Annotated in this window: 45 protein-coding genes and 10 pseudogenes (1 of these 55 running past the window's edge); 27 read left to right on the forward strand and 28 right to left on the reverse strand. The window is 71.8% G+C overall.

From position 1 onward, the window contains the following. Positions 1–7,020 (forward strand): annotated as a pseudogene (locus LQ326_RS38600) (hypothetical protein); the annotation flags it as partial. 39 nt (positions 7,021–7,059) lie between these two features. Further along, positions 7,060–8,223, forward strand: coding sequence for an RICIN domain-containing protein (locus LQ326_RS38605; protein WP_234543746.1), 1,164 nt, complete (start codon positions 7,060–7,062; stop codon positions 8,221–8,223). 119 nt (positions 8,224–8,342) lie between these two features. On the opposite strand, the pseudogene LQ326_RS48925 reads toward LQ326_RS38605, so the two are convergent. Further along, positions 8,343–8,522: pseudogene (locus LQ326_RS48925) on the reverse strand (IS3 family transposase); the annotation flags it as partial. Between the two features lie 170 nt (positions 8,523–8,692). On the opposite strand from LQ326_RS48925, the pseudogene LQ326_RS38615 reads away from it, so the two are divergent. Both LQ326_RS38615 and LQ326_RS38620 read left to right on the forward strand, forming a co-directional pair. Beyond that, positions 8,693–8,899 (forward strand): annotated as a pseudogene (locus tag LQ326_RS38615) (AMP-binding enzyme); the annotation flags it as partial. Between the two features lie 72 nt (positions 8,900–8,971). After that, positions 8,972–10,168 (forward strand): alpha/beta hydrolase, encoded by a 1,197-nt coding sequence (locus LQ326_RS38620; protein ID WP_234543747.1) that lies wholly within the window; start codon positions 8,972–8,974, stop codon positions 10,166–10,168. A 412-nt stretch (positions 10,169–10,580) separates the two neighbouring features. Here LQ326_RS38620 and LQ326_RS38625 read toward each other — a convergent pair whose 3' ends face one another. The 5 genes and pseudogenes from LQ326_RS38625 to LQ326_RS38640 form a co-directional block, all read right to left on the reverse strand. Then, complete coding sequence (locus LQ326_RS38625; RefSeq protein ID WP_234543748.1) at positions 10,581–11,045, reverse strand: hypothetical protein; 465 nt, start codon at positions 11,043–11,045, stop codon at positions 10,581–10,583. 219 nt (positions 11,046–11,264) lie between these two features. Continuing rightward, positions 11,265–12,326, reverse strand: a complete 1,062-nt coding sequence (locus LQ326_RS38630; protein ID WP_234543749.1) for an alpha/beta hydrolase — start codon at positions 12,324–12,326, stop codon at positions 11,265–11,267. 358 nt (positions 12,327–12,684) lie between these two features. Further along, positions 12,685–13,959 carry a copper resistance D family protein gene (locus tag LQ326_RS38635; protein ID WP_491074092.1) on the reverse strand — a complete coding sequence of 425 codons (1,275 nt, stop codon included), beginning with the start codon at positions 13,957–13,959 and terminating at the stop codon, positions 12,685–12,687. A gap of 181 nt (positions 13,960–14,140) precedes the next feature. Continuing rightward, a pseudogene (locus LQ326_RS49250) lies at positions 14,141–14,638 on the reverse strand (copper resistance CopC family protein); the annotation flags it as partial. Beyond that, positions 14,562–14,741: a hypothetical protein gene (locus tag LQ326_RS38640; protein WP_234543750.1), complete on the reverse strand. Its 180-nt coding sequence runs from the start codon at positions 14,739–14,741 to the stop codon at positions 14,562–14,564. The pseudogene LQ326_RS49250 and the gene LQ326_RS38640, both read right to left, overlap by 77 nt. A 1,493-nt stretch (positions 14,742–16,234) precedes the next feature. Here LQ326_RS38640 and LQ326_RS38645 point away from each other — a divergent pair. From LQ326_RS38645 to LQ326_RS38665, 5 genes and pseudogenes are all read left to right on the forward strand, one after another. Next, positions 16,235–17,761 (forward strand): ATP-binding SpoIIE family protein phosphatase, encoded by a 1,527-nt coding sequence (locus LQ326_RS38645; RefSeq protein ID WP_234543751.1) that lies wholly within the window; start codon positions 16,235–16,237, stop codon positions 17,759–17,761. Between the two features lie 154 nt (positions 17,762–17,915). After that, a pseudogene (locus LQ326_RS38650) lies at positions 17,916–18,461 on the forward strand (transposase family protein); the annotation flags it as partial. A gap of 2 nt (positions 18,462–18,463) precedes the next feature. Beyond that, positions 18,464–18,622: pseudogene (locus LQ326_RS38655) on the forward strand (transposase); the annotation flags it as partial. 36 nt (positions 18,623–18,658) lie between these two features. Further along, a complete protein-coding gene (locus tag LQ326_RS38660; RefSeq protein ID WP_372497065.1) occupies positions 18,659–19,129 on the forward strand; it encodes a PP2C family protein-serine/threonine phosphatase in 471 nt (156 codons plus the stop codon). A 339-nt stretch (positions 19,130–19,468) separates the two neighbouring features. Beyond that, on the forward strand, positions 19,469–20,692 hold the full coding sequence (locus LQ326_RS38665; protein WP_234543752.1) for a PP2C family protein-serine/threonine phosphatase: 1,224 nt from the start codon (positions 19,469–19,471) through the stop codon (positions 20,690–20,692). 740 nt (positions 20,693–21,432) lie between these two features. Here LQ326_RS38665 and LQ326_RS48505 read toward each other — a convergent pair. Then, positions 21,433–22,206, reverse strand: a complete 774-nt coding sequence (locus LQ326_RS48505) for a transposase (protein ID WP_234543754.1) — start codon at positions 22,204–22,206, stop codon at positions 21,433–21,435. On the opposite strand from LQ326_RS48505, the pseudogene LQ326_RS38680 reads away from it, so the two are divergent. Further along, a pseudogene (locus LQ326_RS38680) lies at positions 22,206–22,625 on the forward strand (flavoprotein); the annotation flags it as partial. The gene LQ326_RS48505 and the pseudogene LQ326_RS38680 overlap by 1 nt on opposite strands. Here LQ326_RS38680 and LQ326_RS38685 read toward each other — a convergent pair. Continuing rightward, positions 22,615–22,710: a hypothetical protein gene (locus LQ326_RS38685; protein WP_234543802.1), complete on the reverse strand. Its 96-nt coding sequence runs from the start codon at positions 22,708–22,710 to the stop codon at positions 22,615–22,617. The pseudogene LQ326_RS38680 and the gene LQ326_RS38685 sit on opposite strands and share 11 nt — an antisense overlap. Before the next feature lie 17 nt (positions 22,711–22,727). On the opposite strand from LQ326_RS38685, the pseudogene LQ326_RS38690 reads away from it, so the two are divergent. Continuing rightward, positions 22,728–23,018 (forward strand): annotated as a pseudogene (locus tag LQ326_RS38690) (IS1380 family transposase); the annotation flags it as partial. A gap of 53 nt (positions 23,019–23,071) precedes the next feature. Next, a complete protein-coding gene (locus LQ326_RS38695) occupies positions 23,072–23,476 on the forward strand; it encodes a site-specific integrase (protein WP_372497064.1) in 405 nt (134 codons plus the stop codon). A 189-nt stretch (positions 23,477–23,665) separates the two neighbouring features. Here the strand turns inward: LQ326_RS38695 and LQ326_RS38700 are convergent, their stop codons facing one another. Further along, complete coding sequence (locus LQ326_RS38700) at positions 23,666–24,847, reverse strand: magnesium and cobalt transport protein CorA (protein ID WP_234543755.1); 1,182 nt, start codon at positions 24,845–24,847, stop codon at positions 23,666–23,668. 191 nt (positions 24,848–25,038) lie between these two features. Between LQ326_RS38700 and LQ326_RS38705 the strand changes: the two genes are divergently transcribed. Then, positions 25,039–26,172, forward strand: a complete 1,134-nt coding sequence (locus tag LQ326_RS38705) for a winged helix DNA-binding domain-containing protein (RefSeq protein ID WP_234543756.1) — start codon at positions 25,039–25,041, stop codon at positions 26,170–26,172. Positions 26,173–26,460: 288 nt separating this feature from the next. On the opposite strand, the gene LQ326_RS38710 is transcribed toward LQ326_RS38705, so the two are convergent. From LQ326_RS38710 to LQ326_RS38720, 3 genes are all read right to left on the reverse strand, one after another. Then, entirely contained in the window at positions 26,461–27,252 is a 792-nt protein-coding gene (locus tag LQ326_RS38710; protein WP_234543757.1) for a S1 family peptidase, read from the reverse strand. Positions 27,253–27,456: 204 nt separating this feature from the next. Beyond that, entirely contained in the window at positions 27,457–30,258 is a 2,802-nt protein-coding gene (locus LQ326_RS38715; protein WP_234543758.1) for an AAA family ATPase, read from the reverse strand. A 155-nt stretch (positions 30,259–30,413) separates the two neighbouring features. After that, positions 30,414–31,250, reverse strand: a complete 837-nt coding sequence (locus LQ326_RS38720) for a helix-turn-helix transcriptional regulator (RefSeq protein WP_234543759.1) — start codon at positions 31,248–31,250, stop codon at positions 30,414–30,416. 128 nt (positions 31,251–31,378) lie between these two features. On the opposite strand from LQ326_RS38720, the gene LQ326_RS38725 reads away from it, so the two are divergent. Both LQ326_RS38725 and LQ326_RS38730 read left to right on the forward strand, forming a co-directional pair. After that, on the forward strand, positions 31,379–33,061 hold the full coding sequence (locus LQ326_RS38725) for an AMP-binding protein (RefSeq protein ID WP_234543760.1): 1,683 nt from the start codon (positions 31,379–31,381) through the stop codon (positions 33,059–33,061). Further along, entirely contained in the window at positions 33,058–34,665 is a 1,608-nt protein-coding gene (locus LQ326_RS38730) for an AMP-binding protein (RefSeq protein WP_234543761.1), read from the forward strand. Before LQ326_RS38725 ends, LQ326_RS38730 begins: the two co-directional genes overlap by 4 nt. A gap of 105 nt (positions 34,666–34,770) precedes the next feature. Here LQ326_RS38730 and LQ326_RS38735 read toward each other — a convergent pair whose 3' ends face one another. Next, complete coding sequence (locus LQ326_RS38735; RefSeq protein ID WP_234543762.1) at positions 34,771–35,442, reverse strand: hypothetical protein; 672 nt, start codon at positions 35,440–35,442, stop codon at positions 34,771–34,773. 207 nt (positions 35,443–35,649) lie between these two features. Between LQ326_RS38735 and gcl the strand changes: the two genes are divergently transcribed. After that, positions 35,650–37,434, forward strand: coding sequence for a glyoxylate carboligase (gene gcl, locus LQ326_RS38740; protein ID WP_234543763.1), 1,785 nt, complete (start codon positions 35,650–35,652; stop codon positions 37,432–37,434). 199 nt (positions 37,435–37,633) lie between these two features. Here the strand turns inward: gcl and LQ326_RS38745 are convergent, their stop codons facing one another. The 3 genes from LQ326_RS38745 to LQ326_RS38755 form a co-directional block, all read right to left on the reverse strand. Continuing rightward, a complete protein-coding gene (locus tag LQ326_RS38745; protein ID WP_234543764.1) occupies positions 37,634–37,876 on the reverse strand; it encodes a hypothetical protein in 243 nt (80 codons plus the stop codon). A 346-nt stretch (positions 37,877–38,222) separates the two neighbouring features. After that, positions 38,223–39,113 carry a 2-hydroxy-3-oxopropionate reductase gene (locus tag LQ326_RS38750; RefSeq protein WP_234543765.1) on the reverse strand — a complete coding sequence of 297 codons (891 nt, stop codon included), beginning with the start codon at positions 39,111–39,113 and terminating at the stop codon, positions 38,223–38,225. A gap of 136 nt (positions 39,114–39,249) precedes the next feature. Further along, complete coding sequence (locus LQ326_RS38755) at positions 39,250–40,107, reverse strand: TIM barrel protein (protein ID WP_234543766.1); 858 nt, start codon at positions 40,105–40,107, stop codon at positions 39,250–39,252. Between the two features lie 148 nt (positions 40,108–40,255). Here LQ326_RS38755 and polX point away from each other — a divergent pair, with 148 nt between their 5' ends. The 7 genes from polX to LQ326_RS38790 all read left to right on the forward strand — a co-directional run bounded on the left by polX (position 40,256) and on the right by LQ326_RS38790 (position 46,434). Continuing rightward, on the forward strand, positions 40,256–41,995 hold the full coding sequence (gene polX / locus LQ326_RS38760) for a DNA polymerase/3'-5' exonuclease PolX (protein ID WP_234543767.1): 1,740 nt from the start codon (positions 40,256–40,258) through the stop codon (positions 41,993–41,995). Between the two features lie 143 nt (positions 41,996–42,138). After that, complete coding sequence (locus LQ326_RS38765) at positions 42,139–42,393, forward strand: hypothetical protein (protein ID WP_234543768.1); 255 nt, start codon at positions 42,139–42,141, stop codon at positions 42,391–42,393. Continuing rightward, positions 42,390–42,758 carry a helix-turn-helix domain-containing protein gene (locus LQ326_RS38770; protein ID WP_234543769.1) on the forward strand — a complete coding sequence of 123 codons (369 nt, stop codon included), beginning with the start codon at positions 42,390–42,392 and terminating at the stop codon, positions 42,756–42,758. The genes LQ326_RS38765 and LQ326_RS38770 overlap by 4 nt, the downstream gene beginning before the upstream one ends. Before the next feature lie 311 nt (positions 42,759–43,069). Next, positions 43,070–43,582, forward strand: a complete 513-nt coding sequence (uraD, locus tag LQ326_RS38775; RefSeq protein ID WP_234543770.1) for a 2-oxo-4-hydroxy-4-carboxy-5-ureidoimidazoline decarboxylase — start codon at positions 43,070–43,072, stop codon at positions 43,580–43,582. A gap of 4 nt (positions 43,583–43,586) precedes the next feature. Beyond that, positions 43,587–43,982, forward strand: a complete 396-nt coding sequence (gene uraH / locus LQ326_RS38780) for a hydroxyisourate hydrolase (RefSeq protein ID WP_234543771.1) — start codon at positions 43,587–43,589, stop codon at positions 43,980–43,982. A 4-nt stretch (positions 43,983–43,986) separates the two neighbouring features. Then, positions 43,987–44,934 carry a factor-independent urate hydroxylase gene (gene pucL / locus LQ326_RS38785; RefSeq protein WP_234543772.1) on the forward strand — a complete coding sequence of 316 codons (948 nt, stop codon included), beginning with the start codon at positions 43,987–43,989 and terminating at the stop codon, positions 44,932–44,934. A gap of 123 nt (positions 44,935–45,057) precedes the next feature. Then, positions 45,058–46,434 carry an 8-oxoguanine deaminase gene (locus tag LQ326_RS38790; RefSeq protein ID WP_234543773.1) on the forward strand — a complete coding sequence of 459 codons (1,377 nt, stop codon included), beginning with the start codon at positions 45,058–45,060 and terminating at the stop codon, positions 46,432–46,434. Between the two features lie 249 nt (positions 46,435–46,683). Here LQ326_RS38790 and LQ326_RS38795 read toward each other — a convergent pair whose 3' ends face one another. Continuing rightward, entirely contained in the window at positions 46,684–47,475 is a 792-nt protein-coding gene (locus tag LQ326_RS38795) for a helix-turn-helix domain-containing protein (RefSeq protein WP_234543803.1), read from the reverse strand. A 101-nt stretch (positions 47,476–47,576) separates the two neighbouring features. Here LQ326_RS38795 and LQ326_RS38800 point away from each other — a divergent pair, with 101 nt between their 5' ends. Then, a complete protein-coding gene (locus LQ326_RS38800; RefSeq protein WP_234543774.1) occupies positions 47,577–48,431 on the forward strand; it encodes an NAD(P)H-binding protein in 855 nt (284 codons plus the stop codon). A gap of 60 nt (positions 48,432–48,491) precedes the next feature. Here LQ326_RS38800 and LQ326_RS38805 read toward each other — a convergent pair. Continuing rightward, positions 48,492–48,849 (reverse strand): annotated as a pseudogene (locus LQ326_RS38805) (MFS transporter); the annotation flags it as partial. 85 nt (positions 48,850–48,934) lie between these two features. On the opposite strand from LQ326_RS38805, the gene LQ326_RS38810 reads away from it, so the two are divergent. Then, positions 48,935–49,336, forward strand: a complete 402-nt coding sequence (locus tag LQ326_RS38810; protein ID WP_234543775.1) for a winged helix-turn-helix transcriptional regulator — start codon at positions 48,935–48,937, stop codon at positions 49,334–49,336. Positions 49,337–49,476: 140 nt separating this feature from the next. On the opposite strand, the gene LQ326_RS38815 is transcribed toward LQ326_RS38810, so the two are convergent. From LQ326_RS38815 to LQ326_RS38840, 6 genes and pseudogenes are all read right to left on the reverse strand, one after another. Beyond that, complete coding sequence (locus LQ326_RS38815; RefSeq protein WP_234543776.1) at positions 49,477–49,899, reverse strand: acyl-CoA thioesterase; 423 nt, start codon at positions 49,897–49,899, stop codon at positions 49,477–49,479. Positions 49,900–49,984: 85 nt separating this feature from the next. Continuing rightward, a complete protein-coding gene (locus LQ326_RS38820; RefSeq protein ID WP_234543777.1) occupies positions 49,985–50,602 on the reverse strand; it encodes a hypothetical protein in 618 nt (205 codons plus the stop codon). An 89-nt stretch (positions 50,603–50,691) separates the two neighbouring features. Continuing rightward, complete coding sequence (locus tag LQ326_RS38825; RefSeq protein WP_234543778.1) at positions 50,692–51,291, reverse strand: histidine phosphatase family protein; 600 nt, start codon at positions 51,289–51,291, stop codon at positions 50,692–50,694. Further along, positions 51,284–51,469 (reverse strand): annotated as a pseudogene (locus tag LQ326_RS38830) (hypothetical protein); the annotation flags it as partial. The gene LQ326_RS38825 and the pseudogene LQ326_RS38830, both read right to left, overlap by 8 nt. Before the next feature lie 3 nt (positions 51,470–51,472). Beyond that, positions 51,473–51,571: a DUF397 domain-containing protein gene (locus LQ326_RS38835; protein WP_234543779.1), complete on the reverse strand. Its 99-nt coding sequence runs from the start codon at positions 51,569–51,571 to the stop codon at positions 51,473–51,475. Positions 51,572–51,622: 51 nt separating this feature from the next. After that, positions 51,623–52,453 carry a M55 family metallopeptidase gene (locus LQ326_RS38840; RefSeq protein ID WP_234543780.1) on the reverse strand — a complete coding sequence of 277 codons (831 nt, stop codon included), beginning with the start codon at positions 52,451–52,453 and terminating at the stop codon, positions 51,623–51,625. A gap of 150 nt (positions 52,454–52,603) precedes the next feature. Between LQ326_RS38840 and LQ326_RS38845 the strand changes: the two genes are divergently transcribed. Beyond that, the gene (locus tag LQ326_RS38845; RefSeq protein WP_234543781.1) at positions 52,604–52,822 is read left to right on the forward strand and encodes a hypothetical protein; all 219 of its coding nucleotides are present in this window, start codon (positions 52,604–52,606) and stop codon (positions 52,820–52,822) included. A gap of 54 nt (positions 52,823–52,876) precedes the next feature. Here the strand turns inward: LQ326_RS38845 and LQ326_RS38850 are convergent, their stop codons facing one another. After that, positions 52,877–54,085: a pyridoxal phosphate-dependent aminotransferase gene (locus LQ326_RS38850; protein ID WP_234543782.1), complete on the reverse strand. Its 1,209-nt coding sequence runs from the start codon at positions 54,083–54,085 to the stop codon at positions 52,877–52,879. A gap of 81 nt (positions 54,086–54,166) precedes the next feature. Here LQ326_RS38850 and LQ326_RS38855 point away from each other — a divergent pair, with 81 nt between their 5' ends. Continuing rightward, on the forward strand, positions 54,167–54,793 hold the full coding sequence (locus LQ326_RS38855; RefSeq protein ID WP_234543783.1) for a winged helix-turn-helix transcriptional regulator: 627 nt from the start codon (positions 54,167–54,169) through the stop codon (positions 54,791–54,793). Between the two features lie 53 nt (positions 54,794–54,846). Here the strand turns inward: LQ326_RS38855 and LQ326_RS38860 are convergent, their stop codons facing one another. The 3 genes from LQ326_RS38860 to LQ326_RS38870 all read right to left on the reverse strand — a co-directional run. Further along, positions 54,847–55,677 carry a hypothetical protein gene (locus LQ326_RS38860; protein WP_234543784.1) on the reverse strand — a complete coding sequence of 277 codons (831 nt, stop codon included), beginning with the start codon at positions 55,675–55,677 and terminating at the stop codon, positions 54,847–54,849. Continuing rightward, positions 55,677–56,939, reverse strand: coding sequence for a VWA domain-containing protein (locus LQ326_RS38865; RefSeq protein WP_234543785.1), 1,263 nt, complete (start codon positions 56,937–56,939; stop codon positions 55,677–55,679). The genes LQ326_RS38860 and LQ326_RS38865 overlap by 1 nt, the downstream gene beginning before the upstream one ends. Positions 56,940–57,014: 75 nt before the next feature. After that, positions 57,015–57,671, reverse strand: partial view of an IucA/IucC family protein gene (locus LQ326_RS38870; protein ID WP_234543786.1) — the 3' portion only. It continues 849 nt past the right edge of the window; the window shows 657 of its 1,506 coding nt (coding positions 850–1,506); its start codon lies beyond the right edge, outside the window; it ends in the stop codon at positions 57,015–57,017.

Genomic DNA, 57,671 nt, shown 5'->3' on the forward strand with positions numbered 1-57,671 from the left:
CGCATCATCGAGAGCGTCACCTCCGCCGGCCCCCGACTCCACGACCACACAGGGCAGGACACGAGCACCCCCGTCCTCGACCCCGACACCACTCCCGTCCCCGCCCAGTCCACCCCCACCTGGCCCACCTCCAACGCACCGGCTCCGGCGCCCTCCTCGACGTACGTCCTCGCGTACGGGGCCCAGCAGGACGGCAACGTGGGGCTGGTGTTCCTCGAACCGCTGCCGGCCGCGGTCGTCGACGGGCTGCACCGGCAGGTTATGACGGCGCTCGGGCTGCCGGACACCCACCCGGTGCGGGAGCAGCTGCGGACGGTGGCGAGCGCCGAGGAGCTGGTGGTCAATCTGCCGTATCTGCGGGGCAGTCTGGGCTACCGGATCACGCTGCGGGTGGACGGCCGGGACCGGACGGTCGACCTGCGGATGCGGCTCTCGCACCCGGTGGCCGCGGCCCGGTACGGGCAGGCCGAGGGCGCCGAGCGGGACGTACGGGTGGAACGGCGGGGCATCGGCAGCCAGGAGTCGGTGGCGTCGGAGGTGTCCGGCAACGTCCGCACCCTGCTGCTGCCGTGGACCGCGCTCTCTCCGGTGAGCAGGGCGATCCCGGTGCGCGGTGTCGACGTGGCGCTGACGCTCGCGCTGACCCTCAACCAGCTCTCGTCGAGCGCGTCGGTGACGACGGCGGTGCAGTCCACGACGGCACAGCGCAGCAACGAGCCGTCGGAGCCGTACGACTTCACCGCCGAGTGGGACGTACGGATCGACACCCCGCCGCTGGCCCCGCCCGTCACCTGGGGGGCGTGGCAGGCGCACGGGCCGGTCACCTTCTGGTTCCCGCAGCATCTGGCGCGGGACGAGGAGGGCGAGTTGCCCGCGGCTGCGGACCTGGACGACCTTCCGGTGTGGGGTGTCGACACGGTGGCGGACCCGGGGCGGCTGCTCGCGGAGGCGTTGCAGCACTTCAGGGTGCGGCTGGCGGAGCTGGATGCGGACTCCCTGGCGGAGTTGGAGACGTTCCTCTCGGAGCCGATGCTGCGAGGCACCCTGCCGATGCAGCGGGATGGGGGCGTCTACTCGCCGGTGCTGCTCGACACCTCGGGGCGCGCGGTCGGCATGCTCCAGTTGCGGACCGACGTGGAGGTGGGGGCGCCGCTGCGGCGGAGCGTCCCCGGGAAGATCAATCTGGAGAGCCACCTCATGCAGGTGGTGAAGATCGAAGCACAGTCCAGGTTCAGCAGCGGCGTCTCCCTGTCCGGGAGCGCGGGGCCGGCGCTCACCGGCGACCACAGCGAGGGGCATCCCGACGCTTCACGGCGGGTCGGCGGCGGAGTGCTGGGACGGGCCTCGGCCCAGGCGGGGACGAGCAGCGCGCTGACGCAGAGCGGCAGTGCGGCACTGATGCACGCGGTGCGCACCAACCGCAGTCATCTGCTGGCCCCGGCCACGGTGCGGCACAGGCTGGTGCTGCATCTGCCGGGCGGCGGACAGGTGCCCTTCGTGCCCGAGGAACGCAGGCGCGGGATGCACCTGCGGCTGCTGACCGCCGAGGACGCCCAAGGACACGTCCCGACACCGGCGGAACTGCGGCGGCTGCCCACGGAGCTGGAGCATCTGCGGTCGATCGGCACCACGGCGACGCCGCTGAGCGTGGACGGCGCCGCACCCCTCTTCGTGCACGCCGAGAACTGGCTGCGCCGCGAGGGCTTCCTACCCGGCGACACCACCGTGCGCAGTCGGGTACTGCCCGACGAGGCGCTGGTGCAGGCCCAGTTGAACAATCTGCGCCGGTTCGAGCAGACCCGGTCGCAGATCGGGCAGCGAGCCGCGACGGACGCCATGCTGGACGGCGGCCACCCGCTCTTCCTGGAGATCCCGACGGTGGGCGGTACCCGCCGGGTGCGCCTGGTGCTCAGCGCGGTGCGCGGCCCCGGCGCCAGCACGCACACCCGGGTGCTGCCCGATGTGCAGGGCATGGGTCTCGCGTCGCTGTCGACGTCCGCGGGCGACCAGAACGGGTCGCAGTACGGCGCGTCGTACGGCGTCGGCGGCTCGTTCGGGGTGCCGGTGCGGGGCGGCGCGTGGACCCTCGGCGGCACCGGCGCCCATGTGCGCTCCCACCAGGTGCAGCTCGACAACAACGTCCAACTGTCCCTCGGGCACGACCAGTTCTTCATCGGCAGCGGGAACGGACAGCGCAGCGAGGTGTTCGAGGTGCCGGCCGAGCTGGCGCTCGATCTGTACGAGGGGCCCGGGGACGAGCCGAGCGTGCGGTTCGCGCACGAGACGCCGGCGCAGCCCTACCTCCCGCACGGCGCCCCGCCGGCCGCCCCGCAGCCCCCGCCACCGGACCGGGTGCCGGGGACGATCAAGCTGTCGGTGCCGACACACCGTACGCTGCCCGCCACCGCGCCCGCCCCGGCGGCGCCCCCGGCCCACACCGTGCGGGCCGCCGCCGCCCAACACGCCCTGCTGGAACTGACCGACGCGACCGGCGCCCCGCTGCCGGATTCGGTGCCGCTGCCGGACGACTCGATGATGGAGGTGTTCCGGGGGTCGGCCGCGCTGGAAGAGGCGTTCCACGCGGTACTCACCAACACATACGAGGGACATCCGGCCCGCGGCCTGCTGGACGGGATCGCGGACGCGGTCGCGGATTACACTCCGGCTCCGGTGGTACGCGCCGGACGGGCCGTCATCGGTTCGCTGGCCGGCGCCGCCGCGACCGACCCGACCACGGTGGCCGCGGAGCTGCTGACCGCCGCCCGCAGCCCCGCGGCCCTGCTGGCCCGCGCCCACCAGGTGTTCAAGGGCGCCTATGTGGTCGAGGGGCTCACCCTGCCGGGACTCGCCGCCGACGAGGTGCTCTCCGTGGAGATCCGGGGAGCCCTGCGCCGGCCGGGTGCGGCGGGTGACGTGTCGCAGTACTTCGAGTCCGGCCTCAGCGCCGGCGACGGCGCCGGGCAGCAGCGCGGGGTGTCCCACGGCGCGCAGTGGGCAGGCGGCTTCACTGCGGTCCGCAACAGTTCGTCGGCACAGACTCCGGGCGCCGACCAGGCCGCGGGCAACGACGGCGACACCGGCGGCATCGACGACGGCAGCACGCTGCACACCCGCGCGGACGCCCCGGAACAGCAAGGGGGCGGCGCCACGACGGGTTCCGCGGCCCGGCAGCCGAGCCTCAACCCCTCGGCCCGGTACACCCGTACCACCCGGCGCGACCAGGGCCGGGCCCTCGCCTCCTCCACGGCGGTCAACCGCACCGCCACCGAGAGCGGCGCCCAACACCGCATCGCGGCCGACGCGCTCCTGCTGGTGACGTTCCGCCGAGGCCGCCGCAACGCCGTCGGCAACGCGATCGGGCAGGGCGAGGGCCGTGCCGTGACGGTCGCCGTCGAACTGCCGGACGGCGTACGGTTCCTGGCCACCCCGGCACAGATCCGTCGCTACGCGGCCTGGTTCGGACCGGTGACCGGCCTCACCGTGCCCGCGCCGCTGCCGGGGTCCGTGGCGCCGCCGCGCCGGTTCGCCGCCTCCGGCGAAGTGGGCCTCGGCAGTGTCCAGGCGATGGACCAGTTCACCGACGGCACCCGATCCGTGCGGCGCCGCGACGCACTGCGCCAGGAGCTCCTCATCCTCATCGAGCGCGAGGCACCCGGCACCACCCGCCCCGGGCACGCCTCGTACCTCCCGGGCGTGGCCACCCGGATCGCGGACCTCACCTCAACGGCGGGCCTGCGCACCCTGGTCGGCCGCGGCCCCGGCCGCGTGCAGCGCTTCAGCTTCCGGCACGTCGGCTACGGCGGCCCCCGCCTCGTCGAGGTCACCCTGACCACCCGGCCGGACGCCGACGAGCACACGCTACGACTGCTGCGCGGACACCCGGCGGCGACCGGCTCCGGCATCGAGCAGTACCACGGCCACACACCGTCCTCCATGACCGACCGGACCGCCCGCAGCGTCCGGCACTCGGGCTTCGTCCAGCTCCAGACCCGTCTCCCGAGGCCCACCGGCGGCCCCCGCACCGACCGGGCGGGCGCGCTGCTCAGTGCCGACACGGTGCGCGGCAACTCGGCTCGGGTGACCCGGGCCGCCGAGGACCGCCACTGGCTGCGCACCGACAACGCCGCCGACTTCGAGAACGTCCCGTACCGGATCGTCGCCACCGTACGCTCCAGCCCGACGGCCGACTGGCTGGTGGACCTGCCGGGCAGTGTGTTCCAGCACGGCGTGCTGAGCCTGACCGACGCGGACGCCTCGCTCGTCGCCCGGATCAGGCGCCTGTTCCTCGGCGGACAGACGAGGACGGTCACCGTGCACGCCGCCGCCGCGCTGCGCTTCACCGGCAGCGAGACCGCCGAACCAGCCACCCCCGAACCGCGGGTGACGGTGGGCCGGGCGGAGCTGCGGCCGACGGTGACCGGACGCCGGTTCACACCGGGCGGCCCGGCACCGGTCTTCGGCTTCGACGCGGGCACCGAACTCGCCGCCGCGCTCACCGAGGTGGCCCCGGCCCTGACCCGCTCCTGGCGCTCGCTGGCCGCCTCCGACTCCGCGGACGCCACCGCCGTACGGATCGGCGAACTCGTCCAGGCGGGCGCGATCTCGCTGGACCACCCGCGCGGTCCCGCGGGCCTCACCACCAGGATGCCGGGCGCCTACCCGTTCCAGGGTCCTCCGGGCACCCCGCCCAGGCTCACCCTGGAGCTGTACCGGCCGCGCCGGGTGACCGACACCGGCGACGTGACGGTGGACCGGGTGCGGATCAGCACGGTCAGCGCGGGCTCCGCCTCACACGCGGGCCTCACCGGGAGTCTCTCGGCACAGGGCGGCTTCAGCGCCGACGCCGCCAACCGGCACCTGGCCGGCTTCACACTGCCGGCACTGGCCCGCCAGCCGCAGGACCCGGGATCGGGCGCCGGTGTCGCCGGCGCCCGCCGCGAGTGGCTCAAGCACGGCAACACCAGTGCCCCGGAGGGCTCGCGCGGCACCCGCAGCCACGAGATCCTCGCCGACGCGCTGCTCACCGTGCACGGCTCGAACGGCGTCCGGTACGTGTCCGGCACCGTGCGGATGCGCCCCCTGGAACGCGACCTCCTCGGCCTCGGCGTCACTGACGGCCGCACCGATCCCGGGGTGTACGACGGTGCCTCCCTGACCCGTGAGGCCGCCGACGCACGGACACGGAGCGAACGGGCCTCCCTGAGCGGCGAGGCCGCCGACGCGCAGGCACCGGGCGACCGGGCCCCCGAGGTGCTCCGCGACTGGCGCACCGTGCCGCTGCGGGACCTGCCGACCCTGCTGGCGCGCGGCATCGAGGGGTACCCGCGCGGAGCCGACGAGGACATGGTCCAGCTCTGGCTCGCTGTCGACGGCAGCCCGGCACAGACGGCCCGAGCCCTGTACGCGGCCTCGGGCACCGCTCTCCTTCTGGGCCGCCCCGTCGAACTCGCCCTGCGCGACGGCGAGGGCGTGCGGTTCCGGCGGTTCGGGGCGGACGGGGACCCGGAGGCGACGCCGGGCGATGCGGACCAGGACGGCGCGGCCCACGACGACTGGACGGCCGTACGCCGATGGACGCGCACACTGGAGGAGGCCGGGCGGGCGGAGGACGCGGCACACGCGCGCGAGGTCCAGCTCCAGGAGCAGCTGTCGGCCGCGCGGGACGTGTTGGACGGCACCCTGCCGCCGGTGACCCTGGCGGAACGGGAGATGGCCGACGCGCACGCGGCAGCCCGCAGGGCGGACGACACGCGTGCCGCCGCCGACCGGGCGGTCGAGGCCGCCGAATTCACCGATGAGGAACGGCGCCTCGTTCTCACGGAGTTGACCACCGCCCTCCGGAACCAGACAGAGGTGGCGAGGACCGCGGACCTGGCCGCCGAGGAGTCCCGCCAAGCGGTCCGGACCGCTGAGGCCGACCTGCGGAACGCGGAGGAGGCCGTACAGCAGGCCACCGATTCGGGCACGCCGGGCCGGATTTCACGCCCCGGTACGAGCGGTGGCCCCTCGGCCGAGTCCCTCGCCCGGCGTGAGTCGGCCCGGAACCGGGCGCGTACGGTACTGCACCGGGCGCGGGTGGCGGCCGAGGCGGCCGAACGCGCCGCCGAGGCCGCCCAGCATGTCGCCGACGACCTCACGCGACGGCTCGCCCTGGCACGCGGCGCGGCCCGCGACGCCGCCGAAGCCCTGGCCCGCGCCCGGAACACGGCCTCGGCGGCGGCCGCGGCGGACCGCGACGCCGAGGCGGCGCTCACCGCGGCCACCGCACACCACGACCAGACGGTCGCCGCGCGGAACGCGGCCCAGGAGACGGTGGACGACCTCGGGCAGGGGATCGCCGACACCCTCGCCGAGCAGGCCAGGCAGGCGGCCGGACAGCGCAGGGCGCAGCAGGGTCTCAGCGACGAGGTCGCCCTCCTGGAGACCCGGCGGGCGGCGGCGGGCGACGGCACGGTACCCCTGCCGACAGGTTCCCTGGCCGCCGCTCCCGCCGCGTGGCCCCACCGCACTCCCCGCCCGGCACCGGCCCGCGACACCGAACCGGCGGAGGAGTCCGACTCCGACTCCGACTTCGACCCCGTCCCCGCGTGGGCCCGGCAACCCGACCCCCACGCCGCGCTGCTCACCTGGGCCCAGGTCGACGTTGCGGCTCACGGCGTCCCCGACGACGCGGAACTCCCGGCCCCGGACTCAACGGTGTCGACCGAGGAGCTGGCACGGATCGGAGCCCTCAGCGAGGAGTCGCGCGCCGTGGCGATCCTCCTGAGCGGCACGCTGACCGTCGAGCAGGCCGGACTGGACGACTCGGCCCGCTTCGCCCTGCTGCTGAGCCGCCCCACCGCCCCCTCCTACGTGGCCACTCTCGCCGCACTGGTCGTACGGGACATCGAGCGGCCGGTCCAGGTGCTCGGCCCGGACGACCGGGTTCGACGGTTCGGGCCGGCCGACGGCGACCCGCTGACCCTCTACTTCGACGGCAACCGGTTCTCGGCCGACCCGCCGGCCCCGGACGACGACTGACAGTTCGTCACCCGATCACTTCTTTGTGGAAGGAACAGAATGTCCGGCAAGAACAGCCCGCAGCACCAGGCAGCGACGGGCGAGACGGAGTCCGCCCAGGCTCCGGACACCACTGCGGGCGGCGCCTCCGAGGCCGCGGCGACACCCCCGCCCACCAGCGGGGAGACGGCCGCCGCCGCGACGGCGCAAGCGGCTCCCGCGCCCCCGTCACCGCCGGCAGCCGCGGCCGGGGCCGGGGCCGGGGCCACGAGCGCCGGTGCGGGAACGACTCCGGAGGCGGAACCGGACGGCCACGCCGACGCGCACGCGGACCACCACGCCGAGACCGGCGCCGACGCGGGTGCCGATGTCCTGGCCGCAGCCGGAGGTGGTGAGGACACCGCGGCGGCGTCCTCCGCCCCCGCCTTCGGGCGCCCCTCACGGGGCCTGCTGGCCGGAGCCGCGATCGCGGGCGCGCTGCTGGTCGGGGTGCCGTTCCTGGTGTCCGGAATGCTGGGCAGGTCGAGTTCGGACGCGAAGCCGTCGGAGCAGGTGGCCGACGCCGGCACCCTACTGAACGGGGCGACGACGGACAGCGGTGCGGGCGCTTACGGTTCGGCCGCACCGGACCCGACGTCCCCCTCGCCGACGACGTCGCCCGGCAAGGGCGGCGGCAGGAACAACACGGTGAAGACCGGTGGGGGAGCCGCGGCGGTCGGCGCCGGTGCCGGAGTCGTCGCGGGCAGTTCCGCGGAGGCCCCCAAGAAGGCGTCCTCCAAAGGGAGTTCGCAGAAGAAGACCACCACCAAGGTCACGGCCACCAAGACGGTGATCAGCGCGCCCGGCACCACGATCTACAGCCACGCGTCCGGCAAGTGCATCGAGATGGTCGGGCACAAGGGCGCCGACGGCTCGCCGCTGGAGATCTGGAGCTGCAACAGCAACAACTGGCAGAAGTGGGACTTCCGTTCGGACGGCACGGTCCGCTCGATGGGCCTGTGCATGGACGTCGCCTGGGGCTCGTCGGCGAACGGCGCGGTGATCCAACTTGCGGTGTGCAGCGGCAACCCGGCCCAGCAGTTCCGCCTCAACTCCAGCAACGACCTGGTCAATCCGCAGGCCAACAAGTGCGTGGACGTCAAGGACCAGAAGACGGGCAACGGGACCCGGCTCCAGCTCTGGGACTGCAACGGCCAGGACAACCAGAAGTGGAGCACCCGCTGACCTCGGCGGTGCCGCCGCACCGTTCGCGGCAGCCTCGCGGTGAACTGCCGCTCGACCAGGTCGGCGGGCCGGTCGGTCTCGGGTGCGGGGCGGGTGGTGCGTGGGCTCTTGGCCCGGATCACCCCGCGCGGACCGGCCGCGGGCATGAGGCGCTCGACCGTGCAGCGGGCCACCTCGAACCCCTCGCGCTGGAGGGCGGCGTGGACCTTGCGGGCCCCGTAGACGCTGTAGTCGGCCTCGTGGATCCGGCGTATCTCCCTGGTGAAGTCATCTACCTGGTGGCGCTGACCTGCGGCGATGCTGCTACGAACATCTCTGGCCTGGGCCGATCCGTCTTTCCGGGCCTTTCACGCTCGTGCCCGGTTACGCAGTCGATTCTCCCCACGCGCTCCCCAGCGCCGCTCGTACTCCCCAGATTCTCCCCAGGGAATGGCCCGGAGCGGGGTCGGCGGGGCGTGCTACTGAACTTGAAGAGGAGGGCGACGAGGTGCCCAAGGCGTTCGTGGTGCCGGCGTCCGGACCGATCTCCGCCGAGGAGGTGATGGCCCACGGCGAGGGCCAGGTCGCTCCGTACAAGAGGATCCGCCGGGTCGAGTTCGTCGAGGCGGTGCCGAAGGCGGCTTCCGGCAAGATCCTGCGGCGCGAGCTGCGGGACCGGGAAGCGGCGTGTTCCTGAGCGGTGGCCGTGGCCCCGGACTCGTAGCTCCATCAACTCCTTTGCTACGAAGCGCCGTTGTACGGTCAAGGGGTGAGCGGCGAGGTTTTCCGGTTCGGGCGGTACGCGTTGGACGCGGAACTCCGTCGGCTCAGTTGTGACGGGCAGCAGCTTGCTGTCGATTCCGGTGCCCTGGAGCTGTTGTGCCATCTTGTCGAGTGCCGCGACCGTGTCGTGCCCGAGGCTGAACTGCTCGACCGGATGGGGCACGGGAGCGAGGTCAGCAGGATCGTGTTCGCCGACTGGCTGCGCACCGCCCGCCTCGCGATCGGCGACGACGACCGGCGGCAGCGGCTCATCCGCACCGTGCCCCCGCACGGCTACCGGTTCGTCGCGCCGTCCGCGGCGATCCCCGGAAATCCGTCCGCCGCCCCGACCGGTGGACCGGTGACGGAGGCGGACCACGAGGTCATCCGTTTCTGCCGGTCCGCCGACGGCACCCGCATCGCCTACGCGCTGACCGGCGAGGGCCCGCCCCTGGTGAAGACGGCCAACTGGCTGACCCACCTCGACCTCGACCGGACCAACCCGATGTGGGCGCACTGGTTCGACGGGCTCACCCGTGGCCGGCAGCTCGTCCGCTACGACGAGAGGGGCTGCGGCCTGTCCGAGTGGACACTGCGCAGCTTCACCCTCGACGACCTCGGCGCCGTGGCCGACGCTGCCGGCCTCGACCGGTTCCCGCTGCTCGGCGTCTCCCAGGGTGCCGCGGTGGCCGTCGCCTATGCCGCGCGCCACCCGGAGCGGGTCAGCAGGCTCGTCCTCACCTCTGCCTACGCCCGAGGGCAGTTGGTCCGGGCCGACAGCGACAGCGAGCGGGACGCCGCCGAGGTCGACCTGAACATCGCCCGCGCCGGATGGCGCTCCCAGGACAGCAGCTTCCTGCGCTACTTCGCCTCGCAGTTTCTGGCCGACGCCACCCCCGCGGAGTGGGACGCGTTCGCCGCCTACCAGCGGCAGACGACCTCGCCCGCCAACGGCCTGCGCTTCCTGGAGGAGTTCAGCCGCATCGACGTCTCCGGCATCGCCCACCGGGTGACCTGCCCCACCCTGATCGTCCACGCCCGCGACGACGCGCGGGTCCCCGTCGCGCAGGCACTGGAACTGGCGACGCTCATCCCCGACAGCCGGCTGATCCTCCTCGAAAGCCGCAACCACCTGTTCACCGCCGACGATTCGGCCTGGCCGACGTTCCTCACCCATCTCGACACCTTCCTCGGCGAGGGGTGAGCCGGTCGGGATCCCGTCGGGTGGCGGGAACGCGCACACGGGGAAGGCCCGTAGACGGCACGGAACGTGATCGTTCCGTGCCGTCTACGGGCCTTCGTCACCTGGGAGGCGGCGGGCCGGTCTGACCTGTGAAGGAATTTCTGCCCATCTGAAGGCCGCCGTTGAGGTTGAGGGCGGTGAGGCTGAAGTCCTTCGCGTCGGCCCAGGCAGTCGACTCGGTGATCCGAGCTCTTGCGGCGGACACGGCCCCGCTGGGAAGTACGACCCCAGGCATCATTCCCGGGGCTGACGGCGTGCCGAGCCGATCCGGTGAAGTCCGGTGCTGTCCGTCAGATCCCTGAAGCGGCGCGCGGAACTCCGCGACCAGCCACGACGGATCCGCGGAAGACGCACCGGACTTGCCGCGAAGCGCCTAGCCGATGACGATGTCGCAGTCAGCCCTGCCGTGGTCGGCGATGGCGGCGAAGTCGCCCTGGATGTCAGGGTCGTAGGCCGTGGAGCTGATGGTCCGGGTCGTCTTGCCCGGCACGGCCTTCTTCGCGGTCACCTGAGTGACCTTGGCGGCGTCCCACGTCAGGTCGCACGTCCAGTGGAACGTGCGGACGAGGAGGTTCGAGTTGTGGGCGGTGCCGGTGATCGACCAGTTGCCGTCCGCGTTCACCACGAACGTCATGCTTCCGCTGACGTTCCGGCTGCTGTCGCTGGTCGCGAACGTGATCGACTGGCCGTCGGCCGAGACCACCTTGGTGGTGTCGTTGGCCTGCGCGGGAACGGTCCCCAGCAGCAGGGAGCCCAGCGCGGCCCCCGAGACGATCAGCAGCGCCAGCCCCCGTCGACTCCGGGCCCGGCCGGACGTCCTGGTGTTGTCGACTCGCATGTTCTGTCCTTTTCTCTCGCGTTCTCGCGCGATCTCTCGCGTGGTGGCTCTTCCTGGACGCCGGGCCGGAGCACGATGTCGGTCGAGTGCCCCTCGGTCCGGCGTGTTCTGAGCATCGCGCCTGTCGCCCTACCGGGGCTTGGGGGAGCTCTGAGGCTTCCCTGAGGGGAAGCTGAGGGCGTCGTCCTCAGCGCACACGTGCCGGTCCCGGCGTACGGGTCACTCGGCCAGGAAGGCGTCGATGTGGGCGAGGAACTCGTCCCACGCTGGCTCGAACGCGGTGAGCAGGTGACTGCGGCTCTTGAGCAGGACCAGCCGGCTGTCGGGAATGAGCGCGGCCAGCTCACCAGCCTGGGCCGCCGGTACCCGCTCGTCGTCACGGGAGTGGATGATCAGGGTGGGGCAGGCCACCCGGTGGGCGATCGCGGAGACGTCGATCCGGGCGAACTCCTCAAGGAAGCGAACCCCGTTGGCGGGGGAGGTCGTCTGCCGCTGGAAGTCGGTGAACTCGGCCCAGTCCTCCGGTGTGCCTTCGGGCAGGAACTGGGAGGCGAAGACCCGCAGGAACCTGGTGTCCTGATGGAGCCATCCCACGCGGGCCAGGTCCAGGTCGAGGGCCGCCTCCTCGCGCTCAGCCTCGGTCTGCGCCCGGACCTGTCGGCCCCTGGCGTAGGCTCCGGCGAGGATGAGCCGGCTGATCCGTTCCGGGTGGCGCACGGCGTAGGCCACGGCCACCGCGCCGCCCTGTGACACCCCGAGCAGCGGGAAACGGTCGAGTCCCGTGGCCTCGACCACGGTGTGGAGATCGTCCACCCAGTGGTCGAACGTGAAGCCCGGCACGGTCCAGTCCGAGAGGCCACAGCCGCGTTCGTCGTAACGGACCAGCTGGCGATTGCGTGCCAGCCCGCCCAGCCAGTGGGACCACACCGGGGTCGTCCACTCCAGGTCGAGGTGCGACATCCAGTTGGCGGCCTTGAGCAGGGGCGGGCCCGAGCCGACAGTGGCGTAGGCGATGCGGGTGCCGTCTGCGGCCCGGCAGAACCGGATCGTCTGGCTGTCGGGGCCGCTCGGCCCGTCGGCCGGCGCAGAATGGGAGTCGGCCTGCTGTGCGGTGCCGGCGGACGCGTCGTCCCCGACGACCGTCGCCGTGGCCACGAACCGGTAGCCCCGCCGGTGGACGGTGCGGATCAGGTCCTGCCGGCTGCCGGTGTCACCGACGGCCAGGCGCGCGGTCCGCAGCGCCGTGGTGAGCGCCGCCTCGCTGACGAAGCGATCCCCCATACCTCGTCGAGGAGTTCGTTCTTCGGCACGACCCGATCCTGGTGCACGACCAGATGGCACAGCAGGTCCAGGGCCCGGGGCTCGACATGGACCGCCTCACCGGCCCGGCGGAGCAGCTGCCCGGCCACGTCGAGCTCGAAATTCCCGAAGCGATACTTGTCCCCCTGCACCTTTGCAGCGTACAACTCCCAGGCGTCGGCGTACATGTGAACGAATCGTGGACATGTGGAGGGGGCGGACGGACCCGGGACCGGCCCTGCCTGCCGGCTGCACTGCGCGCAGCGCTCCGCCGCGCCTGAATGTGTCGTCGGGGTGAAGGCTGCTTCACGAAAACCCCGAGCACCGTCAGGCAGGGGGCTCACTGCCGGATCGTCACGGTCTTTTCCACGGTGACCTGGTCGATGTCGGACACGCGGACGGTCGCCTTCATGGTCCAGGTCCCGGCGACCGGGAGGTTGAGGGTGTCGCTGCCCCAGTAGCCGTGTTCGTCGACGAGGCCCGCGTCCAGCGGGCCGATCCGCCGGTCGGTGTCCGTGAAGGCCAGGCGGAGTTCGGGGATGGTGACGGGGCTGTCGTCGGCACCGTAGACCAGGGCCTCGACGACGTTGCGGCCGGTCCGGCCCGGCGAGAGGCTGACCTGGACCTTGCCGCGCCCGACGAGGGTGTTCGCGCCGGTGTCGTACGGGATCAGGGTCAGGGAGATGTCGGGCTGGCCGGGCACCCTGCTGGCGGTGGCGGCGGTCTCGGCGTCGGCCCGGCCGGTCTGGGTGCCGGTCAGCAGGGTCGTGAGCGCGAGGACCCCCACACCGATGGCCGCCTCGGCCAGCACGGACCGGTGCAATCCGCGCCGGGGAGCCTGGGCGGTGAGGTCCTCCGGGTCGCCGCGCTCGGCCGGGGGAGGAGATCCGCCGTGACCGGCAGCGATCAGGACCCGTTCCTCCTCCGGCGCGGGCAGCAGCCGGGCCGTCCAGCGCCGGGAGTACGACGCGGCGAACAGCATCAGCAGCACGGCCCAGATCTTGAACGCGAGGATCCTGCCGTAGGGGGTGGTGAACGCCTCCCAGGAGCCGAGTCCTCGCCAGGACTGGTAGACACCGGTGGCGCTCAGCACGGCCACCGAGGCGAGCGCGATGCGGGAGAACCGGGCGACGGCGGCGGGCGGCAGCGGATCCTCGGCGGGGGCGCGGTGGAGGGTGACCAGCAGCGCGGTCAGGCCGCCCAGCCAGACCGCCATGGCCAGCAGGTGCAGTGCGGTGGAGGCCATGGCGACGGGCACCTGTATGCCGACGGCTGCGTGCTCGGCCGTCACCCAGGTCGCGGCCAGGCCCAGCGCGAGCCCACCGGCCGCCACGGCGACGCGCGATGTGGGCTCCGGCGGCCGGCGCCGCACCAGCGCGGCCACCGCCAGGAGCAGGACCAGCCGGGTCAGCAGGGCGATCCCCGGCCGGGTGCCCGCCGCTTGGCGCAGCGAGTCCACGTCGAGTATCCCGGCCGGTCCGTCACCGCTGTCGTAGGGGCCGCGCAGCATCACCAGGACGACGGTGGATCCCAGCAGGGCCCACCAGCCGATCGCGAACGGCCGGCGCACCAGCCGCATGGCCGTGGCGGACCGCCAGCAGGCCAGGACGAACACGGTGACGCCGATCAGCAGCGCCAGACCGGCGTAGGCGGCGTAGCGGCCGATGCCGTACAGCGCGTTGAATGGGGTCGACGGCCGGTGTGGCGGCGATGGTGGCGCGGGTCGCCGAGGGCTTTCCGACGGAAAAGGTGAACGCGCCCGACACGGCGTGGCTGTCCGCCGACACCACCCGCCAGGACACGGTGTAGGTGCCCTGCCCCAGGCCGTCCGTCAGGTTCACCTGGTCGGTGTTGCCCTTGCCGCCCGCATGGTGCGGACGCCCGGCGGTCACCGGACGGCCGTCCGGGTCGACCACCCGCAGCGAGTCCTCGACCAGGGTGACCGACTCGTCGAACGTCGCCGTGACCTGTTTCGGCGCCGTCTTCAGCACACCGCCGTCGCGCGGGTCGCTGCCGGTCAGCGTCGCGTGCGCCGACGCGGGTGCCGCACTGCCGAGAAGGACACCGGTGAGCAGGGCGACGAGTGCGATCAGCGAGCGGACCACGTGCCTGCCGTCGTTCACTTGTTCTCGCCTCACGCGGTTTCTCCGGTCTCCGGCTCCTGGTTCATCAGGATGTACGGACGCGCCCCGAACCCTGCTCACCCGAGGGAACCGTTCATCCGTTGCGGGATGTCGCGGTGGGCGTGCCCGTGGAGGTGGGTCCGGGCGGCTGGCCGATCGCGGTGGGCACACCGTCCGGCAGGACGTCCTCGGACTGCTGTGTGGTGCCCCCGTCGGGTGTGGCGTCGGGGAAGGCCGATCGGGTGGGTACGTGGGAGAGGGCGCCGATGGCCACGATGACGGCGGTGACAGTGGCGAGGATGCGGCCCGCCCGTCGCCGCTTCCCCTGGCCGTCCAGATCCCGCCGGCGAGCCGTCGGCCGTCGGTCCTTTGGGTCCCACAGATCACCGACGGCGTGGTCCTTGCGACTTGTCCCGGGGTTCGTACGCCGCCGCCCGGAACGCCCACCGCGAGCCCGTCGCCCCTGTCGGGCGGTGGCGGTCCCCTGCCGCTCGCTCCTGTGCGGAGGGTTCCCGAGGCGCGGAGGCCCGGATGGCCTGCTCGGTGTCGTCGAGAAATCTGCGCCATACGGCATCCGGGACGGTCACGCCGCTGTCCTCGTCGCCTGGTCTTCCCTCATCTGCCGGGTGCTCAGCGACCACTGGCTCTCATCTCCGTGCTTGGCTCCTCGACCGGTGGCCCATCCTGCCGGCGGGGGATTCTGCGGGAGAGCGGAGGGGTGGCGAGGAGCGCGTCTCGGGTCGGTCCCGTGGGGCCGGTCGACGGTCGGTGCACCGCCCGAGCCCGTATCCGTGCCGGTCACTCCTGTGCGGGCGCCGGGCGACCCGACCGCCGAGTCGGCCCCCGAGACGCAATCTTTGCATGATGCAAAATATGATGCCGGCACTTCGGAGAAGTTTTCCGTCCTGGGGCGCGCGGGTGTGCGGTCACCTCGGGTGAAACCCGGGGGCCGCCTCCAGTCGGACGAAGGGGGTCGCTCTTCCGATCTCCCGGTACCCGGTACCCGGTGTCGGTGCCGTCCGGCGTGAATCCCATGAAGGCGCACAGTCGGCGTGCCGTCAGGGGCGGCGGCGCGCATAGCGGGCCATGATCCCGGCGCCTTCACCCGGCGGGAGGAGGTGCGTCGTGGCGGCGTGCCGGCGGCTGCCCACCTCGGTCTCCGTGCGCAAGGCCCAGGTCAACCGCGATCGCTCCGGCCGCGGAGGTGGTCCGAGGAAGTCGGAGGGCTCACGGCGGGCGACGGGCATCGAGAAACCTCCGGTCCGTCGATCCTCGGGCCCGGCGGACCCGCCTGCGCCGGCCAGGCTTCCCGGCACACCAACCCGTCTTGAGGTTCTTTTTGTAATATATTGACTTTTCTGTGGTGTTCACAGTGTGCAGCCGCGCAGAAACCAGCCACGCGTCGGTCTGCGTCGACAGGGCGCCGTTGACAGCACCCGGTTTCCAGCGTCGGCGATGGGGTTGGACCTGATCGTCTCCGGCAGAACCCGTCCAGCAGCCCCTGCGGTCGCATCGGGCCTGCGCGCTCCCTCGACGGCCCCGCAACCTCGGGACCGGCCTGGAAGGGAGCATTCCGAGACCCACCAGCTACTCGCAGCAACAGACGCAACAGGGTAGTAGCCTGGCGATAACGGCCCGCGGGCGGTGCCGGCGGCGAGGCCCTTACGGGCACCGTGAATGCAGGTGGTCGGCCCGCCTGCCGCGCTGCACGGGGTGAGGTCGTCGAAGCGCCCGGTTGGCGGGTGCGTTGCGGATGGTGGTAGCCGGATGGGTGCACTCGTCCACAGTTCACCGCAACCGGACGGAAGCCGTCGGCTGCTCCTGATGCTGCCAGGCCTCGCGCTGGTGCTGGTCACCGTCGTCGTGCTGTTCGCGTCGCCGCACGGCCACTACGGGCTGCTGCTGGCCGTGGTGCCGCTGCTGGCCGCGGCTGTGCACACGGTCCACGCCACTGCCTTGCTGGGTGCGCTCACGGTCGCGGTGTACGCGGCGCTGTACGGTGCCCGCGCCGACGTCTGGGACGTGTGGGCGATCAAGCTCGGCCTGGTTGCCGGGGTCTGCCTGGTGGGGGTGCTGCTGGCCCAGGCCCGGTCGCGTGAGAGGCGCCTGAACGTGACTGAGGACGTGGCGTTGGCTCTGCAGCGGGAACTGCTGCCACGTGCTGTGCCCGCGCTGCCTGCCGTGGAGGTGTGCCACCACTATGTGCCGGCGGACTCCTCAGCGGGCGTCGGCGGGGATTGGTTCGATGTGATTCCGCTGTCCGGTAGCCGGGTGGCCCTGGTCATCGGCGATGTCGTCGGTCACGGCGTCCACGCCGCCGCCCTGATGGGGCGCTTGCGCACCGCCGTTCACACTCTCGCCGATCTCGACCTGGCTCCCGCTGAGCTGCTGGCCCGGATGAACGACCTCCTGGTACGCCTGGGTGAGGAGGATCCGGAGCGTGAGCCCGGTGCCACGCTGCTGTTGCTCGTCTACGACCCCGTCACTGGGGGATGCACCACAGCTGGAGCGGGGCACGCGCCTGCCGCGTTCCTGACAGCCGACGGCAGAGTCGAGTTCCCCCGGCTGCCCGAGACCCCGCCCCTGGGGATCCCGGCCACTGTGTTTGAGGACACGGAGTTTCACCTCGAACCCGGCACGGTCATCGCCTTGTACACCGACGGGCTGCTGGACCTGCGCGCCCAGGAGACCGACGACGCTCTCGCCGGCCTCGCCAGCGCCCTGGCCGCCCCCGCGGCTGGCGTACCGCTGGACCAGCTGTGCAACCGCGTGTGCGCCGCCACCCTCGGCTCCGGCCGCAACGACGACGACGTCGCCGTTCTCCTCGCCCGAACGCGACGCCTGAGCGAGGACCGTGTCGCGAACTGGGAGCTGCGGGCCGATCTTCAGGCCGCGGCCCACGCCCGCGCACTGGTGTCCGAGCAGTTGCGCCTCTGGGGACTTGAGTATCTGGTCTTCTCCACCGAGCTGATCGTCAGCGAACTTGTCACCAACGCCGTCCGGTACGCCGTTCCCCCCATCACCTTGCGGCTGATCCGCTCCCAGGTCCTGATCTGCGAAGTGAGCGACGGTACCAACACCTCTCCGCACCTGCGCCGGGCCCACAGTACAGACGAAGGAGGCCGCGGCCTCTTCCTCGTCAGCCAGGTCTCCGACCGCTGGGGGACCCGTCACCACCGCGACGGCAAGACCATCTGGGTCGAACAGTACCTTCCCTCTGGTCCCCCAGCCGCAGCACACTGCGGCCACGTAGCATCGCGACCAGCACCCCAGGCCCGTGGTGCCCTGACCTGACGCGGAAGCCGTGCAGCGCCCCGTTCGTGAAAGCGCTCAAGGGGCTGCCGGACCTGATCGGCCGCAAGAAAGGCCGGCGCCGGGGAGTGTCATGAATCAGGCTCTGGCCCGTAGTCGGTGGTGACGTCGAGTAGCCGCCCTTGATCATGATCTTGTGGTGGATATCAACTCCCTTATGGGACCGGTGTTTTCAGGGCTGTCGGTGCTGGTCGTCGAGGCTGTGGCGGACGGCGGCGACGCGGTGGTGGTCTCGGCCCGGACCCGGGACGTGGCGGTGCCGTGTCCGGTGTGCGGGACGCCGACGGCGAAGGTGCACGGTTATCACCGCCGAACGGTGAGGGACGTGCCGGTCGACGGCCGCCAGGTCGTCGTCCACTTGCGCGTACGGCGGCTGGCCTGTCCCGCCCTGGGCTGCTGGCGGCAGGCCTTCCGCGAGCAGATTCCCGGACTGCTGGAGCGCCATCAGCGCCGCACGGTGCGTCTTGTCGGGCAGATATCCCAGGTGGCGCGGGAGTTATGCGGCCGGGCGGCCGCACGCCTGGCCGGCCTGCTGGCCGTGCCCGTTTCCCGGAGTACCGCGCTGCGGCGCCTGCCGCTACCGGAGCAGGCGGTCCCGCGGGTGATCGGCGTGGACGATTTCGCTCTGCGCCGCCGCCACCGCTGCGCCACGATCATCACGGATGCCGAGACCGGCCGGCGCGCGACGGCACCGACTTCCCCACCGCCGCCCACCTCGCCTCCTACGCCGGACTCGCCCCGGCGACCAGGCCGTCCGGGACTTCGATCCACGGCGAACACGCGCCCAGAGGCGGAAACCGGCAGCTCAAACGTGCCATGTTCCACTCCGCCTTCGCCTGTCTCCCTCTTGCAGACATTGCCGATTACCTCGAACACAACTTGATTGAGGATGTCTCGGCAGCCGCTGCGATGCCGGGCGGCGCGGATCAGAAGCTTCTCCCCTTCCGTTACCCCGAGGGCTTCGTGACCGCGGCCGTGGTCGATCTGCCCGAAGACGGCGATCGGATCAGCATGGTGAACTGCGGGCATCCTCCCCCTCTGCTGCCGCACGACGGGCAGGTGGAGCCGCTCCAGCCGGCCGAGCCGTCGTTGTCGCTGGGCCTGGGCGACCTCGGAGATGGCTTTAGGCGCGTCGACACCGCTGCGTTCGGTGCCGGGGACACGCTCCTGCTGTATACGGATGGGCTGGTCGAGGCCCGTGATGCTGTTGGCGCCTTCTACCCCCTTGCCGAACGGATCCGGGCCAGGGGTGGTCCGGGCAGGCTCCCGACGAACTGCTGGAGTCCATCCGCAGCGACCCCCGCTCTGTCAGCCTTGGGTGAGACGCCCCGCTTCGCCGGGTTGGCCTGAGAGGGCCCGCCACCCCCGAACGCTTCGGCCGCCGCCCCCGACCGCCCCGGATACCCCAGCAGGCGTGGATCAACGACCCGGCCAAACGCGGGGAACCCGCACCACAAACCCCATGGCGTCACGACCGTCTCACTGGGCTTGAAATCTTCCGTTCGGCGGCGTCACGCGAGGGTAATGGTGGCTCGGCTGGCCGGGGCGTGGTTGACCAGACAGGATGTGGGGGGTGGAGAGAGGGCCCCGCGAGCCGCCTTGTCCTTCGTGTTTGTCCGATACCACCGGGCGCTGACGAGTGCGGTGAGCCGGATACGGGCGGGAAGAGAAGGCGAAAGAAGGCGGGCCATGGCAGACGGTGCGGTGGACCGGTCGGAAGGCTTCGGTGAGCGGCTGCTGGGGCTGCTGCTGGATCGGGCGCGGCTGCTGCCGCCGCAGCTGATTGGGCCGCTGATCGCGGAAGAGGTGGCCAGGATCGGCGGGCGTGATGTGTCCATCCTGCTCCAGGACTATGCGCAGGAGCTGCTGGTGCCGCTGCCGGGCAGGAAGCTGCACGTCAGCCAGCCTGAGCCGGTGGCTGATTCCCCCGCTGGCCGGTCCTTCCTGCGTGCGGAGGTCGTCGAGGTGAAGCAGGCCCATGGTGTGCGGATGTATTTGCCGCTGCTGGACGGCAGCGACCAGGTGGGAGTGATGGCCCTGACCATGGACGCCGTCGGCGACGACGACCGGTGCCTGCTGGGCAGGCTCGCCGGCCTGGTCGCCGACATGCTGGTCACCAAGAACGCCTACACCGACCAGTTCTTCCTGGCCCGGCGCCGGGAGCCGATGGGCGTGTCCGCGGAGATTCAGTGGGGCCTGCTGCCGCCGCTGACGATGTCCATTCCGCAGGTCGCGGTGGCCGGCATCCTGGAGCCCGCCTACCGCGTCGCCGGCGACAGCTTCGACTACGCCCTCAACGACAACATCCTGCACGTGGCCGTCATCGACGCGATGGGCCACGGCCTGGACGCCGCTGCGATGGCGACCATCGCCATCGGCGCCTACCGGCACGCCCGGCGCGTGTTCGTCAGCCTGGCCGAGAAGTACGTGTTTATGGACGAAGCCATCTGCCGACAGTTCGGGCCGGACCACTTCGTCACCGCCCAGCTGATGCATGTCAACGTCGCCACCGGTGAGCTGGAACTGGTCAATGCGGGTCACCCCGCGCCGCTGCTGATCCGCGATCGGCAGGTCGTGCGGCAACTGGAGAGTGCGACGACGCTGCCCGTCGGCTGCGGCGGTGAGGTGCCCCGGGTCAGACAGCACATGCTCCAGCGGGGCGACCGGGTGCTGTGCTACACCGACGGCATCATCGAGGAGCACGTCGACGGCGGGGAGCCGTTTGGCGAAGAACGACTCGTCCGCTGCATCAACCGCCTCGGGCAGGAGCCGTCACAGGGGGTGCGGGCGGATCTGCGCCACCTCTCCCACACGCTGAAGAGGGAACGCGGCGGGCTCACCAGCGACGACGCCACCCTCTTCATGATCGAGTGGCACGGCGGCGCCGCCGACCACCTCGCCGAACTCGACTGAGGATCCGGTCGCCCCACCGCCGGAAACCGGTGACTGCCGGATGCCACTCGAAAGGGGTGGCTCCCGTCACGTTGTCGATCCTGAACCTGCGGAGGTGTCCATCGTCTCCACGGACGGAGCAACGCAGTCGTGATCAACATGTTGGGGTGGCTCCCGCTCGCGCTGCCGAAAACAGGTGCCTATGGGTAGGGATCCACTGAGCAGGTGTGGAGTCATCCCGAGCAGGGGGTGGTCGTTTTCAAGGCTCTGTCCGCAGTTTCGTGAATGATCTCGTGGCGTGAAGCGGCGGATCATGTGCCGCGCAGTACACCACCGGGTCAGATCATGCGGGTGTCAGTGGGTCTACGCGTCCCAGCACGTCGGCGAGAGAAGTCCCGGTTCGTGCTGCTGTGATTCGACGCGCTCGCAACTGGGCCCGGGTACGGGGGCGGAACTTGGGGTCCTTGCCACAGCCGCAGGGTTCGCGGCCCTCATAACGCAGTCCGGCGGCCAGTACGGCTGCCACGACGGTCCACGCCTTGGTATCGCGGCGCCGTGGTGCCGCGAAGTCATGGCCGGCACAAGCCATGGGCTCGGGGCATCGGGGGCATCGGTGGCCGCCGGGCCCGGGGTGCCGCTTGAACGCGACGCGGCAGGGCGCGCACACGTAATGCAGCTTGCAGGGCTTCTCGGCGTAGTAACACACGAGGTGAACGTACCCGGCAATGTGGTGGCTGGCGAGGAGGTTTCCGTAGCGCGGCTCATGGCTGGGTGAGGATGCGGGTTCGCAGGAGTTCGAACGAGGCTCGGCCATACATAGCTCGCTTGAGCGTTTTCACCCGATTCACATGCCCTTCGACGACCCCGGAGCTCCAGGGCAGGGACAGTCCGGCGGTCACCGCGTCGAGGTCCTGGCGGAGGAAGCCGGCGAAGCCCTGCATCGGCTTCGGTGCGTCCTGCTCGGCCTGGCGGATCCACTCCAGCAGCAGGTATCCGCGCTGGTAACGGGCGAGATCGGCGAAGGCCCGGGGGAGATCGCAGGCCCGGGCGATGTCCGGGCAGGCGAGCCGGACTTGAAGCAGCCGCTCGTCCTGGGGCGGTCGGCGGCTCTCGGTGAGCGTCTCCCGGGGCCGCATGATCCAGGAGGTGATCTTGCGGGGGCTGGGGATGTCGGCCCGGACCGGTTCTGCGGTGCCTGCCCGGAGGGCGGCGAGGTGTTTGCGGACGACTTGACGGCTGCCGCGGTAGCCGCGCTCGCGGATCTCCAGGAACAGGCGGGTGCCGCCGACTTGGCCTTGTGCCTCCGTGAAGCGGGCATTGAGGTATGCCTTGAAAGGCTCCAAGACGCCATTGGGGCGGCGCTCGCGGGCGGAGGCCAGCAGTTCGTCGAGGTCGGTGTCGCGGAAGCGGCGCACGGTCTTGCGGTCGAGATTCAGACGGCGGGCGATGGCGCTGATCGTCCAGCGTTTCTCCAGCAGGCGGTGGATGTCCTCGTAGCGGTGGCGGGTGTGCTCGATGATCTGGGGGCGGGGCACTCGGTTTCCTTGATGCCGAGAGGGTCGAGGCACAGACCGGCTACCCGATCCGCTCGGCCTGGCGCTTGCCGGGAGACCCTTGTCCGCTGCCGCCTGCTGACGCCATCGCGGTCGCGCCGGCCACCTTCAACACGATCAACAAGTGGGCCGGTGGCATATCCGACACCCTGGCGCTGGCCATCCTTTGTGAGGCGTACGGTCTCGGCATCCGCACCGCGGTCCTCCCGTATCTGAATTCCGCCCAGGCCGCCCATCCCGCGTACCGCCGGAGTGTGGAGCGGCTACGCGAGATGGGCGTCCTGATCGGCGCGTACGAGCCTCACCAGCCGAAGGCCGGCGGTGGAGCGGACCGGTTCTGCTGGGAGGAGGCGTTGGAACTGCTCACACCCAGGCTGACCGCGCGGCCAGTTACGGGGTGAGCCGGTTCGGCCCGCGGAAGAGGAAGCCGGCCTCGCGGATGGAGTCCAGACCGAGCAGCACCATCAGCACTCGCCCGAGGCCGATGCCGAGCCCGCCGTGGGGCGGGCACCCGTACCGGACGCGTTCTCGCCGATGCCACCGGCCTGACCACGGCCTTCACGGACGTGCTGCGCCATCTGCGACCACGTGGCACCGGTCACGCCCCCGGCCGGATCGCAGTGGACTTGGCGGTGATGCCGGCCGATGGCGGGGAGGCGATCGCTGACCTGGCTCTGCTGCGGGACCAGGCCGAGGTGTTCGGCCCGGTCGCGTCCACCCCCACCGCGTGGCGACTGCTGGCGGGTATCGAGCCGGCCACACTCGGTGCTCTGCGCGCGGCCCGTGCCACCGCCAGCGGAAGAAGTTCCCGCTCATTCTCACCACGACGTACGGCAACGCCCTCCGCGTGAACATCTTCAACGTCGAGGTGTGGAAGCCCGCCCTGGCGGCGGCCGGCGTCGTCCCGGTGCGGAAGGCGGGGGAACGCTGGAAGGCCTCTCGCAAGGACGGTTTTCATGTGCTGCGGCACACCTACGCATCGGTCATTCTGGAAGCGGGCGAGTCCGTGGTCACCCTTGCTCGGTGGCTCGGCCACTCGATCCCCACCATCACCCTCGACTTCTACGCCCATTTCATGCCCGAGGCCGGCGGAAAGGGGCGCGGTGCCATCGACTCACTCCTCAGCAGAAGAGCCTGGGCCGTCCCGGCCGGGCAGTGGGCACGCTACGTGGACTCCTACGAGAAGAGGGGCGCAGCATATGCTGCGCCCCTCTTGGGCGTTCCGGCCCAGAAGTCTGGTTACCCTCCGTGATGTTCGGCGTATGTCGTTGATGCCGATGCGCGAAGGTTCAGCAAGACCGTTGACCCGCGGCGGGGAGAACCGGCCGAAGCGGAGCGCATCTCATTCTCCCCAGATTCTCCCCAGGGGCCTTGAGCAGGGCTCCTGGCGGTCGCGTCAGTAACCGTGAGGCCCTGGCGCGGATCCCTGTCGGCTGGTTGCTCAGAGCCAGTCCTTCCGCTTGAAGATGAAGTACAAACTAGTACATACGACCGCCATCAGGGCGATGGCGAAGGGGTATCCGAGTACCCAGTGCAACTCCGGCATCTCCCGGAAGTTCATGCCGTAGATCGTCCCGACCAGCGTCGGAGCGAACAAAATCGCCGCCCACGAGGAGATCTTCTTGATCTCCTCGTTCTGTTCGAAGCCCGCCTCCGCCAACGCTCGCATCTCCGCGTTCTGCTCCTGGGTGACCAGGGTCGCGTTGACCGTGAGGATTTCGGTGAGGGCCTGGCGGAAGCCGTCCACGCGTTCGCTGATGTGGGTGACGTGGTCGGCGACGTCGCGGAGGTAGCGCTGGAGTTCCTCGTCGGTCTCGTACTTGGTGAAGCCGGCCATCAGGCCGTGCAGCATCCCGACGAGCGGGCGGGTCGCGCGCTGGAACTCGACCATCTCACGGGAGAGTTCGTAGATACGGCGGGACACCGAGGGATCGCCGCGGAAGACCTCCGTCTCGATCTCGTCGATGTCGTTCTGCACGCCCTCGACGACCGGGGCGTAGCCGTCGACCACCGCGTCGAGTATCGCGTAGAGCACCGCCTCCGGGCCGAGCTTGAGGAGGTCGGGGGAGCCCTCCATGCGGTGGCGGACCGCCGAGAGGTCCGGGGCCGCGCCGTGCCGGACCGTGATCACGAAGTCGGGGCCGACGAACACGTGCAGCTCCGCGAAGTCGACCTCCTCCGGCGCGTCCAGATAGCGGGCGGCCCGCAGGACCACGAAGAGCGTGTCGCCGTACCGTTCCAGCTTCGGGCGCTGGTGTGCCTCCATCGCGTCCTCGACCGCGAGCGGATGCAGGTCGAACTCGGCGGCCAGGGACAGGAGTTCGTCCGAGGTGGGGCGGGCCAGCCCGATCCATGCCATGCCCGAGGGCGTCTCGCGCAGTTCGCGGTACGTCTCGGCGAGCGTCGACGGCGTCGACACGCGCACCCCGTCGCGGTACAGCGCCGCCGCCACGGTGCTCGGCGGCTCGGCGGGCTCCGCGGCCGTCGAGGATCCGGACTCCGGCGGCTCCGCGGCGGCCTGCTCCGCCGGCAGGGCGCGGCGCCAGACCGACCTTCTGGCGCCCCGGCCGTTCCTGCCGTTCGCGGAGTTCTTCGAGGCCGGGCTGGGGCGTCGCTCGGACATCGCGGCCGCCTCTCGGTGGAGCCTGCATCGGCGTGAGCTGTGTGATCCGCGTGGTTCGGGTGAGCCTGCGTGATCGGTGAGTCTCGTCGCAGGATATCCGGGGCATCCGGGTCCGGCGGAGGGAATCACGGACGGGATTCGGTGAGAGAAGCGGACAGGGGGTGTCCGCGTTCGGCGTTAGCGTGCCCGGCATGACGAAACAGCCCTTCGGCCCGGTCCTCGGCAGCCGCGCCCTCAACCGCGCCACCCTCGGCCGTCAGCTCCTGCTGCGCCGCTCACCATGGTCGGCGAAGGAGGCCGTGGCCCACCTGGTCGGCCTGCAGGCGCAGAACGTCAAACCGCCGTACTACGCCCTCGCCGCCCGCCTCGACGGCTTCGTCCCCGAGCAGCTCTCCCGGCTGATGGCCGACCGGGAAGTGGTCCGGATCGTCACCCTGCGGTCCACCATCCACACCCACACGGCCGCCGACGCGCTCACCCTGCGCCCGCTCGTGCAGCCCGCCCGGACCCGGGAGCTGACCGCCTTCCGCAAGGGCCTGGCCGGTGTCGACCTGGACCGGCTCGCCGCGCTCGCCCGGGACCTGGTCGAGGCCGAGCCGCGCACCATGGCCGGGCTGCGGGAGGCGCTGCGCGGCGAGTGGCCGGACGCCGACCCGGGGTCCCTCGCCGTCGCCGCCCGCTGCGTCCTGCCCCTCGTCCAGGTCACCCCGCGCGGGCTCTGGGGCCGGTCCGGGCAGGTCACCCTCACCACCGCCGAGCACTGGCTCGGCCGCCGCGCCGGGCCGTCGCCCGCCCCCGGCACCTCCGGTGCGACGGACGCCGCGGTCCTGCGTTACCTCGCCGCCTTCGGCCCGGCCTCCGTCAAGGACATGCAGACCTGGGCCGGTCTGACCCGGCTCCGCGCGGCCTTCGAACGGCTGCGGCCCCGCCTGCTCACCTTCCGGGACGAGAACGGCGCCGAGCTCTTCGACCTGCCCGACGCGCCCCGCCCCGACCCCGACACCCCGGCCCCGCCCCGCTTCCTCCCCGAGTTCGACAACCTTCTCCTCTCCCACGCCGACCGCACCCGCGTCGTACCGCCCGAGTACCGGGGCCGCGCCTGGCAGGGCAACCAGGCCTTCCCCACCCTGCTCGTCGACGGCTTTCTGGCCGGGGTGTGGAAACTGACGGGGGACGCCCTGGTCATCGAGACCTTCGGGGGGAGGAGCGGGACGGCGGAGCGGGCCGCGATCCTGGCGGAGGGCGAACGGATGCTGGCCACCTTGCACCCCGGCACGTCGTACGACATCCGGTTCGGGGCCGTCGTACCGGGGGCGGGCCGATGAGTGTTCGGTCCGCCCGGCCCGGCCCGGCACCGTCGCCGTCCCGCCAAGGCCGGTCAGCGTGACGCCGGCGCTGCCGATGAGGGACAGCCGGCGGCCGGACCCGGCGCACCAGGCCCCGCCGGGTTCCCGTGACCGGGCCGGGGGATCTCGGGGCCAGGCCGGGCAGCGGCGTCTGCCCGGGGACGCGATACCCGGGCCGGGACATGGATAGGGGGCGTTGCGGGCTGCTCGTGGAAGCCCGCAACGCCCCCTGGTCACTCACCTGAGGGATGCTCAGGAGTCTTCTGGTTACGAGTTGACCTGCGCGGCCACCAGGTTCGAGAAGGTGGTCAGCCGGGTGTAGACACCCGGGTAACCGGCCTCCGCGCACCCCTCTCCCCAGGAAGTGATCCCTGCCAGGACGCCCCCGATGAGCAGGGGACCGCCGCTGTCGCCCTGGCAGGTGTCTGTGCCGCCGGACGTGTATCCGGCGCAAACCATGTCGGTCTGGACGTAGTCCGAACCGTAGGAGCTCTTGCAGCTGGAGTCGGACACGATCGGGACGGTCGCGGTCCGCAGCTGGTTGGAGGAGCTGCCGTTCTCCGAGGTGGTGCCCCAGCCGAGGATGCGGGCCGTGGTGCCGGCCGCGTACACGCTGGTCTGGGAGGAGGTCACGTACGACGCCGGGGTGTACGACATCGACGTCGACAGGGTCAGGACGGCCACGTCGTCGCCGTTGGTGGCGTCCGTGTAGTCCGGGTTGATCCAGATCTTGCTGACGCGGCTCACCGTGCCGTTGGTGCCGTTCAGGTACGTACGGCCGCCGACCACGCGGACGCTGCTGGTGGACTCGCCCTCCATGCAGTGCGCGGCGGTCACCACCTTGGTGGCGGACACCAGGGTGCCCCCGCAGAACTGACTGCCGGACGCGTCCGTGATCTGCATCATGAACGGGTACGCGGTCGTCGTCGTCGTGGTACCGCCGACGACGGGCTGGGGAGCTGCTGACGCGGTGGGGGACGCGATCAGCGCGGTCGCCGCGGCGGCGGCGGTGGCCACCAGGGCTGCGGCGGTCTTTCTTGCGCGGTGGTGCCCGAACATGAGTCTCCTCAGTGGGGGTTGCCGGTGGGGGTCGCGCGGGTGTGGGGGGTGCAGCACGGGGGTCGCGGGACCGACCCCCGTATGCCCGGGCGAGCGGCACATCCATAAGCTAGGACCCGGAACCCCACCCTCCCAATGAGGGAACCCCCTAGGGGGATGGGGGAGGGAAAACCCTCGGTCCGCCTCAGTTAACCGGGAGCGCTCTCACTTCGCGCGCCGCCCCGCCGCCAAACGGACTATGTCCACGCGCGATCGGATGCCCAGCTTGCGGTAGACCCGGGTGAGCGTGGCCTCCACCGTCTTGACGCTGACGAACAGCCGGGCGGCGATCTCCCGGTTGGTGGCGCCCTCCATGACCAGCGCGGCGACCTGGCGTTCCACCGCGGCCAGTCCGTCCAGGGCGTCCAGCGCGGCCGGCGCCTCGACCGGCGGCTCCGGTGCCGAGGCGGCCTCGGCCACCTGCCGCAGCCACGGCAGCGCCCGGCACCGCCTGAACAGCCGGGTGGCCTCGTCGAACGCCGTGGGGGAGCGCCTCTCGCGCAGCGCGGCCCGCGCGAACGCGGCCCGCGCCTCCTCCAGGCCGTAGCCCAGTCTGGCGAACCGGTCCTGAGCCGAGGTCAGCTGGGCCACGGCGGCCTCGTGCTCCCCGTGCGCCGCCCGGACCAGCGCCTCGGCCCGGTCGAGCGCGGCCAGCACACTCTCCCGGCCGAGCCGGAGCGCGTGCCGGCGGGTGACGTCGATGACGTCCTGCGCCTCGGCGGGTTCACCCACCCGGACGAGTGCCTCGGCGAGGTCGCCCTGCCAGCGGCCGCGGGCCGGGTCGGTGATGCCGAGGCTCCGCTCCAGCTCCCGCACCCGGCGCAGCGAGCGCACGGTGCCCGCCGGATCGCCGGCCACCAACTGGGCGTATCCGAGGGCGCCCAGGGCCCGCGACAGGTACATCGTGTCGCCGTCCTGCTCGGCGTGCTCCACCGCCTCCCGGGCCAGTGCCAGGCCCCGGTCCACGTCGCCGCCGGACGCCTCGGCCAGCGAGGTGAGCATCGCGGAGGCGGTCTCACCGATCCCGGAGTCGTGGGCCAGGTGCAGGCCCTCGCGGGCCAGGTCGAGGGCCCGGCCGCAGTGCCCGGAGCGCAGTTCGGTCTCGGCGAGCCCGCGCAGGAAGTGCACCTCGCTCTCCACCTGCCCGCGTCGGCGCACCTCGCGCAGCAGCGCGGTGACCGTGGCCCGCGCCTCGGTCAGCTGGTCGCCCATCACCAGCCAGCGGAACCTGGCGCTGCCCGCCCCGTTGTGGTGGCAGGCCACGTTCGGGTCCTGCGGTTCCTTCAGGGCGCGCTTGATGGTGGCGGGCGCCCCCGGATGGCCCATCAGGGTCTCGACCTGGGCCTGGAGGGAGAGCGCGAGGAGTTCGGTGCGCCGGTCGCCGCCCTGCGCCGCGAGGTCCGCGGAGTGCGCCGCCGCCTGCCGGGCCTCGGTGAAGTCGCCGCCCACGATCAGCGCCCGCCAGGCCAGTTGGTAGTGGACCTTGCCGAGCAGCCGCGGGTCGTCACCGGCGTCGGCGAGGGCGTGCGGGAAGGCCGCGTCGACCTCGGTCATGGTGTGGCCGGCGGAGTCGATCACCAGGATCCAGGCCCGCACCCGGTCCGCCGGACGGGTGGCGTGGGTGAGCACCTCGCGGGCGATGTCCTGGGCGAGGTCGATCTCGCCGGCGCTGGTCGCGTCCTCGGCCGCCTGGAGCCGGCGCTCGACCGGGGTGGGCGTGTTGTCGGCGGGGGTGTGCCGGGCGGCGAGCAGGCCGATCTGCGCGGCCACCGAGGGGGCGCCCCGGTCCCGGGCCTCGGTCGCGGCCTCGGCGAGCCGGTCGGCGACCTCCGGGTCGGTGCCGGTGGTGGCCAGGGCCAGGTGCCGGGCCCGCTCGATCGGGTCGGAGGCGGCCGTGGACAGCGCCGCGTGCGCGGCCCGGCGTTCCTGCGCGGGCGCCTCCGCGTACAGCGCGGCGGAGATGAGCGGATGCGCGAAGCGTACGGCGGGACCCTCCGGCTCGGTGGCCAGCAGCCCGAGTTCGGCCGCCTGGGCGCACTCCGCCTCGGCGTTCTCCCGGCCGGCCGCGTGCAGCAGGGCCTGGGTGGGGCGGGCGCCGGCGCTGGCCACCAGCAGGGTGCGGCGGGCCTCGACGGAGAGCATGTCGAGGCGGCTGAGCACCAGGGCGCGCAGCGAGGTCGGCACCGGCAGCGGCTCGCCGGGGCGGGGCGGGGTCGGGTTCTCGGCGAGGGCGCGGCCGATCTCGAGGGCGAACAGCGGGTTGCCACCGCTGGTGCGGTGGATCTCCCGGACCGTGGACCGGGTCAGCCCGGTGTGGCCGCGGTGGTCGAGGAGCTCGGAGACCTGGTTGCGGTTGAGCGGGCCGAGGCGGACGGCGACGGTGTCCGGGGGCGACGAGCGTAGGTGACGGTCGTACTCCTGGCCCTCCGTGCGGACGGCGCTCAGCAGTTGGACCGGGGTGCCGCCGAGCCGGCGGGCGGCGAAGCCGAGGAGCTCGGCGCTGGCCGGATCCAGCCACTGGAGGTCGTCGGCGACGATCAGTACGGGCCCCTCGGCGGCCAGTGCGCGCAGCGCGGACAGCACCGCGAGGCGCAGGGCGAGTCCGTCGCGCTGAAGGGTCGACTCGCCGCGGCCGGTGAGCGCCGACTCCAGGGCGGTGCGCTGGGCGCCGGGCAGGTGGGCGGAGACGTCGTCGAGGACCAGACCGAAGAGGTCGGCGAGGGCGAGGAACGGAAGATGGGATTCTGACTCGGTGGCCGAGCAGCGCAGCACGGTGCGGGCCGTGCCGGCGTATTCCGCGTCCAGTGCCCGCAGGACGGTCGATTTCCCTATTCCGGCCGGCCCGTGCAGGAGGACGCTGCCGCCCGAGGCGAGCTGCTCCCGGGCGGCCGCGACCAGCTCCGCCCGGCCGATGACCAGGTCGGGGCGGCATCTGGCAGGCTCCTGGAAGTCCCGTCGCACGGTCACCGCTCCCCTCGTGTGTCGTGTCCAAACCAAATTCTAGGCAATGAACCACGAAATCCGGCCGAACGGCATAGTGAGGGAAATAACAGCAGCTTGGCATAAGATAATTCACAACGCGTCCGCATGAATGGAATGGGTTCCCTCCGGCTATGGTCCGGCTATGGCAACAACCCCGTCCGACGAGCCGCCGACACCGCCTCCCCCCGGGTGTGCGCGCCCAGCTTCCGCATCGCCGAGCGCAGATAGCCCTTGACCGTCTCGGGCCGCAGCCCCAGCCGCTCGGCCACCGCCGCGTTGGTCGCCCCGGCCGCCACCCACGCCAGCACATCCAGTTCACGTGGCGACAGAGCGGTCTCGGCCACCGGTGCCGGGGCGGCGGTCAGCAGTCCGCAGGCGGCGACGAGCTCGGCACGCAGTTCCGGGTCGCTGATCCGCGGCGCCAGCGCCCGCAGCGCGGCGTGCGCCTCCCGCACCTGCTCCCAGGCAGCTTGCTGTTCCGGTACGACGGTCGGTTCCGGCCGCGCCACCGCCAGCAGCCCCCTGGCCTCGTCCTGCACGACCAGCGCCTGCTCCACGTCCCGGGCCGCCGCCACCGCCGCGCCCAGCGTGCGGTCGCCCAGCGGCTGGGCGGACCGCAGCGCACCGTACAGCACGCCCCGCACCCGGCGCCGTACCACCACCGGGACCGCCAGCACCGAGCGGATGCCCTCGGCCGCCACCGGGATGTCGTACTCGTGGCTGATCTGCCGGGAAACCGAGTAGTCGGTGACCGCGCAGGGGCGGGCCAGCGCCACCGCCTTGCCGCCCAGGCCGTTCCCCGAGGTGACCGCGAGCGAACGCAGCGCCGCCGTGGTGGTGCCGGTCAGCTCGCTTATCCGCACCTGCGTCCGGCCCGCCTCGACGATCCCGCCGAAGGCGATCGGGAGCCCGGTGGTGCGCCGGAGCCTGGACAGCGCACCGCGTATCTCCACCGCCCCCGCGACCTCTGCTGCCACCTGTCCTGCCCCTTCGACCCCGGCCTTGCGCTGTTCACACCCCCGTTCGGGGGTAGTGAGACCTGCATCACGGATTACACGATGCCAGAGAGCCGCCCGGCAATGGTCCGGTACCGAAGGAGACGCGTATGACGAGTGCGACGGAGGACTTCCGCAGGGCACGGGACTTCCTGCTGGAACACCGTACGGACTACGCCACCGCCTATGAGGGCTTCGCGTGGCCGCGTCCGGATCATTTCAACTGGGCGCTGGACTGGTTCGACGTCATCGCCGAGGGCAACGACCGCATCGCGCTGCACATCGTCGAGGAGGACGGCGCCGAGACGAGGCTGTCCTTCGCGGAGCTGTCCGAGCGCTCCGACCGGGTGGCCAACCACCTGCGCGCTCGGGGCGTCGAGCCGGAGGACCGCATCCTCGTGATGCTCGGCAACCAGGCCGAGCTGTGGGAGACCGCGCTGGCCGCGATGAAGCTGCGTGCCGTCGTCATCCCGGCGACCCCGTTGCTCGGCCCCGCCGATCTGCGCGACCGCGTTGACCGGGGCCGGGTGAAGCACGTGATCGTGCGGGCCGAGGACGCGGCCAAGTTCGCCGACGTGCCGGGTGCCTACACCCGGATCGCGGTGGGCGGGCTGCCGCCGTCGCAGGCGGGGGCCTGGGAGCCGTACGAGGACGCGTACACCGCCTCGCCCGGCTTCGTGCCCGACGGCCCCACCCTGGCCGACGACCCGCTGATGCTCTACTTCACCTCGGGCACCACCGCGCGCCCCAAGCTGGTCGAGCACACCCACACCTCGTACCCGATCGGGCACCTGGCGACCATGTACTGGATCGGTCTCAGGCCCGGTGACGTGCACCTGAACATCTCGTCGCCCGGCTGGGCGAAGCACGCCTGGTCGAACCTGTTCGCGCCGTGGAACGCGGAGGCGACGGTCTTCATCCACAACTACTCGCGCTTCGAGGCGGGACGGCTGCTGGCGGAGATGGACCGGCACGGGGTGACGTCCTTCTGCGCTCCGCCGACGGTGTGGCGGATGCTCATCCAGGCCGACCTGACCCAGTTGCGTACGCCGCCCCGCGAGGTGGTGGCGGCGGGTGAGCCGCTCAATCCCGAGGTGATCGAGCAGGTGCGGCGGGCGTGGGGGGTGAGCATCCGGGACGGGTTCGGGCAGACGGAGACGGCGGTGCAGGTCTCCAACAGTCCCGGGCAGCGGTTGAAGACCGGGTCGATGGGCCGTCCGAGCCCGGGGTACAAGGTGGAGCTGCTGGACCCGGTGTCGGGGGCCCCGGGCGCGGCGGAGGGCGAGATCGCGCTGGACCTGGCGGCACGGCCGGTGGGTCTGATGACCGGCTACCACGGGGACGCGGACCGTACGGCGGAGGCGATGGCCGGGGGCTACTACCGCACCGGGGACATCGGCTCGCGGGACGCCGACGGGTACATCACGTATGTCGGCCGCGCGGACGACGTGTTCAAGGCGTCGGACTACAAGATCAGCCCGTTCGAACTGGAGAGCGCGCTGCTGGAGCACGAGGCGGTGGCCGAGGCGGCTGTCGTGCCGGCGCCGGACGAGGTGCGGCTGGCGGTGCCGAAGGCGTATGTGGTGCTGGCGGCGGGCTGGGAGCCGGGTCCGGACACGGCGAAGGTGCTCTTCGAGCACTCGCGCCAGGTCCTCGCGCCCTACAAGCGGGTGCGGCGTCTGGAGTTCGCGGCGCTGCCCAAGACGGTGTCGGGGAAGATCCGGCGGATCGAGCTGCGCGAGGCCACGGCCGCCGGCTCGGCCGACGAGTACCGCGAGGAGGACTTCCGGTGAGCTCGTCGTACACGCACGGCACGAGCGGCACCACGCTGCTCGGCGACACCATCGGGGCCAACCTGGACCGGGCCGTCGCGGCCTGGCCGGACCGCGAGGCGCTGGTGGACGTGGAGACCGGCAGGCGCTGGACGTACGCCCGGTTCGCCGCCGACGTCGACCAGTTGGCATACGCGCTGCTGGCGAGCGGGGTCGCCAAGGGCGACCGGGTGGGCATCTGGGCGGTCAACTGCGCCGAGTGGGTGCTGGTGCAGTACGCCACCGCCCGGGTCGGCGCGATCATGGTCAACATCAACCCGGCCTACCGGACCCACGAGGTCGAGTACGTCCTCAACCAGTCGGGGACATCCCTGCTGTTCGCCTCGCTCCGCCACAAGACCAGCGACTACCGGGCGATGGTGGAGGAAGTACGGGGCAGATGCCCCCGGTTGCGGGAGACCGTGTACATCGGGGACCCGAGCTGGGCGGGGTTCACCGCGCGCGGAACCGCCGAGCGCGGCGCCGAACTGGCTGCCCGCGCGGCCGAGTTGTCCTGCGACGACCCCATCAACATCCAGTACACCTCGGGCACGACCGGCTTCCCGAAGGGAGCCACGCTCTCCCACCACAACATCCTCAACAACGGGTACTTCGTCGGGGAGCTGGTCGCCTACACCGAGCAGGACCGGATCTGCCTCCCGGTGCCCTTCTACCACTGCTTCGGCATGGTGATGGGCAACCTGGCCGCCACCTCGCACGGCGCCTGCATGGTGATCCCGGCCCCGTCCTTCGACCCGAAGGCCACCCTGGAGGCGGTCCAGCGGGAGCGCTGCACCTCGCTGTACGGCGTTCCGACCATGTTCATCGCGGAGCTGAACCTGCCGGACTTCGCCTCCTACGACCTCTCCACGCTGCGCACCGGCATCATGGCGGGCTCGCCCTGCCCGGTCGAGGTGATGAAGCGGGTGGTCGCCGAGATGCACATGGCGGAGGTCTCCATCTGCTACGGCATGACGGAGACGTCCCCGGTCTCGCTGCAGACCCGGATCGAGGACGACCTGGAACACCGCACCGGCACCGTCGGCCGGGTGCTGCCGCACCTGGAGGTCAAGGTCGTCGACCCGGTCACCGGGGTCACCCAGCCCCGGGGCACCACAGGTGAGTTGTGCACCCGCGGCTACAGCGTGATGCTCGGCTACTGGGACGACCCCGAGAAGACGGCGGAGGTCATCGACCCCGGGCGCTGGATGCACACCGGCGACCTGGCGATGATGCGTGACGACGGGTACGTCGAGATCGTCGGCCGCATCAAGGACATGATCATCAGAGGCGGTGAGAACATCTACCCGCGCGAGATCGAGGAGTTCCTCTACGGCCACCCCAAGGTCCGGGACGTCCAGGTGGTCGGGGTACCGCACGAGAGGTACGGCGAGGAGGTCCTGGCCTGCGTCATCCCGCACGACCCGGCCGCCCCGCCGACGCTGGAGGAACTCCGCGGCTTCTGCGAGGGCCGCCTGGCCCACTACAAGGTCCCGAGCCGCCTCCGGATCCTGGAGGCCTTCCCGATGACGGTCTCGGGCAAGGTCCGCAAGATCGAACTGAGGGAGCAGCACAGCACCCCGTAAAGGTCATCGCCCCGTCGGGGACAGCGCCCCAAAGGGGCGCGGGGCTGTGCCGACATGCGGCTCCGCCGCGTGGGCGCGACCAGCCCCCACCGGCCCGCAGACGAATCAGCTTCCCGCGGAGGCCAGTTCGTCGGCGGGCCCATTTACCGGCTGCGGCGTCCCCGTGAGGTCCAGGACGAACAACGGCACCCCCAACGCGTCGGCCCGCTCACGCGCGTCCTCGGCGTACCCCGCAAGGGAGAAGTACACGCACCCCGAGTCCTCCGTCATCGCCGTCAGCCACAGGCACTCCACGTCCCGCTGCGAGGCCGGCTGCAAGGCCGGGTCCACCCGGGCCACGAGCCCCCGCGCGGCCAGGCCGACGCCGGACGGCGGCCGCTGGTCGGCGCGCCGTACGTCCCGGTAGCCGAGCCAGCGCAGATAGAGCGCGGCCGCGGTGACCGCGTCCCGGGCGGTGCGGATCGTCACGGGCTGGAAGGCGGGCCGGGGCTCGGGGTCCGGCGGGGGCGCGGACACGGTGCCGGCGACCGCGATGCGCAGCACCGCCCCGCACGGGCAGCCCAGTTCCGGCTGCGGCCACTGGTCCCGGCGCCCGCAGGACCCGCAGCTCACCGTCACCCACTCCGCGTCCCAGGCGCGGTGCGCGACCGGCGTCGGCCCGGCCGTGCCGTCGAGACTCGGGGTGACCGGCGCGCCGCAGGCGCAGGGGTAGGACGGCGCGGTGTAGACGTGCTCGCGCCGGCAGGCCGGACAGCGCACCGGCACGCTCTCGGACATGGCCCCACCTCAGGCGTCGCGTCGGTTCAGCCGTCCCATCGTGCTCCCGTCGGGACCCGGTTGTCCGTCCCTTGACGACGTTCGTCCCCGCACCTACATTGCTTTCAGATAGCAGAAAGTAGTTTCCGTATCGTGGAAATTGAAGACTGTGCTCACCGCGGGGCGCGACGGGAGCAGGCATCCGACAGCCGACAGCAGGAGTTCTCGATGGCTCGTATGACCGCTGCCCGCGCGGCAGTTGAGATCCTCAGGCGCGAGGGCGTCACCGACGCGTTCGGTGTTCCGGGCGCGGCGATCAACCCCTTCTACGCGGCGCTCCAGGCCTCCGGCGGCATCCGGCACACCCTCGCCCGCCATGTCGAGGGCGCCTCGCACATGGCCGAGGGATACACCCGTACCCGCCCCGGCAACATCGGCGTCTGCGTCGGCACGTCCGGGCCGGCCGGCACCGACATGATCACCGGCCTGTACTCGGCCACGGGCGACTCCGTCCCGATCCTCTGCATCACCGGCCAGGCCCCCACCGCGGTGCTCCACAAGGAGGACTTCCAGGCCGTCGACATCGCCTCGATCGCGCGGCCGGTCACGAAGATGGCGGTCACCGTGCTGGAGGCCGCCCAGGTGCCGGGCGTCTTCCAGCAGGCCTTCCACCTCATGCGCTCCGGCCGCCCCGGACCGGTGCTGATCGACCTGCCGGTCGACGTGCAGCTCACCGAGATCGAGTTCGACCCAGGGACGTACGAGCCCCTGCCCGTGTACAAGCCGGCCGCCACCCGGGCCCAGATCGAGAAGGCGATCGCGATGCTGAACGCGTCCGAGCGCCCGCTGATCGTCGCCGGCGGCGGGATCGTCAACGCGGATGCCGCCGAACTCCTCGTCGAATTCGCCGAGTTGACGGGAACTCCGGTCGTCCCGACGCTGATGGGCTGGGGTGTGCTCCCCGACGACCACGAGCTGAACGCCGGCATGGTGGGCCTGCAGACCTCGCACCGCTACGGCAACGCGACCTTCCTGGACTCCGACTTCGTCCTCGGCATCGGCAACCGCTGGGCCAACCGCCACACCGGCAGGCTGGACGTCTACACGGCCGGCCGCACCTTCGTCCACGTCGACATCGAGCCCACCCAGATCGGCAGGATCTTCGCTCCCGACTACGGCATCGCGTCGGACGCGAAGGCGGCCCTGGAGCTTTTCGTCGAGGTGGCACTGGAGTTGAAGGCGACCGGCGGGCTGCCGGACCGCTCCGCCTGGGCGGCCGCAGCACAGGAGAAGAGGGCGACCCTCCAGCGCCGTACGCACTTCGACGACATCCCGATCAAGCCGCAGCGCGTCTACGAGGAGATGAACAAGGCCTTCGGTCCCGAGACCCGGTACGTCTCCACCATCGGCCTCTCGCAGATCGCCGGTGCCCAGATGCTGCACGTCTTCAGGCCCCGGCACTGGATCAACTGCGGCCAGGCGGGCCCCCTCGGCTGGACGATCCCGGCCGCGCTCGGCGTCGCCAGGGCGGACCCGGAGGCCTCCGTCGTCGCCCTCTCCGGCGACTACGACTTCCAGTTCATGCTGGAGGAGCTGGCGGTGGGCGCGCAGCACAAGATCCCCTACGTCCACGTCCTCGTCAACAACTCCTACCTGGGCCTGATCCGTCAGGCGCAGCGGGCGTTCGACATCGACTTCCAGGTCAAGCTGGAGTTCGAGAACATCAACTCGCCGGAGCTGGGCGGCTACGGCGTCGACCACGTCAAGGTGGCCGAAGGCCTCGGGTGCGGGGCGATCCGGGTGACGGACCCGGCGGAGCTGGGCGCGGCCTTCGAGAAGGCCAGGAAGCTGGCCGCCGAACACCGGGTGCCGGTCGTCGTGGAGGCGATCCTGGAGCGCGTCACCGACATCTCCATGTCGACCACCAACGACATCTCCGCCGTCGTCGAGTTCGAGGAGATCGCGACCGAGCCGGGGCACGCCCCGACCTCGATCAGGACACTGAAGGTCTGAGCCGGCGCGGACAGCAGCGGGCGGTCCGTCGCATGGGACGGACCGCCCGCTCCGTGTCGTCGATGACTCGGTGCCCGCCGCCCCCGTGCCGGCGGGCACCGTGTGACCTGAATATGCCCGTTGACCGGGGAAGTCGAAGCACGCTGAACACAGTTCAGAGGTTAATTTGAGGATCAGCCGGTCTGTTCGTACCGGTACATCAGCTTTCGGGATGTTCGGTCAGTCCCGGCCAGTCGTCCGGGCCGCCGCCCTGCCACTCGATGAGGTCGCTGTCCTCGACGTCGATCCGGTCCAGGTCGGCCATCCGCAGGATCTCGATGACGTCGTCGAGATGGGAGGCGATTCCGAGGGTCACGTCGCCCTCGGTGACCCGCCGGGAGCCGTCCAGGGCGGGCGCGTGCACGACGATGTGCGGAAACTCCGTCGGTGGCTGTGCAGTCATGTCTCAAGGCTCCTGCGGCGGAGGCGAAAACGCACGCCGAAGCGCCGGACGCGGGCGGTTCCGCGTCCGGCGCCCGAAGTCCGTGAGGCTCCTTCATGCCGTGGCCGTCCGACGGCGCGAGGCTGGGCGCGACACGATGCTCGCGCCGCCGGACGGGGTTCAGGGGGCGCGGCCGGGACCGCGGCGGGTGCGACGGAGTGGGGCGTCCGTCCGCGTCGCCGGGACGAGCCGTGCTCGGCAGTCGCGGGCCCGCGGTGCCAGAAGCCGTCGGGGTGATTCCGGGTCGCGGTGCCTGGGCGCGACAGGACAGGTGTCGGTGGCGCCGCGTACCGGAGGTCCCGGCGTGTCAGACCTGGACGCCCGACAGGCGCTCCACCGCGCGCAGCAGCGCCGAGTGGTCCAGGCCGCCGTCGCCCTGCGCGCGCAGGGAGGCGACCAGTTGCGCCACCACGGCACCGACCGGCAGCGCGGCGCCGACGTCGCGGGCCGCGGCCGTGACGATGCCCATGTCCTTGTGGTGCAGGTCGACGCGGAAGCCCGGCGTGAAGTCGCGGTTCAGGAAGCCGGCCTTCTTCCGCGTCAGCACGGTCGAGCCGGCCAGGCCGCCGTTCAGGACGTCCAGCGCGGCGGACAGGTCCACGCCGGACTTCTCCAGGAACACCACGGCCTCGGCGCACGCCTGGATGTTCACGGCCACGATCAGCTGGTTCGCGGCCTTCACGGTCTGGCCGCAGCCGTGCGGACCGCACAGCACGACGGTCCGGCCCAGCACCTCGAAGAGCGGCTTCGCGGTGTCGAAGTCGGCCTGCTCGCCGCCGACCATGATGGACAGCGCGGCCTCGACCGCCCCGGCCTCACCGCCGGAGACGGGCGCGTCGAGCACGCGGATCCCCTTGTCCTCGGCCGCCTTCGCCAGGTCGACGGAGGTCTGCGGGGTGATGGAGGACATGTCGATGAGGAGCGCGCCGGACCCGGCGTTCTCCAGGATGCCGCCGGGGCCGTACGCGACGGCCTCGACCTGCGGCGACGCGGGCACCATCGTGATGATCACGTCGGCGTTCCGGACGGCCTCGGCGACCGAGGCGGCCACGGTGCCGCCGGCGGCGGCCAGCCGGTCCAGTTTCTCCCGCTCCAGGGTGTAGCCGGTGACGTCGTAACCCGCCTTGATCAGGTTCTCGGACATGGGGGAGCCCATGATGCCGAGACCTATCCAGGCGATCTTGGGGAGGGTGCTCATGGGGGGTGCCTCTCTGACTGCTGTGACAGGGCTGCTGCTCGGCGGGCGTCGACGAAAGCAGCCCGTCCGGCGGTTGAGGACGAGGCCGAAGGCCGAAGCGGGGGTCCGGGTGCGGCAGCCCCCAGGGGCGGTCACATCAACGGGCGGCGCGCTGCTTTGCCGGCAGCCAGCCGAAGGCGTCCGCGCTCGGGCGGTCGCCTGCCTTGTACTCCAGGCCCACCCAGCCGTCGTACCCGGCCTTCATCAGCTCGTCGAGGAGGTCTGCCAGCGGCAGCGACCCCGTGCCCGGGGCGCCGCGGCCGGGGTGGTCGGCGATCTGGACGTGGCCGGTCTTCGGCGCGTACCGCTCGATCACCGACGGCAGGTCCTCGCCGTTCACGGACAGGTGGTAGAGGTCCATGAGGAAGCGCGCGTTGCCCAGTCCGGTGGCCGCGTTGACCCTGTCGACGACCTCCACGGCGGCCGGGGCCGACACCAGGGGGTACCGCGGCGACTCGGGCTCGTTGAGCGCCTCGATCAGCAGCACCGCGCCGATCCGGTCGGCGGCGCGCGCCGCGAGCGCCAGGTTCTCCAGCGCCAGCGCGTCCTGCTCGGCCGGGTCCACGCCGTCGACGCGGTTGCCGTACAGGGCGTTGAGCGCCGTGCAGCCGAGCGACTCGGCGAAGCCGGCGGCCACCTCGATGTTGGCGCGGAACCTCTCCGACTCCGCGCCCGGGACGGACAGGGCGCCCCGGTCGGGGCCGGGGAGCTGTCCGGCGTAGAAGTTCAGGCCCGTCAGCCGGACGCCCGCGTCCCGGACCGCCTTCCGCAGCGCGCCGAGCGCGGACCGCCCGGGGGCGGGGGAGCCGGGCCAGGGCCACCACAGCTCGACCGCCGAGAAGCCGGCCGCGGCGGCGGCCGCCGGGCGTTCGAGGAGCGGGAGTTCCGTGAAGAGGATCGACAGGTTGACGCTGAAGCGCTGCTCTGCGGCCGTGCTCGAGTCAGGACCGGGCATAAGGGTCGGCGCTCCCTTCCGCTGGTTGCCGGTGATTCCGTATCGCGGAATTCTCTTTCTGTAATTTGGAAGACTATGGGAAGACTGCCTGTGGTCGGGGAGAAGTGTCAAGAGTGCCGGCGCGAAACCCGCGCCCTACCCTGGAGGCGTGGCCCGTTCCAACGACGAGGTCGCCGCGCTGTTCCAGGAGTACGCGGACCTCATCTCGATCACCGGGGGCGACGCCTTCAAGGCGCGTGTCTACGAGAAGGCCGCCCGGTCCGTCGGCGGCCACCACGCCGATGTCTCCACGCTCGACCTCAAGGGGCTCCAGGACATCCCGAACGTCGGGAAGTCGATCGCCCAGAAGGTCCTCGAATACCTCGACAGCGGCAGCGTGTCCGCCGTCGACGAGCTGCGCGCGAAGATCCCCGCCGGGGTCCGCCGGCTGACGGCCGTCCCCACCCTCGGTCCGAAGAAGGCGATGGCGATCTACGAGGAGCTGGGCATCTCCTCCGTCGAGGAACTCGCCGACGCCATCCACCAGGAGCGGCTGCGCGACCTCAAGGGTTTCGGGCCGAAGACCGAGGAGAACATCCTGCACGGCATCGAGCTGCTCCAGTCCGCAGGCGGCCGGGTCCAGCTCGACCTGGCCCTGGATCTCGCGGAGAGCATCGTCGCCACCCTGTCCGCGGTGACCGGCTGCGAGCGGTGCTCGTACGCCGGATCACTGCGCCGGATGCGGGAGACCATCGGCGACGTCGACATCCTCGTGGCGGCGAAGAAGTCGGCGCCGGTCATGCGGGCATTCACCGAACTGCCGTACGTCACCGAGGTGATCGGGCAGGGCGGCACCAAGACGTCCGTGCGCACCAGCAAGGGTCTCAACGTGGACCTGCGGGTCGTACCGCCGGACTCCTGGGGCGCGGCCCTGCAGTACTTCACCGGCTCGAAGGCCCACAACATCCGCATCCGCGAACGAGCCGTGCACCAGAAGCTCAAGCTCTCCGAGTACGGCCTCTTCGACGTCGTGAGCGGCGAGAAGATCGTCTCCAAGACCGAGGAGGAGGTGTACGCCCGGCTCGGACTGCCCTGGATCCCGCCGACGCTGCGTGAGGACCGCGGCGAGATCGAGGCCGGGCTGCGCGGCGAACTGCCCGCCCTGGTCACCGAGGCCGACCTGCGGGGCGACCTGCACACCCACACCGACCTCACGGACGGGCTGGCCCCGCTGGAGGAGATGGCCGAGGCCGCCGCCCGGCGCGGTTACGCCTACTACGCGATCACCGACCACGCGCCCGACATGGCCATGCAGCGCATGACCGACGAGCGGATGCTGGCCCAGCGGGAGCGGGTGCGCGAACTCGACGGCACCTACCCCACCAAGGGCCGGCGCGGCGGGCTGCGGCTGCTGCACGGCACCGAGCTGAACATCGGCCCGGAGGGCGGGGTGGACTGGCCGGAGGACTTCCTCGCCGGCTTCGACCTGTGCGTGGCCTCGGTGCACTCGCACTTCAACCAGAGCCGCGAAGCCCTGACCCGGCGGCTCGTGAGGGCCTGCGAGAACCCGTACGTGAACATCATCGGCCATCCCACCACCCGCCTCATCGGCAAGCGGCCCGGCATCGACGCCGACCTCGACGCGGTCTTCGCCGCCTGTGCCCGTACCGGAACGGCCCTGGAGGTCAACGCCCACCCGGACCGCCTCGACCTGCGCGACGAGGACATCCTGCGGGCCCGCCGGTACGGCGTGCGGTTCGCCGTGAACAGCGACGCCCACGCCGTCCCGCACCTCGCCACCATGCGCTACGGCATCGGCACCGCCCAGCGCGGCTGGCTCACCGGCGACGACGTGATCAACACCTGGCCGGAGCGCCGGCTGCGGGCCTTTCTGCGCAAGGCCGGGTGAGTCCCGCACCCCGCTCGCGTGGCGGCGCGGGGGTGCCCTGGTCCGTTAGGGTCGCCTCGTGGCGGACGGAGTGGGTCCGTCGCGGTGAAACCGGTTGGCCGGGATGTGTCGCGGTCAGGTCAGGGACGTGTTCTGGGGGCGCAATGCGACTGAGAGTGGAGTTCACCACCGAGCCCTTCGATCTCGACGAGGCTCCCGCGCATGCGCTGGTCGCCCGCGAGGTCATCGAGGGGGCCGAACTGGACGCGGTGGACGTCGGGCCGTTCGGTAACACGGCGGAGGGCGGCGCCGGCGCCGTGCTCACCGCCGTGGACGCGTTGCTGCGCAGGGCCCTGGAGGCCGGAGCCACCCGGATCTCGCTCCAGGTCAACGTGGTGGGGGAGGGCGGCGACAAGTGACCGGAAACGCGGACGAACCCTTCATCACCGCCGTGAAGCCGCTGGTCGACGCCATGGGCGGGGAGATGCTCCCGCCCGACGAGGCCGGCCCCGACGACGTCGTGCTCGTCTGGGAGGGCGCCGACGCGGTCGCCGTACGGCTGCCGCAGCTGGCGGACTCCCTCGATCACATCCTGGCCGCCATGGAGCGCAAGCGGGGCAAGCCGCTGGCCGACCTGGACCGCAAGGCGAAACAGGAGGTCGTGCGCATGCTGGAGGCGCGGGGCGCCTTCTCCGTACGGCACGGCGTGGAGACGGTGGCGGGCGCGCTCGGGGTGAGCCGCTTCACCGTCTACAACTACCTCAACCGCGAGAAGGACAGCTGATCCCGGGCGGTGCGCCGCACGGGTTGGCCGGGAGTAAACCAGGGTTGCCCCCCGGCGGCCGGCCCCACGGCTGCCCCCGGCTGTGAGCCCCATGGTTGCCCCCTCGGCGAACAGCCCCCCGGCTGCCCCGGCGGCGATCAGCCCCCGGCTGCCCCGGCGGTGAGCCCCACGACTGCTCCCGGGGGACCATGAAGGGCGTCCGGGGGTTGTTACGCGGAATTTTCAACAAAGTGTTGACGCCGGGTTCCGGAGGGCGTTAGCTGACGGCAGCCCGTTCCGCACCAAGGCCGCCCACGGCCACGGAGGCTCCCGTGACGTCGACTTCCACGCCCCCGGGCCTGGCCCGGTTCAACGGCCTGGCGGAGCACGCGGCCCGCGCCGCCCTCCACGAGGTGTGCGCCGCCACGGCCTGGGCCCGGCTGCTGCTCGCCGCCCGCCCCTACGCCGGCCCCGAAGACCTGTACTCCGCCAGCGACGCCGCCATGGCCGAGCTGACCACGGCGGACCTGGCGGAGGCCATGGCCGGACACCCGCCGATCGGCCGGCCCGAGCCGGGCGATGCCACCTCGGCCCGGGAACAGGCCGGCATGGCCGGCGCCGCCGACGGCCTCAAGGCGGAGATGCTCGAACTCAACCTGGCCTACCAGGAGCGGTTCGGCCATGTCTTCCTGATCTGCGCCACCGGCCGCACCGGCGAGGAAATGCGGGACGCGGCCCGGGAGCGGATCGGCAACCCGCCGGAGCGGGAGCGGGAGATCGTCCGCGCCGAGCTGGGCAGGATCAACCGCATCCGGCTCGCCCGACTCGTCGAAGAGGACGCCTGACACCATGACCACCAGCACCACCGCCTCCGTGTCCACCCACATCCTGGACACCAGCGTCGGCCGCCCCGCCGTGGGCGTCGCCGTCCGGCTGGCGGCCCGTCGGGGCCGGGACGCCGAGTGGCAGACGCTCGGCGCCGGCGCGACCGACGCGGACGGCCGGTGCAAGGACCTGCCGGCGCTGCCGGAGGCCACCACACACGTACGGCTCGACTTCGCGGTGGAGCCGTACCTCGAAGAGAAGCAAGCCGATGCGCAGCAGGACGCCCCCGCGAATCGGGACAGCGGACCGGCCGTGTTCTTCCCGGAGGTGGCGGTCACGTTCGCCGTCGTACCGGGCGAGCACTACCACGTACCGCTGCTGCTCAACCCGTTCGGCTACTCCGTTTACCGAGGGAGCTAGCTAGATGACCGACAACCCCCGCCCCGGCCGCCCGGTGATCCTGGGCCAGAACCAGTACGGCAAAGCCGAGAACCGGGTCGTGAAGATCACGCGGGACGGCGCCACCCACCACATCAGGGACCTCGACGTGTCGGTGTCGCTCTCCGGCGACATGGACGAGGTCCACTACTCCGGCTCCAACGCCAACGTCCTGCCGACCGACACCACCAAGAACACGGTGTTCGCGTTCGCCAAGGAGCACGGCATCGAGTCCGCCGAGCAGTTCGGCATCCATCTCGCCCGCCACTTCGTCACCTCGCAGGAGCCGATCCACCGGGCCCGGATCCGGATCGAGGAGTACGCCTGGGAGCGCATCGAAACCTCCGACGCCGGCTCGCGGTCCACCGGCGCGGACACCGCCAGGCACTCCTTCGTGCGCAAGGGCCAGGAGACCCGGCTCACGCAGATCACGTACGACGGTGAGCGGTGGGAGGTTGTCTCCGGCCTCAAGGACCTCGTCGTGATGAACACGACCGACTCGGAGTTCTGGGGTTACGTCAAGGACAAGTACACGACCCTCCCCGAAGCCCACGACCGCATCCTGGCCACGCAGGTCTCCGCGCGCTGGCGGTTCAACTGGACCGACGACGAGCAGGAGATGCCCGACTGGGAGAGGTCCTACGAGCAGACCAGGAAGCACCTGCTCCAGGCCTTCGCCGAGACGTACTCCCTCTCGCTCCAGCAGACCCTGTACCAGATGGGTTCGCGGATCATCGACAACCGCGACGAGATCGACGAGGTCCGCTTCTCGCTCCCGAACAAGCACCACTTCCTGGTGGATCTGGAGCCGTTCGGCCTGAAGAACGAGAACGAGGTGTACTACGCCGCCGACCGGCCCTACGGCCTGATCGAGGCGACCGTCCTGCGGGCAGGCTGCGAGGCGAAGATCCCGGTGGACCTCACCAACCTCTGACCCACCCTTTTCGGCACCCTCGGCCGGGGAAGCAGGCTTCTCGGGCTCCCTGGCCGCGGCACTGGAATCCCCGGGGTCCTGCCGTGCCCTCACCACAGGTCCACTGAGCGAAAAGGACGAATCATGGCAGCAGACCAGCGCATCGTCATCGAGAACTGTTCGATCGCCACTGTCGACGCCCACGACACCGAGTACACGGACGGGTACGTCGTCATCGCCGGCAACCGCATCGAGTCGCTCGGCGCGGGCCGCGCCCCCGAGGGCCTGGAGAACGTCGTACGCCGTATCGACGCCACCGGCCACCTGGTGACGCCCGGCCTGGTCAACACCCACCACCACTACTACCAGTGGATCACCCGGGGCCTGGCCACCGACCACAACCTCTTCGACTGGCTGGTCGCGCTCTACCCGACCTGGGCGCGCATCGACGAGCCCATGGTGTACGCGGCGGCCCAGGGCTCGCTCGCGATGATGGCGCGGGGCGGCGTCACCACCGCGATGGACCACCACTACGTCTACCCGAAGGACTCCGGCGACCTGTCCGGCGCGATCATCCGCGCCGCCCGTGAGACGGGCGTCCGCTTCACCCTCGCCCGCGGCTCCATGGACCGCGGCGAGAAGGACGGCGGCCTGCCCCCGGACTTCGCCGTCGAGACCCTCGAAGGCGCCCTCACCGCCACCGAGGCGACCGTCAAGGAGTACCACGACGACTCCTTCGACGCGATGACCCAGGTGGCCGTCGCCCCCTGCTCGCCCTTCTCGGTCTCCACCGAACTCCTCCGCGAGGGCGCCGTGTTGGCCCGGCGTCTCGGGGTGCGGCTGCACACCCACGGCTCGGAGACGGTCGAGGAGGAGAAGTTCTGCCACGAGCTGTTCGGCATGGGCCCCACCGACTACTTCGAGTCCACCGGCTGGCTCGGCGAGGACGTGTGGATGGCGCACTGCGTCCACATGAACGACTCCGACATCGCCGCGTTCGCCCGCACGAGGACCGGCGTCGCCCACTGCCCCTCCTCCAACGCCCGCCTCGCGGCCGGGATCGCCCGCGTCCCCGACATGCTCGCCGCCGGCGTGCCGGTCGGCCTCGGCGTCGACGGCACCGCCTCCAACGAGTCCGGCGAACTCCACACCGAACTGCGCAACGCGCTGCTGATCAACCGCCTCGGCGCGCACAAGGAGGCCGCCCTCAACGCCCGTCAGGCGCTGCGCCTCGGCACCTACGGCGGCGCCCAGGTCCTGGGCCGCGCGGACCAGATCGGCTCCCTCGAACCCGGCAAGCTCGCCGACCTGGTCCTCTGGAGGCTGGACACCCTCGCCCACGCCTCCATCGCCGACCCGGTGGCCGCCCTGGTCCTCGGCGCGGCGGCACCGGTCACCGCCTCCTTCGTGAACGGCCGTCAGATCGTCGAGGACAACCGCCTGCTGTACGTCGACGAGGACGCGATCGCCCGCGCCACGCGGGCCGAGGCCCAGCGGCTGGCCCGCATCGCCGCACAGTGACCCCACTCCTGTGCAAGGCACTTGAACACCGGTCGGGAGGAACGGCTCCGGGCCGGGAGCCGTGGCCGCGGGAAAGGGCACGGCGGTCGTCTCCTGGGCGCGCGCTGCCACGCGCGCGCCGGAACGGTCACCGTCCGCCGGTCCCGCGCCACCGCGCGCACCACCTTCCTGAAACCCGCCTCGGAGCCGACGTGCCGACCGACCGGCAGGTCACGACCGGCACCCGGGACCGTGACCGCGCCCGCGGGGTCAAAGCCGCCGGATCGACTGGCAGGGGGTCGTCGCGGGCAGCCGGCCCGTGAAGTACGAGCGGGGCGGCACGCCCATCAGGGCGCGGAAGTCGGTCGTCATGTGCGCCTGGTCGAAGTAGCCGGTGGCGGCGGCCAGTTCCGACCAGCCGGCACTGCCGGCCCGGGCGGCGACCGTGCGGACGCGGTCGATACGGGCGTAGTGCTTCGGGGAGACGCCGACGCCCTCGGTGAACAGGTTCCGCAACTGCCGCTCGCTGACGGCCAGTTCCCGGGCGACCTCCCGCACCTGCGCGGGCGCCCGGTCCAGCCGCACGGACAGCGCGTCCACACCGGCCCGCAGCAGCGCCGTCCGGACCGGGTCCGCCCGCTCGGACAGCAGCCCGGGGAGCACCTCGGCCATGCGCGGCAGCGCCTCGCGCGGGTCCAGCCACCGCACCTCGCGCGCGAACCGGCGGGCCGTGCCGCCCGGCAGGGCGTCCAGCGGCACCACCCGGCCGACCAGCCCGGCGGCCGGAACACCCAGCAGGGGCCGGGCGGTGCCCGGTGCGAGGCGCAGTTCCACACAGGCGATATGTGCCTTGCCGTCGTGGTAGGCGGCCCGCACCCGCGGCCCGACGGCCAGCACGTCGCGCCGCCCGTCCCCGGTCACCCGCAGCACCACCTTGGTCCCCGCGTCCGGCAACTGGACGAACGGCCCCTGGGGCGGGTCGGTGAAGAACATGGTCCGCACCTCGGCGACCCACGGGCGCAGCGCCTCGGGCGTGGTCGCGAGCGGCTCGGCGATGGTCATCGGCACCCTTCAACCGTAGCCGCCGCACAGCGCCGTCCGGGCGGGCCGGCCGTGCCGGAATTTCCAAGAGCCGGGCGCACCCGCGGGCCCACCGTGGACCCATGATCCTGGTGACGGGTGCCACGGGCACCATCGGAAGTGACGTCGTACGACAACTGGCCGGGCGCGGTGCGAAGGTGCGCGCGCTCACCCGCGACCCGGCGAACGCACGGGTGCCCGCCGGGGTGGAGGTGGTGCGCGGGGACTACGGCGACCCGGCCTCCCTGGACGCCGCGCTGTCCGGGGCCACGGCCGTGTTCCTGCTCCGGCCGCCCGGCCCCGACGAGGGACAGGACGCGGCGCTGGCCGACGCGGCCCGGACCGCCGGTGCGGAGCGGCTGGTGAAGCTCTCCGCCATCGGCACCGGCGATCCGGACTCCGGCCCCTCCGGGCAGTGGCACCTGGCCGGTGAGCGGGCCGTACGGGACAGCGGGCTCGCCTGGACCGTGCTGCGGCCGTCGTCGTTCGCCTCCAACACGCTGACCTGGCTGCAGGCCCTGCGCGCGGGCGAGCCGGTGCCCAACATGACCGGGGACGGCGCCTCGGGCGTGATCGACCCGCGTGACATCGCCGAGGTGGCGGTGCGGGCCCTGCTCGACGCCGGGCACGCGGGACGTACGTACACCCTGACCGGGCCGGAGGCGATCACCGTCCCCGGCCAGGCCGCCGTCCTCGCCGAGGTGCTGGGCCGCCCGGTACCGACCCGGGACCTGTCCCCGGAGCAGACCCGTGACTTCCTGCGCACGGCCTGGGGCATGGACGGGATCCGGGCGGAGAGCGTCCTGACCGGCCTGGCGTTCGTCCGCGCCGGCGGGAACGCGGTGGTCACCGAGGACACCGAGCAGGTGCTGGGCCGGCCGGCCCGGACCTATCGGGAGTGGGCCGAGGACCACAGGGAGGCGTTCGGGAAGTCCTGACCGACGTGGCGGCCGAAGCGCCTCGCGCCCCGCCCGCGCCGCGATCAGTTCCCCGCCCCGCGCCCCGCCCGCGCCGCGATTCGCGCCCTGGCCCGTGGCGGGCCCGCACCCCACGGAGGCCGCGGTCCGCACGGCGAGTCCGGCCGTCGACGTCCGCTTACGGCCCACCAGATCACCCGGACGGCCGAACGGCGGAAACAGCCCCCCGAACGGGATCAGGTACGCGTTCACCACCCAGGCCGGCCCCGGACCGCCGAAGCCCAGGTCGCGTTGGACGGCCGGCACCGCCACGGTGACGACGGCGCCGTCTGGATCGTCACCAACGGGCGCCCGCGCACAGGACGGCGCGGGACGCCCGACGCGGGTATGTTCGGCAAGGAGTCACCGGTGCGGCCGGTGTGCCGGTCGAGGTCGACATGGCCTTCCGGCCTCCGCGATCGCCGCGATTCGCCAGGACAGCGAGGTGAGTGACCACGAAGAGGACGGCGTAAGGAGGCAGCTCGATGTCCCAGCGGAACACCGGTGCTCCCAGCCAGGTCGTGAACGCGCACGCCTGCCCCGTACGCGAGGTTCTTGACAGGGTGGCCGGCAAATGGAGCGTGCAGATCCTGGTCGCGTCCTCGCACGGCCCGATCCGCTTCACGGAACTGGAACGCGGCATCGAGGGCATCAGCCGCCGGATGCTGACCCTCACCCTGCGCAACCTGGAGCGAGACGGCCTGGTGACCCGCACCGTGTACCCGACCGTGCCCCCGCGCGTGGAGTACGAACTCACGCCGATGGCACGGGAGTTGCACGAGACCTTGCAGCGGCTGACCGAGTGGGCCGAGCGCAACCGCCACCACATCGCGCAGGCCCGGGCGGTCTACGACGCCGAGCACCGGCCGGAGCTGCTCGACGTGTAGACCGCCACCCGACGCCGCCGTCCCGCCGCAACGGTGGAATCCGGCGATGCCGGACCGGCCGGTGAATCCCTCGCGCCCCTGAGACCGGGCGCCCTCCTCGGTGCGACGGCGCGGACCGTGTCGGAACGCTTCAGAACGCCTCAGAACCCGAACAGCTCCGGGGCCGAGGTGATTTCCTCGAAGATCTCGCGCGGATCGGCGACCAGCTTGCGGGCCTTCAGGTCAAGCAGCCCGCCGACCGCGTCGACCTCGGCGGCCAGCGTGCCGTCCGCCTTGGTCATCTTCTGGAGTATCCGGAACGTCTTGCCGCCGCTCCACTCGAACTCGCACGTCACATCGACCTCGTCACCCGCGACCAGTTCGCGCTTGTACCGGATGGTCGTCTCCAGTGCGACCGGACCCACGCCCCGGCCTATCAGCCGGGTCTGGCTGACCCCGGCCCTCTGGAGCAGGGACCAGCGCGCGTGCTCGGCGTAGTTGATGTACACCGCCTGGTTCAGATGGCCCTGCACATCGGTCTCGTAACCACGGACGGTCACCCGGACGGAATACGGTTCGCTCACGACTTCCCCTTCTCGCGTACGACGTCTCGTGCACGACGTCTCGTGTACGGCGCACTGATCTTTTGTCGGCATCCTGACACGCCCGTCACACCCGGCGCGGCGATGCCAGCAGATAGCGCGCTCTGGTGCGCGGCTCCGTGTACTCGCCCGTCTGCCAGCCGGCCCGCTCCAGCGTGGCCGCGCACGCCCGAAGCGGCTCGCCCTCCGGCGCGTACACGGCGACCGCTTCCGGCTGCGGGGTGGCCCGCACCCGGTAGCCGGGGGTGCCCGGCCCCTCGGGCGGGTGGCCGGCCGCCTCCAGGGCGAGTGCGGCGGCCCGCACCAGATGCGTACGCTCCCAGCCGCACGGCCGGTCCACGGCGCCGTCGGGATTGGTCATCCGGCGCAGTTCGAGCAGCCCCTGCCAGGCGCTGTGCACCTCGCGCGCCCGGGCGGGCCCGGCGTCGGCCGGCTCCTCCCCGCCGACCCGCGCGGCGAAGCCGTGGGCCGGCTCGGGCTCCGGCGCGGCCGGGGGCTCCGGGGCCTCCCGTATCCGATGTCCGGCCGGCGTCAGGAAGTGGTCGTGCGGCGGGCGCGGGTGCCGGAAGGCGAGCCCGCGCCTCACGAGTGCCGTCAGCTGCGCCTCGGTACCCCGCAGCCGCCCGGTGACCGGGTCGGCGGCGTCGATGACTCGCCGCTGCGCGGCGGTGGGCGGTCGGGTCACGGTGCTCCTCCCCGCTGGTCTGCGGTCCGGAACCGCCTGGTGAGCGGCCCATTCGAAGACTACGACCGGGCACTGACAACGCGGCCCCGCTACCCGCCGGGCCGGATGTTCCAGCCCGCGATCACCGGCCGGTCGTGCTCCGTGCCCAGCCGGCACAGTGTCCCGGTCGCCAGCTGGAAGAGGGCGCCGGCGGACGGGGGCAGGCCGAGGCGGCGGGCGGTCAGGACGCGCAAGAAGTGTCCATGGGCCACCAGCAGCACGACCCCTTCCGTGTTGGCGAGGGCCGCCTCGACCTTGGCCAGCATCCGGTCGGCCCGCTCCCCGACCTGCTCCGGGCTCTCCCCGGGATGGTCCGCGGGGCCCGGCGCCACTCCGTCCGTGAACAGGAACCAGCCGGGGCGGGTGCGCTGGATCTCCATGGTGGTCACGCCCTCGTAGCCGCCGTAGTCCCACTCCCGCAGGTCGGCGTCGACCCGGGCGTCGGGGACGCCGATCAGCTCGGCGGTCTCGCGGGCTCGCTGGAGCGGGCTGACGAAGGCGGCCCCGATGCGATGCGAGCGGATCAAGGGCACCAGCCGCCGTGCCTCGTCCCTGCCGTGCTCGGTGAGCGGCACGTCGGTCCGCCCGGTGTGCCGTCCGGACCGCGACCACTCGGTCTCGCCGTGCCGGACGAGAAAGACATCAGCCATACGTCAGACTTAGAGCCCAGCGCTCCAGTTCGGCGAAGTCACGCGCCCGCAGGCCGTGCCGCGGTTCCACCGGAAGGAGCAGTGCGGGGCCGCCGTGGTGCCCGGCGACGTGGCGGACGTCGAGTTCGGTGATCATGTCGTCCACCCGGACGAACGGCCGCCCGGCCGCCCATGTCACACGTCAGTGATCGGCGGCGTACGAGACGAAGGCGGCCCATCGCTGGGCACCGAAGGCGAGTTGGTCGCCTTGCAGGCGCTTGGAGTCCCGGTCTTTGCCCATGCTGGCAACGTAGGGCGAGGCCCGCTGACCGCCCAGCCGTTGTCGCGGCGGTCAACAATACGGCGGCTGGTTGGTCAGGGAGGCAGCCACTCGCGTCCACACGCCGAAGAGCCGGTAAAGGCTGGGCAGGGCACCCTGCGCTTGGACGGTCCGCGTGTCTGCCGACGTGACCCCCGGAATTCCCAGGAGCGTCGAGGCCACTGAAGCCGACTGCCAGCGGACCGTGAGGACGGACGGGTCCGCAGGGACCTCTGACGCCTTCGGCGCTGTGGAGAGACTGGCAGCGACCGCTTTCTCGATTGCCGCACGTGCTTCTTCCGCCGGCCGTAGATCTGCCGCGAATCGGTCCCGCGCGTACTTCACGGCCACGGTCGTCACGGTGGCGTCCCATTCCGTCATCTCTGCGCAGGCACAGTCGTCACCGGTGAGGGCCGTCACCGGAACGCCGATGGCGGCCGCGGTGGCGTGGGCCAGGCCGATCTCGCCCACGGGCCGGCCGTCCAGCCACATGTCTTCGATTTCGTGCCCCATGAAGCTGTGACTCAGCACGCCGAGGGCGCCGGCCCGTGAGTGGTAGCCGACGCAGATCACGGCGTCGTGCTCGGGGGTGAGGCCTTCGAGCATCAGCATCTGCTTGGGCTTGCCACGGATGAGGCGGGCTGCCGGATGCAGCGACCCGGGCACGATGTTGCGCATCGGACCGTGTGCATCGTTGACGGTGACCTCTGTGGCACCGGCCGCGACGGCGCCACGGACGGCGGCGTTGACGTCCTCCGCCATCATCAGCCGTCCACGCTCGTAGTCCCGGCCGCCGGGCTGGACATCATCAGCGTCCACGAGCCCCGTGATGCCTTCCATGTCCGCACTGATGTAGATCCGCACCGCACAGTCTCCTCAAGCTTGATCGCTCAGGAGATGTCCGCCGCTCCTCCTCCGGTTCCTTCACCAGCTCGCGACCAACCACTTTCGGCCCGGACGATACGGCCTTTCGAGTTCCTGACCTGCACTGAAGTGGTGCTCGATGTGCCATGCATGGCTCAGACACAGCTTCTCAAGCCCAGTGATCCGGACCCCGGCTGGGTCGTGCCCGTAAAGCGCTGCCCGGAGCGGCTGGACGTCTCGGCGCCGGCGGCCTTCCGTCTCCACGCCCGCTTCACCCCGGGAGCGGGCCGTATCCACTTCCGCCCGATCGGGGAGGAAGGGAAGATCCGCATCGCATACGTCGGAGGCAAGATCCGCCCCGACGCCTGACCGCACTCGGAGCAGAGTCCGGGGGATCGGGCCCACCGCCGGGGAAGCCGGCCCCTACTGCCGGTACCCGCTCAGGAACCGTCCGATCCGGCCGATGGCCGTCTCCAGGGTCTCCGCTTGGGGGAGGGTGAGGATGCGGAAGTGGTCGGGGGCGGGCCAGTTGAAGCCGGTGCCCTGGACGACCTGGATCTTCTCCTGGAGCAGCAGGTCCAGGACGAATTTCTCGTCGTCGTGGATGGGGTGCACCTTGGGGTCGATGCGGGCGAAGGCGTAGAGGGCGCCCTTCGGCTTGACGCACGAGACGCCGGGGATCTCGTTCAGCTTCTGCCAGGCCATGTCGCGCTGCTCGTACAGCCTGCCGCCGGGCAGCACGAGTTCGCGGATGGACTGGCGGCCGCCGAGCGCGGCCTGGATGGCGTACTGGGCTGGGGCGTTGGCGCACAGCCGCATGGAGGCCAGCATGGTGAGGCCCTCCAGGTAGTCCCTGGCGTGCTGCCTCGGGCCGGTGACGACCAGCCAGCCGGAGCGGAAGCCGGCCACCCGGTACGTCTTGGACAGGCCGCAGAAGGTGAGGACCACCAGGTCGGGGGCGAGGGCCGCGGTGGAGTGGTGGACGGCGTCGTCGTACAGGATCTGGTCGTAGATCTCGTCCGCGAAGACCATCAGGCCGTGCCGGCGGGCCAGGTCGAGGATGCCCTCCAGGATCTCCCTGGGGTAGACCGCGCCGGTCGGATTGTTGGGGTTGATGATGACCACGGCCTTGGTGCGGTCCGTGATCTTCGACTCCATGTCGGCCAGGTCCGGGTACCAGTCGGCCTGTTCGTCGCAGAGGTAGTGCACCGCCTTGCCGCCGGCGAGCGTGGTCACCGCCGTCCAGAGCGGGAAGTCGGGGGCGGGGATGAGGATCTCGTCGCCGTCCTCGACCAGCGCCTGTACGGCCATGGAGACCAGCTCGGAGACACCGTTGCCGAGGAAGACGTCGTCGACGCCCACCTCCAGGCCCAGGGTCTGGTAGCGCCCCGCCACCGCACGGCGGGCGGAGAGGATGCCGCGCGAGTCGGTGTAGCCGTGCGCCTGCGGGAGCATCCGGATCATGTCCTGGAGGATCTCCTCCGGCGCCTCGAAGCCGAACAGCGCGGGGTTACCGGTGTTCAGGCGCAGCACGCTGTGGCCCGCCTCCTCCAGGGCGTTGGCGTGCTCGATCACCGGCCCGCGGATCTCGTAACAGACCTCGCTGAGCTTGTTGGACTGCCGGAACTCCATGCGCCCCTCCGGAAACTCGTGATGCTTGGTTTTACCAAGTGGGAGCTTGGAAAGTCCAACATCTTGTCTAGACTGCGCCGCATGTCACCTCGCCGAAGCTACGACCAGTACTGTTCCGCGTCCCGCGCCCTCGACGTCGTGGGCGACCGCTGGACCCTGCTGATCGTCCGGGAACTGCTCGCCGGTCCCCGCCGCTACACGGACCTGCACGCGGATCTGCCGGGGGTCAGCACGGACGTCCTCGCCTCCCGGCTGAAGGACATGGAGCGGGACGGGGTCACCACCAGGCGGCGGCTGCCCCCGCCGGGTGCCGCGTACGTCTACGAACTCACTGCCCGCGGACGGCAGTTGCTACCGGTCATCCAGGCGCTGGGCGCGTGGGGGGAGCCCGAACTGGGCGACCGCCGGCCCACCGACGCCGTCCGCGCCCACTGGTTCGCACTGCCGCTGCTGCGTGCCCTGGAGGGCCGGGGGCTGGTCGAGGTCAGGCTGGAGGAGGGGCACTTCCACCTCCATGCCGGCGCGGAGGACGGCCCGGTGTACGGCGACGGTCCCGCACCCCGCGAGCCCGACGCCCGGCTGGTACTGGACACCGGGACGGGGACGGCCCTGGCGCGGGGCGAGCTGGGGCTCGTGGAGGCGATACGGACCGGACGGCTGACGGTGACCGGGGACGGGCCACTGGCCAAGGAGCTGAGGGAGGCCTGAAACGACGACTGGGCCGCCGCGAACGGGGCCCAGTCACCAGGTTCGGCGGCGGATCACGCGCCCGGCGGCACCCGGGACGGCCGCCCCGCCCCCCGCGTCAGCGCGTACCCGCCGATTCCCGCCAGCGCGGCCAGCACCCCGCCGATCCCGGTCCACACCCAGCGGTCGCTCCACCAGCCGGAGGACCAGCCGCCGTCGGGCTCGATGCCGGACAGCACGGCCGGCTTCGCCGACTCCGTGGCCGGGGAGGCGCCGTCGTCCGCGGCGGACGTGACCGCGATCCCGGGCACCAGCGGCTTGGCCAGCGAACCGTCCACCGCCGCCGAGCCGCCGATGTCCTTGGAGTCCACCCGCACCTCGGCGCTCACCGGCTGGCCGAGGTCGGCCGAGGTCAGGTCCACCACCGTGAGCCGGATGTAGTACGTGCCGGGCAGCGGGTCGTCGGCCCACGGCTCCGACCAGGCCCGCACGGTACGCATCACGCAGGCCAGCTCCACCGACGTGGCACCCTGCGCCGCCGTGCGGGTCTGCGCGCCGTACTGGCAGGCCTGCCGGCGCCGCAGCCCGTCGTACACGTCGAGCTGCCAGGTCTGCGCGGCGTGCGCGGCGGGCAGCTTCACCGTCGCCTTGACGTCGGGGCGCTGCCCGGCGTCGGCCGGGAAGGACCAGTACAGGTAGTCGCCGGTCGATCCGCTCGCCGTCGCCTGCTGCCCCTGGTCGATCTCTGTCGCGGTACGGAAGGACGTGCCCGCCTGGGTGGGCGCGCCGCTGTCCTGCGAGGCGCTGGGGGAGGGGGAGGAGTCCGCGGCCGCCGGACCAGCGGCCAGCCCCACCGGCAGGCCCACCGCCAGCAGGGCGGCGCTCAACACACGTGTGATCGACATCAGTTGCTCCTCCAGACCGCGATCCGCCAGCGCGACACCCAGCCCCACACCAGACCGGCGAGGAAGCCGGTCAGCACCAGCGCGCCGAGCAGCCACCAGCCGCGGCCGAGGCCGAAGGAGGCGACGTCGGACGCCTGCGACGGTCCGTCCACCACGTCGACCGTCAGCTCGACCGGCAGACCGGGGCTGGTCTTCACCCCGGACGCGGCCGAGAAGGAGTTGGTCACCTGGAGGCAGACGGTCTCCGGGGCGGCGTCCTCGTCGTCGCTCTCGGCCTTCGGGTACCGCAGCCCGGTCGAGATGACGTCCGTACGGCCGAGGCCCGACGCCTCGCCGCGCACGATCTCCCGCCCGTGCACGGTCACCGCCCGCAGCAGCACCCCGTAGTCGGCGTTGACGGCCCGGTCGGCCGCGACGCTCACCGAGGCCCGCAGCTCCTGGCCCGGGTCGACGGCGACCTTGTACCAGCGCTGCTGACCGAACTCCTCACGGTCGGTGTACAGGCCGGACTTCAGCGTGGGCGCGGACGAGCACTGGTCCGTCCCCTCGGTCGCCACCGGGGTGACCACGGGGTCCGCCGCCCGGTGCACCAACTGGCCGACCCGGTCGGTCAGTTCCTCCTTGTGCTGGACGGAGGTGTACGTGCCGCCGGTCGCGTCCGCGATGCAGCTGAGCTGGTCGCGGGTCTTGGCGTCCGGCACCAGGCCGAGGGTGTCGATGGTCAGCCCGACCCCCTTGGCGGCGATCTCGCGGGCCACCTCGCACGGGTCCAGCGGCTGGCAGGTGTCCTCGCCGTCGCTGATCAGGACGATACGGCGGGTCCCGCTGCCGCCCTGGAGGTCGTCGGCCGCCTTGAGCAGCGCGGGGCCGATCGGCGTCCAGCCGGTCGGCGTGAGCGTGGCGACGGCGGTCTTCGCCTCGGTGCGGTCGAGCGTGCCGACCGGGTAGAGCTGCGCGGTGTCCTTGCAGCCCTCCTTGCGGTCGTTGCCCCGGTAGTTGGCGCCCAGCGTGCGGATGCCGAGCTGGACCCCCTCGGGCGTCGCGTCCAGCACCTCGTTGAACGCCTGCTTCGCCGCGGCCATCCGCGTCCCGCCGTCGATGTCCGCCGTCCGCATGGAACCGCTGACGTCCAGCACGAGCTCCACCTTGGGAGCGGCCTGTTCGGTCTCGTCGGCGACCGCCTGGCCGGGGAACGCGATCCCGCCCGCCAGGGCGGCGAGCAGAGCGCAGACTCCTGCCGCCAACCGATGTGTTCTGATCATCGGCGGATCCTATTGATCAAAGGTGCCGGGCTCCAAAACGAGGTCCGGACCGGTGAACAGGAGTGACCGGCATGGTCAACGCAGGGCGGCGAGCGGGTTCGGCAGTGCCGCCCACTGGTCGCCGGGCACCTGCGGGGACAGCCGCATCAGGGTCAACGCCTTGGCCGGCAGCGGGCCTTCGAGGAGGGCCGTCAGATCGGAGGTGGCCGGCAGACGCGGTACGGCCGCCTCCAGAGCCGTCGCCAGGGCCGGGCCCGAACCCGCCGCGCCCGCCAGCGCGCCCGCGACCAGGGAGCCGAACAGCTTGCGGCGCAGCGCCGTTTCGTCGTCCGTGACCAGACGGCCCGTCAGGGTGGGCGGGGTGATGCCGTGGCGGGTGAGACGGGCGGGGCTGAGACGGATGTCGGCCAGGTCCCGGTAGACCAGGCGGAGCGGCGCGCCGGTCCCGGAGAGCACGACCAGGAGGTTCTGGCCGTGTGCCTCCAGGGCCACGCCCAGGTCCAGCAGCCGCAGGCCCACCGTCAGGGTCAGACGCGTGAAGTCGGCCAGCCAGGACGCCGACCCGGGCAGCGCGGTGGTGGCCAGGGCGGCCACCGGCAGGACCCGCTCCCCCGGTGCCGCGTACACCTGCGGCGACTCGCGCAACAGGGCCGCCAGATCAGGGGAGCCGGCGGTCGCCGCGCCCAGTGTGCGGGTGATGTGCAGGAGCCCGTCCGTCCGGGACGCCAGGTC

The sequence above is a fragment of the Streptomyces shenzhenensis genome, assembly GCF_021462265.1.
GTDB classification, from domain to species: Bacteria; Actinomycetota; Actinomycetes; order Streptomycetales; family Streptomycetaceae; genus Streptomyces; species Streptomyces shenzhenensis.

Coding starts and splice junctions, on each gene's coding strand:
- LQ326_RS38605 (WP_234543746.1), top strand. CDS start 7,060: ATGTCCGGCAAGAACAGCCCGCAGCACCAGGCAGCGACGGGCGAGACG.
- LQ326_RS38625 (WP_234543748.1), bottom strand. CDS start 11,045: ATGCGAGTCGACAACACCAGGACGTCCGGCCGGGCCCGGAGTCGACGG.
- LQ326_RS38630 (WP_234543749.1), bottom strand. CDS start 12,326: ATGGGGGATCGCTTCGTCAGCGAGGCGGCGCTCACCACGGCGCTGCGG.
- LQ326_RS38645 (WP_234543751.1), top strand. CDS start 16,235: ATGGGTGCACTCGTCCACAGTTCACCGCAACCGGACGGAAGCCGTCGG.
- LQ326_RS38665 (WP_234543752.1), top strand. CDS start 19,469: ATGGCAGACGGTGCGGTGGACCGGTCGGAAGGCTTCGGTGAGCGGCTG.
- LQ326_RS38700 (WP_234543755.1), bottom strand. CDS start 24,847: ATGTCCGAGCGACGCCCCAGCCCGGCCTCGAAGAACTCCGCGAACGGC.
- LQ326_RS38705 (WP_234543756.1), top strand. CDS start 25,039: ATGACGAAACAGCCCTTCGGCCCGGTCCTCGGCAGCCGCGCCCTCAAC.
- LQ326_RS38710 (WP_234543757.1), bottom strand. CDS start 27,252: ATGTTCGGGCACCACCGCGCAAGAAAGACCGCCGCAGCCCTGGTGGCC.
- LQ326_RS38725 (WP_234543760.1), top strand. CDS start 31,379: ATGACGAGTGCGACGGAGGACTTCCGCAGGGCACGGGACTTCCTGCTG.
- LQ326_RS38735 (WP_234543762.1), bottom strand. CDS start 35,442: ATGTCCGAGAGCGTGCCGGTGCGCTGTCCGGCCTGCCGGCGCGAGCAC.
- gcl (WP_234543763.1), top strand. CDS start 35,650: ATGGCTCGTATGACCGCTGCCCGCGCGGCAGTTGAGATCCTCAGGCGC.
- LQ326_RS38745 (WP_234543764.1), bottom strand. CDS start 37,876: ATGACTGCACAGCCACCGACGGAGTTTCCGCACATCGTCGTGCACGCG.
- LQ326_RS38750 (WP_234543765.1), bottom strand. CDS start 39,113: ATGAGCACCCTCCCCAAGATCGCCTGGATAGGTCTCGGCATCATGGGC.
- LQ326_RS38755 (WP_234543766.1), bottom strand. CDS start 40,107: ATGCCCGGTCCTGACTCGAGCACGGCCGCAGAGCAGCGCTTCAGCGTC.
- LQ326_RS38765 (WP_234543768.1), top strand. CDS start 42,139: ATGCGACTGAGAGTGGAGTTCACCACCGAGCCCTTCGATCTCGACGAG.
- uraH (WP_234543771.1), top strand. CDS start 43,587: ATGACCACCAGCACCACCGCCTCCGTGTCCACCCACATCCTGGACACC.
- pucL (WP_234543772.1), top strand. CDS start 43,987: ATGACCGACAACCCCCGCCCCGGCCGCCCGGTGATCCTGGGCCAGAAC.
- LQ326_RS38790 (WP_234543773.1), top strand. CDS start 45,058: ATGGCAGCAGACCAGCGCATCGTCATCGAGAACTGTTCGATCGCCACT.
- LQ326_RS38795 (WP_234543803.1), bottom strand. CDS start 47,475: ATGACCATCGCCGAGCCGCTCGCGACCACGCCCGAGGCGCTGCGCCCG.
- LQ326_RS38800 (WP_234543774.1), top strand. CDS start 47,577: ATGATCCTGGTGACGGGTGCCACGGGCACCATCGGAAGTGACGTCGTA.
- LQ326_RS38810 (WP_234543775.1), top strand. CDS start 48,935: ATGTCCCAGCGGAACACCGGTGCTCCCAGCCAGGTCGTGAACGCGCAC.
- LQ326_RS38825 (WP_234543778.1), bottom strand. CDS start 51,291: ATGGCTGATGTCTTTCTCGTCCGGCACGGCGAGACCGAGTGGTCGCGG.
- LQ326_RS38835 (WP_234543779.1), bottom strand. CDS start 51,571: ATGGGCAAAGACCGGGACTCCAAGCGCCTGCAAGGCGACCAACTCGCC.
- LQ326_RS38845 (WP_234543781.1), top strand. CDS start 52,604: ATGGCTCAGACACAGCTTCTCAAGCCCAGTGATCCGGACCCCGGCTGG.
- LQ326_RS38850 (WP_234543782.1), bottom strand. CDS start 54,085: ATGGAGTTCCGGCAGTCCAACAAGCTCAGCGAGGTCTGTTACGAGATC.
- LQ326_RS38855 (WP_234543783.1), top strand. CDS start 54,167: ATGTCACCTCGCCGAAGCTACGACCAGTACTGTTCCGCGTCCCGCGCC.
- LQ326_RS38860 (WP_234543784.1), bottom strand. CDS start 55,677: ATGTCGATCACACGTGTGTTGAGCGCCGCCCTGCTGGCGGTGGGCCTG.
- LQ326_RS38865 (WP_234543785.1), bottom strand. CDS start 56,939: ATGATCAGAACACATCGGTTGGCGGCAGGAGTCTGCGCTCTGCTCGCC.